We start from the raw sequence: 56,364 nt of genomic DNA, 5'->3' as shown, positions 1-56,364 counted from the left end.
CTTGTCGTGGCCGATGGTAAGGGCGATGAGAAAAAAAATGGCGTGCAGATCCACGATGTGGGGGCGTCCAGGGGGCGCTTGGACCGTATATGTAACGCACCGGGGCGTGTGCTTGAGAAAGCGTTTGCAATTGATGCCGATGTTTACCACCTGCACGACCCCGAGCTGATCCCCATTGGCCTCAAGCTGAAAAAGCGCGGCAAGACGGTGATTTTCGACGCCCACGAGGATGTCCCGAAGCAGTTGCTGGGAAAACCATACTTGAACAAGCCTGCGAGGTGGATGCTTTCAAAGACTTTTGGCCTGTATGAGCGCTGGGCCTGTCGTAAGTTGGACGTTGTGATTGCCGCCACGCCCTATATTCGCGACAAGTTTACCGCGATGGGCGTGCGCTCGGTGGATATCAATAACTACCCGCTGCTGGGTGAGCTGACCAGCGGCAAAGTGGACTGGTCTCAAAAGAAAAATCAGGTTTGTTATGTCGGTGGATTGGGGCGCATTCGCGGTATTCAAGAAATGGTCAAGGCGATGAACCTGATCAAGAGTAACAGCGTTTTAGGCCTTGGCGGCGCATTCAGTGAAGCCAGTTTTAAGCAGGTAGTAAAAGATGAAGCGGGTTGGCAGCGGATCGACGAGCAGGGCTGGCTGGATCGTGACGGTGTTAGGAAACTCTTGAACGAATCGGTGGCCGGTCTGGTTACCTTGCATCCGGTCATCAACTATATTGATGCCTTACCCGTTAAAATGTTTGAGTATATGGCCGCCGGTGTGCCGGTAATTGCGTCCGATTTTCCGCTTTGGAAGCAAATTATCGACGGTAGCGAATGCGGCCTGTGCGTCAACCCGCTTGACCCGCAGGCAATCGCCAATGCGATTGACTACCTTGTCTCTCATCCAAATGAGGCCGAGCAGATGGGCCGCAACGGCCAGCGGGCCGTACAGGAGCGCTACAACTGGACTATCGAAGAGCAGAAGCTGCTCGATCTCTATCATTCGCTTAACGGGTAATGAATCGCTTATGCCCCGCATCCTCACCATCATCGGCGCGCGCCCGCAGTTCATCAAAGCCAGCGTCGTCTCCCGCGCCATCGCCCAGACCGACGGCATCGAAGAGATCGTGCTGCATACCGGGCAGCACTTCGATGCCAATATGTCGGATATCTTCTTCAACCAGCTGGGCATGCCTCGGCCAGATGTGCAGCTGAATATTCACGGCAACCCGCCGTCGTCGAGGTAGCGCGTCAGCGCCGCCCAACGCTTCAAGCTGTAATCCAGCGCTTTCGCTGTTGCTGTGCCGTTCGGCACTTTCTCTCTGTGAGCCAACATCCAGCGGTGCAGCGCGTCTGTAATGACCCCTAGTTTCTGCACACCCAGCATTAGTTGCGTAGGGTGTGCAGAAACTAGGGGGTCATTACAGCACAGCGTGTTATTTTTTTAAGCGTCATTTATTTCCTGAAAGCATGGTGATATCAGGCGGTCAAAGATGGTGATGGTAACGGTGGTAACGCCAACCTATAACTCGGCGGATCGTATCGCGATGACCATTGAGTCGGTGAGAGCCCAGACTTTCGCGGATTGGGAAATGATCGTGGTGGACGACTGTTCCGATGATGGAACAGTAGATATCGTGGATAAATATGCAAAGCTTGACCCGCGTGTCCGCTGGATAAAGCTAGAACAAAACGGCGGATCTGCGGTGGCAAGGAATGCCGCGATTCGTGCCGCGCAAGGGCGCTATATCAGCTTCCTCGACAGCGATGATCGCTGGTTACCCCATAAGCTAGAGGCGCAGTTAGCCTTTGCTAAGGAACATGATGCGGCTTTCGTCTTTTCAGCCTATAGCCGAGTAGATGAAACAGGAAAAAACCTCGGTATAGTGGGCGTGCCTACCCAGGTGCGTTATCGAGAGCTTTTAAAGTCTTGTTATATAGGCTGCCTAACTGCTATGTACGATACTCAAGCGTTAGGCAAGGTAGAAATGCCGCTGATTCGCAAGCGTCAAGACTTTGGGCTCTGGCTGAAGCTGTTGAAAAAAACCTCTGTGGCTTATGGTCAACGGGATGTGTTGGCGACTTACACGGTCAGAGATGGCTCTATCTCCGCTGACAAACGCTCTGCTTCGATCTTCCAATGGAAAATATACCGTGAAGTCGAAAAGCTCAGTTTGCCAGCTTCCTGCTACTATTTTGCACATTACGCTGTTCGCGGTGTGCTGAGAAGCCGTTTACCTGCCATGGCTCGCAAGCTTGGTGTAATGCATAAGGCCTAAGAGTTGAGAAAAGATGCGTTCCGGGAAGAAATGGGCTCTTCGTCGTTGGGTATGGAATTCGCCCCCTGAGCTGGGCCAGGATATGACCTCCACGACGACAGGAGGTATGACATGGACGGCACCCAGATTCTGACCCTCGGCCTGTAATGACCCCCTAGTTTCTGCACACCCTACGCAACTAATGCTGGGTGTGCCCGGGGTGCCACATAATCGAGAGACTGATGTGGCCGCTCTTCGTTGTAGTATCGGATCCAGCGATCGATCACTACCCTGGCTTGGCCCAGCGACTCGAAGCGATGGAGCCAGATGCACTCTTCCTTCAAAGAACGGAAGAAGCGCTCGACGAGCCCGTTCTGCTCTGGTGTATACGGCGTCGTGAACTCCTGCGTCAGCCCATACGCCTTCACCGTGCCCGTGTAGTGCCGGCTACTGAAGACCAGACCATTATCTGAGCGTAGTGCCAGCGATTGCTGAACACGTCCCAGCGCCAGGGAAAATGCATGAAAAACCGCTCTACGACGGACTTCGTAGCGCTTTACCAGTAGGAGCTTATGTGATCATCTAGCAGTTTTTGCTCATGGATGATCCAATGCTGACACCGTCGCTTATGCACCATTTATCAATTGTTCCCGACTTTCGCCAGGCGTGGAAAGTGCAACATCAGCTATCCGACATCCTCTTTTTGACCGTCTGTGCGGTGATCTGTGGTGCAGAAGGGTGGGACGAAATCGAAGATTTTGGCCACGCGAAGTTGGATTTTCTGCGACAGTACGGCGATTTTGAAGCTGGCGTGCCCAGTCACGACACCCTGGCCAGGGTGATGGCCCTGGTCAATGCCGAGCAGCTGCAAAGCGCGTTCGCCGAGTGGATGAAGGCCTGCCATGACGTCACTGATGGTTCGGTGGTGGCCATCGATGGCAAGACGCTCCGAGGCTCGTACTGCCGCGGCAAGGGCAAAGGGGCGATACACATGGTCAGTGCCTTCAGCGCGGCGAATGGGGTGGTGCTGGGGCAGGTCAAGACGGCGGAGAAGTCCAACGAGATAACGGCGATTCCTGAGCTACTCAAGCTGCTGAATCTGCAAGGTTGTCTGATAACAATCGATGCCATGGGCTGCCAGAAGAAGATCGCCACTCAGGTCCTGCAGAAGGGCGCCGACTACCTACTCTCAGTGAAGGAAAATCAGCCAGCCTTGGCAGATGCCTTTGAGGCGGCGTTCCCCATGGCCAAGGTGGTCAACTTCGATGGGGATGCTTATGTCACGGATGAAAAAAATCGGGGGCGGCAAGAGACTCGCTACCACATCGTGAGTGAAGTTACTGAAGATTTTCAGGAGCTTAGCTACGAGTGGCCAGGGTTAAAAACGGTGGGTGTGGTCATGAGCTTCCGCCAAAAAGGCGATGAAGCCCCGGAGGCGCCGATGATCCGTTACTACATCAGCTCAGCCGAGCTTAGCGCCAAAAAGCTTGCCGAAGCGGCCCGCCAGCATTGGTTTGTCGAGAATAAGCTCCACTGGTCCCTGGATGTCGCTCTCCGTGAGGATGCCTGCAAAATTCACCGCGGACAGGCGGCGGAAAACCTCGCCAGGGTCCGTCATATAGCGCTAAATTACCTGAAAGGGGAGAAGTCTTTCAGGGGCGGAATCCGGCGGAAACAGAAGAAAGCGGCGCTGGATGAAACCTATCTGGCGGACATTCTCGCGGTGTAGGTTTTTTCATGCGTTTTCCCTGGCTTGCAAGCCTCGAGGCGACCGGCGTTCATATCTACAACCTGGGCACCGGGCAGGGCGTCTCGGTGCGGGAGATGGTTACCACCTTCGAGCGGGTGACCGGTCAGCGGGTGCCGTATCACATCGCGCCGCGCCGTGAGGGCGATCTGGCAGCGTTCTGGGCCGACGCCGCCAAGGCCGAGAGGGAGCTAGGTTGGCGAGCCGAGCGCGGGCTCGAAGCGATGTTGCGCGATACCTGGCACTGGCAAGAGCGAAATCCGCAAGGATATGGGGCCGTCTGAGCTGGCCCGATGCCTTGATGCTATCGACGGCGCCCGGTCTTTGGACCGGGCGCCGTGCGTTTGGAACAGCTTATCCGGGACCCTGCAAATAGGGAGTGACCTGAGGCCGGGGCCCATATGGCGACAGGTGTTCGAGCCCAGTGAATTGGGCTACAATCCGCAACTCTGGAACAGTGCCATCCGAATGCTTAGCCCAACAAACTTCGAAGCATATGAGTGCTTGGGTCGGTTTCACTAATGCTTGGTAGGGTTACTCACCGACGTTGCCCAGTAGGTATCCACTCGAGGGCTGTCGGAAGTGACCTAAATTACTGGCTACGGGGGAAATAGCCCAAGCCGAGACACATGGGAAAGTGACTGGAATGACAGAACACACGCGCTACGAGCGCCGTCACTCGCGCTGGTATGAGGCGTTGCTGCTGGGGTGGCCATTCCAACTGATCGTGGGTGCTATGGTAGTCGTGGGCCTACCTGCCCTGGAACGTTGGGGCTGGGAGGTGTGGAGCTATTTCCCTCAGGTACGCAGCAATACCGTGCTCGCCTGTGTGCTGGCCTTCATCGGCATTCTGTGGACGCTTCGGCGAATGCACCGTTTCCCGGGTGCTCGTGTCTCGGCATTGATTGCTCCTACGGTCTCGGTGGCCTATTTGCTCGTGGTGGCTGTGCTGTTCTTCACCCGGGAGGAGTACACACGGCAGGTACTTTTCGGTAGCTACCTGATGAGCGTAGGCTGGTTCTACCTGGCCTTCTTCCTGGGGCGGCGGTATCGGCGCATGAAGCTGGCGGTCGTGCCGGTGGGCCGTGCGGTTGAACTCGAGCCTACGCCTGATATCGAGCTGCGCAGCCTCGACAAGCCTGACCTCGCCGGTGTTCGTTATGATGGCGTGGTCGCCGACTTGCATGCCGATGGGCTTACGCCTGAGTGGGAGCGATTTCTGGCGCGCTGCACGCTTCACCATATTCCCGTCTATCATGTCAGGCAGATTCAGGAGTCGATGACGGGCCGGGTGCGCATCGAGCACTTGACCGAGAACGAGTATGGAAGCCTGTTGCCATCGTTGAGCTATCAAGGAGTCAAGCGATTCATCGATCTGATGGCTGCCTTACTATTGCTGCCGATCCTGACGCCTCTCATGCTGGCGACGGCCTTTGCTATTCGCCTGGACAGCCCCGGCCCCGTTCTATTCATCCAGCAGCGAATGGGCTTCCGTGGCGTACCATTCAGGGTCTACAAGTTTCGCAGCATGTATATCGACCAGAGGGGCAGTGGCTTTACACAAGGAAATGACGATCCACGCATCACCCGGGTAGGGCGCTTTATTCGAAAGACCCGCCTGGATGAGCTACCGCAGTTGTTTAATGTCATCAAGGGGGAGATGAGCTTCATTGGTCCACGACCCGAGTCCATGGAGCTCTCCGAGTGGTACGAACGGGATGTCGCCTTCTTCAGCTACCGCCATGTGGTGCGCCCTGGGATCTCCGGCTGGGCCCAGGTGGAACAAGGCTATGCCGCTGAAATCGATGGCATGACAACCAAGCTGCAGTATGACTTTTACTACATCAAGCATTTCTCGCTGTGGCTGGATATTCTGATTGCCTTCAAGACGTTGAAAACTATCGCCACGGGGGATGGAGCTAGATAGAACTCGATAACACCATCTGATGCCAGCCTTCTGAAGCCGCCGTCTCGAGCCACCGAGGTGACGGCTTCTGCGTTCTTGTGCCGTGACACCAGCAGGGCTTCTGGTATCATGCGCGCTTCTTTTTAGCCGGTCCGTGGGTCTCCCTTTGAAACCGAACAGCCTCGATTCGCCATTCGCCCTGTGGGCCGCCCACTATACCGGGGTGTCCACATTCCTGTTGGGGGCACTGTCGCTTGTGGTGCCCAGTGGCTATTCGATCGGTTCCGTAATGCTGCTGCTTGGCAGCATGGTGCTGCTTTGGCATAGGCCACGGTTAGGTCTCGAGCGTGACGACTTCTTGATCATGGCGACCCTGGCCACGTTTGCTGCGTTGGGGATGATCTGGGCCGGCTGGCTGGGTGAGGGCTGGCGTGATCTCGACAAGCCGGTTCGCTTCCTGCTGGCGGTGCCGGCGCTGCTGTTGGTCATGGCGTACCCACCGCGCTTGAGTTGGCTATGGAGCGGTTTGGCACTGGGGGCAATCGGCGCCGGTAGCTGGGCGATCTGGCAGCGCTTCGTGGAAGGTGCCTTGCGCGCGAGTGGTGCTACCAACCCCATTCAGTACGGTAACCTCAGCATGCTGTTGGGGGTGTTGTGTCTGGCGGGGCTTGGCTGGGCAGTGGCCCAGCGTGGGCGTCAGGCCTGGAGCCTATTGCTGGTATTGGGGGCGGCGCTGGGGGTTCTTGGCTCACTGCTTTCCGGTAGCCGCGGTGGCTGGATCGGGATTCCCTTTATCCTTCTGGTGCTCTATCGCGGCTATGGGCGAGATCTCTCCCTGAAGATGGTTCTCGGCCTGGCGATAGCCGTAGTTCCTGCACTGATTGCAGTCTATCAGGTGCAGGAGACCGGGGTCGCAAGTCGTGTTCACCAAGCTTTCGATGATGTCGGTCAATACCTGGATGATAGCAACCGCAACACCTCGATTGGCTGGCGTTTCGAGATGTGGCGAGGAGCTGCGCATCTGATCGCCGAGAAGCCGCTTAGCGGATGGGGCGATGCCGGCTATCAACCGGCCATGCAGGCGCTGGCCGACAGGGGAGTGATCGTGCAGCGGGCGGCCAGGTTTGGTCATGCCCATAACGAGTATCTGGATATTTTTGCCAAGTGGGGCGTGCTGGGTCTCTTGAGCCTGCTTGCGCTTTATCTGATACCGCTGATCTTGTTTACGCGTCGCATGAACAGCCTGGATCTCACACGTCGATCCATCGCGGTCGCCGGCGCCTTGCTGAGCGTGTCCTACATTGATTTTAGCCTGACCCAGGCTTTCCTCCTGGCCCATAACAGCGGCACCATGATGTTCGCCTTCCTGCTGGCGGTGCTGTGGGGCCTGCTGCGTGGGCATGGTGGTCGTGCGGACGCCGCAGTCCGGCAGCCTCAATAGGGCGCCTGTTATAGGGGTTTGTGCAAAGCGTTGTCGCGTTGCCTGGAAGCCGCCGTCTCGAGAGATCGAGACGGCGGCTTCCGCGTTCTGGGGCCTCTCTATCGATCTATATCAGGAAAAACTGCCCATACACTGCCATCAGCGGTTCGCCGCCGAGCAGGGCGGTCCAGCCGGCGAGTGCCAGGTAGGGGCCGAAGGGCATCGGGGCGCCGCGCAGCCTGGGGATGGCGAGCTGGATCAGGATACCCAGCAGCGCGCCGACCCCGGCGGAGAGAATCAGCAGCAGCGGCAGGTACTGCCAGCCCATCCAGGCGCCCAGGGCGGCGAGCAGCTTGAAATCGCCATAGCCCATGCCCTCCTTGCCGGTGATCAGCTTGAACGCCCAGTAGAAGCTCCACAGCACCAGGTAGCCGGCCATGGCGCCGATTACCGCACTGGGCAGCAGTAGTGGCTCAAACAGCAGTTGATAGAGCAGGCCCGCCCACAGCAGCGGCAGGGTGAGCAGATCGGGCAGCAGCTGGGTGCGCAGGTCGATCACCGCCATGGCGAGCAGCGCAAGGCAGGCGCCGAGCACAAACAGCCCCTGCCAGGTGGCGCCGAATAGTGCGACTACCGCTACGGCGAGGGCGCCGCCAGCGAGCTCAACCAATGGATACTGGGAGCTGATGCGGGTGGCGCAGTTGGCGCAGCTCCCGCGGCGCTTCAACCAGCCGAGCAGCGGGATATTGTCGTGCCAGGCGATGGACGTCTCGCAGCGCGGGCACATCGAGCGCGGCGTCAGCAGGTTGAAGGTCTCCTGTTGCTCCTCGGGAAGCTCCAAGGCCTCGCGGGCCTCGGCTCGCCAGCCGAGCATCAGCATCACCGGCAGCCGGGCGATCACCACATTGAGGAAGCTGCCCAGGCAGAGGCCTATCATGGCCGCCAGGAGATAAAGCAGGATAGGGGGGAGGTCGAGCACGGAATGAGACCTTGTTGCTTGATTTGATGGAAAGTTTGTAGGAGGGAGCGGTTCGGTATCCCGACTCCGACACGCGACTGGCGCCCCGATGATGCTCCATTTCTCTGCAATTGCCATTGGGAGGCCTACGGCCTCCGTTTGCCCGGCGGAGCCAGCCTCCTACAGTTTGGCGGCCGCTTAGCGCTTTCCTAGATCACCGAGCCGAGTTCGAAGATCGGCAGGTACATGGAGACGACCAGGCCGCCGACCAGTACGCCGAGCACCACGATGATAAAGGGTTCGAGCAGCGAGGTGAGGGTATCGACCATATTGTCGACCTCCTCCTCGTAGTAGTCGGCCACGCGGTTGAGCATGGCGTCCAGCGAGCCGGCCTCCTCGCCGATGCCGACCATCTGCACCGCCAACGGCGGAAACTTCTCGGTCATGCGCATGGCGAAGTGAAGCTGTTGGCCGGAGGAAACGTCCTCACGTACCTCTTCCACGGCGCGCTCGTAGACCTTATTGCCGGTGGCGCCGCCGGCGGTACTCAGCGCCTCCACCAGGGGCACGCCGGCCCCGAAGGAGGTGGCCAGGGTGCGCGAATAGCGCGCCACGGCGGACTTGTCCAGGATCTGGCCGATCACCGGAATCTTCAACGACCAGGCGTGCATGCGGTAGGCGAAGGCTTCCGATCGCTTCATGCCATTGCTGATGAAGAACACCAGCGCGACGATGCCGAGTACGCCCCACCACCAGTATTGTTGCGCGAGTTCGGAGAGCTGCATGGTCATGCGGGTCATCGCCGGCAGCTCGGCGCCGAAGCCCTGGAACAGGCTCTCGAACTGTGGCACCACCTTGATCAGCAGCAGGGCAGTGACCCCCACGCCCACGCTGATCACCGCGGCGGGGTACCATAGCGCCTTCTTGACACGGCCCTTGAGCGCCTCGACCTTCTCTTTATAAGTCGCCACGCGATCGAGCATGCGGTCCAGCGAGCCTGACTGCTCGCCGGCCGCCACCAGGTTGCAGAACAGCCTGTCGAAGTGCTGGGGATGGCGGCGCATGGCCTCGGAGAAGCTGGAGCCGGCACTTACATCGTTCATCAGCTCCTGTACCAGAGCGCTCATGGCGGGTTTCTTCATGCTCTCCGCCACCACCTGAAAGGCCTGCAGGATAGGCACGCCGGCGCGGATCATGGTCGACATCTGGCGGGCGAAGAGCATGATGTCGCGGGGCTTTATCTTGCCCAGGCTGCCGCCGATGCCGCTCTTGCGGCGAACGGTCTTGACGATGATGTTCTGGCCGCCCAAGACTTGCTCGACCTCCTGGCGCTTGGTGGCGACCAGCTCGCCCTTCACCTTGCGTCCGCCGGGGCCCTTGCCGGTCCAGTTCCAGCGATAGAGCTTGGTCTTCTGGCTTGCTTTGGTCTTCTTTGCTGTTTTCGCCGTTGCCATCTAGATCCCTGTTCCCTGATGCTGCGTCTTGACGTTGTTTTACTGGCCATCCAGCGTTATCGACATTTTCCGGGAGGCCTTCGGCCTCCTGTCGCTCGGGGGACCCGGCCTCCTACCATGCTTTCCTCGCCCTTCGTTCCTCGCCCCTTGGCCCTTGGTCAGTCCTTCGTCACCCTGAACACTTCTGCCAGGCTGGTAACCCCCTGCATCGCCTTGTGCAGGGCGCTGCGGCGCAGGTCCGGGTGGCCTTCCTGGCGCGCCTGGCGGTCGAAGTCCATGGAGTCGCCGTTCTTCATGATCAAATGGCTCATGGCGTTGCTGATTGGCACCACCTCGTAGATGCCCACGCGTCCCTTGAAGCCCTTGGTGCAGTGCTTGCAGCCGACCGGCTCATAGATGGTCGCCGCGGCGACCTCCTCGGCACTGAAGCCCTGCTCCTCGAGCACCTCGTGGGGGATATCGGCCGCCTGCTTGCAGCGATCACACAGCCGCCGCGCCAGGCGCTGGGCGATGATCAGGCTCACCGAGCTAGCGATATTGAACGCGGCCAGGCCCATGTTGGCAAGGCGCGACAGCGTTTCCGAGGCGGAGTTGGTGTGCACGGTGGAGAGCACCAGGTGGCCGGTCTGGGAGGCCTTGACGGCGATCTCGGCGGTCTCCAGATCACGGATCTCGCCGACCATCACCACGTCGGGGTCCTGGCGCAGGAAGGCGCGCAGGGCACTGGCGAAGTCCAGGCCGATCCTGGGCAGCACGTTGACCTGGTTGACGCCGGCCACCTTGATCTCCACCGGGTCCTCGGCGGTACAGATATTGCGCTCCACCTCGTTGAGGATATTGATGCCGGTATAGAGCGTTACCGTCTTGCCGCTGCCGGTGGGGCCGGTGACCAGAATCATGCCCTGGGGCTGGCTGAGCGCCGTCTCGTACATCGCCTTCTGATCGGGGGTGAAACCGAGCTGCTCGATGCCGATCTGGGCCGAGCTGGGGTCCAGGATCCGCAATACCAGCTTCTCGCCATAGACCGTGGGCAGTGAGTTGACGCGAAAGTCGATGGAGCGCGTCTGGGAGAGCTTGAGCTTGATGGCGCCATCCTGGGGCAGGCGGCGCTCGGAGATATCCAGCCGCGCCATCACCTTGAGGCGCGCGGCGATGCGGGTGCGCATGGCGAAGGGCGGGTGGGCGATATCATGGAGCATGCCATCGATGCGGAAGCGCACCCGATAGTTGGTCTCGTAGGGCTCGAAGTGGATATCCGAGGCGCCGCGGTTGATGGCATCGAGCAGGATCTTGTTGACGAACTTGATGATCGGGGCATCTTCGCGGGCCGACTGGGCATCGCTGTTGATGTCCACCTCGCGGCCGCCACCCTCCTCGGCGTAGTCCAGCTCGCCGATGGCGTCATCCACCCCCTTCAGCGAATCGAGCATGTTCGATTCGCTGCTGGCCAGGTAGCTCTCCAGCACCGGCACCAGCTGGTCCAGCGGTGCCAGTACCCCCTCCGGCGAGAGGCCGGTGGCGAACTGCAACTCGTCGAGCTGGGTCAGGGTGGAGGGGGAGGGCACCGCCACCGTCAGCCGATGGCCATGCTGGATCAGCGGCAGCACCTTGAGCTTGCGCAGGATCTTCTCGGGGAAGCGCTCCGCCCTGGGCAGCGTTTCCAGGCGAATGGCATCCAGATCCACGATGGGCAGGCCATACTCCCGGGCCGCGGTCAGCGTGGCCTCGCGAGCCGGCACCAGGCCTGTATCGATCACATGGTGCAGCAGCGAGACATCGCCTTCGCGTGCCTCCTTCTCGGCGCGGGTGGCTGCCGCGGCGCTGAGCCGTTCATCGGCCACCAAGCGACGCGCCAGGCCGCGTAAACCGGCCAGCGAATCGCCGGTGACGGGCGGCTGGGAGGAGGTCGGCGGTGAGCGGTAATCGTTCATGGCGTCTCGCGGCTGTGGGGTGTGTGGCTTACCTCTATAGCCACACTGGGATGGCGCAACTCATACCATTCTAGCCGTTCGCACCCCTCGCGCCCACCCATCGACCGGGTGCGTGGGGCCGCCAGGGGCCTTGTCAGTGCAGCCTGAGTTCTGCACTCTGGTGAGCATTAGAGTTATGATACTTAGACGATTCTGACCTACAATAATCCTTGCAAGGTTGCAAAGCGTAAATTAATGTAACCATCATCCAAGGATGAGACATCTGATCCTGGTGGAAACGGTGGGGGAACAATCCCCTCCAAGCCATCGAAACCAACGCCGCACGGGCAGCACGGCAGGCTCATGCCACAGGCGCCACGGCGGAACGGCAAGCAAGGGGTAAGGAATGAAGCAAATGTTGATGAAGAAGGCACGGCTCAACAAGGCTCAGGGGGGCTTTACCCTGATCGAGCTGCTGATTGTGGTGGCGATTATTGGGATCTTGGCAGCGATTGCGATTCCACAATATAATAATTACACAACTCGTGCAGCTAACAATGCTTGTTTGGCAGAAGCCTCTGCATACGCTAAACTTTATGCAGTTGATCTGCAAGATCCGAGCGAAGATCCCACAAGTATTGCTGTTCCAGATTCTGCTTGCGCCAATTTTACATTGGACAATAGTGATATAAATGCCGCTACTTGGACTGCCGATGATGGTACTACTGGGGATGCGACCATTTCCTGTGATCTTGAAAATGGTAATTGTAGTATACCTGAGTGATAATCAGGTAGTGTGATTTGTTTTCTAAAAAAATTAAAATAATCAGTGGCCGGCATAGTTGCCGGCCACTGGCGTCTTACACTATTTGTCGGGTCCCGTGTGATTGACAACCCGCTTGGTGAATAACTCCGGGGCCGCTTTACCTGCCATTCCTTCATCGCTGCAATCGGTGATTGATGATGCAACGCCTACGGAGGGATGTGGTGATTGTACAGCTAAGCGCAGCGCTTGAGCGTCTACTCCAGGTCCTCGCCTGAGGTATAGCGCCGGGTCGCCAGCACGTCGCTGATGCGGCCGTTGAACCGCTCCACCATACCGTCGTATGCGGCCTTCCCGGCTTGATCAGGCGATGGTCGATGCCATGGGCCTTGCAGCTTACGTCCATAAACTCGTTCCCTGATGAACTGCTGAAGAAGCTCCCTCGCGGCTAGCATAGGATAGCTTCTATAGGCGATTTGATCATCCGGGAGTCGACACGTAGCGGAAATCTCACATTGACGATGGATCGATTTCTGGGGAGTAGCTTGGCTCTGTGCCTTTCCATACCTTCGTGATGTTGCGCTGCACAAAAAAGCTTGCTATTGTTGCAGTGCATCAGAGCGGAACCTTCAAGCGAGAGGCTCCGTTCATAGCCACTGAACCAGGAGGTTCCAAGATGACCAACGCGTTTTCTTTCGATACCAAGCAGTTCGATACCGCCCAGATCGACTCCCTGTTCTTCGCCTCGGCCCGTGCCTTCGCAGCCCTTTCCGTCGATTACACCGAAAAGCTGGTCAACGCCCAGCTTGAGGCGACCAGGGCCTACACCGACCTCAATCTGGCGCAGCTGCGTCGCCTGACCGAGGTCAAGGACGCCGAAGGCTTGAAGAGCTACGTCGAAGGCCAGCAGGACGTCGCCAAGCAGCTGACCGAGCGCCTGAAGGGCGACGCCGAGAAGGTCGTGGCCCTGCAGCAGGAGTTCGTGCAGGAGAGTCAGAAGCTGACCGAGGGCGGCGTCACGAAGGCCCAGGAGAGCCTTCAGCAGGTTCAGGAAAGCGCCGAGAAGGCCACCGCTTCCGCCACCAGCAAGTCTGGCAAGGAAGCGTCTGCCAAGAGCGGCAAGTAAGCTCGATGCAGGACTCGTTGCCAGGGCGCCATAGCCGCCTCTGATAACGAGCCCCCGGCAAGACCCAGCAGGCCGCCGATCCCAGGATCGGCGGCCTGCTGTCGTCTTAGCTTTGGGCGTTTTCTTTGCCGCTTTTTTCGATCTTGTCGGTCTTTTCGCTATTGCGGGCGTGCCCAAGGCGGCGACAGAGCCTGGGGTAGCAGCCATCCAGCAGCCGCAGGGCGAACACGAACAGGCCGGTAATCGCCAGGGGCAGCACGACCTGCATGCTGGGTTCGTTGATCAGCACGTCCCAGGGGCGCGGCGCCAGGCTGTCACGGCTGCGGTCGCCATAGCGGAGGATGGAGAGAGCCTGGCCATTGGCATGGCAGGAGAGGTCGATACCGCCGACCTCCGTGTCGCCCCCCGCGACGGAGAACAGGCAGGTCATCAGCGTCGACTCATCCTCCGGCTTCGTCGAGTCGAGAACACTCAGCGTATCGCCGAGATGCAGCGGCGCCTCCATCAGCGTATAGGCACGCTCCGAGAACAGCCGGCGTCCCATCGCGATCACCTCGCCGCCGCGCAGCAGCGGCGGCGACTGGGCCATGCTGCTGAAGTAGGGGTCGTCACCGATCCTGCCACGCCCTCGCAGGGTGCCATTGAGGGGCTGGTCGCCGATAGCGGCTTCCAGGGTGATCCGTTGCAGCGCCTGCATGCCCTGAGCGTGGGAGTGAGCACACTGGATGTCAGAACTGCCATCCGGCAGTTGTATCAGCGGGCGCAGCACTACGGCGGGCGTCGCCTGGCGTTGCTCGATCGGGAGCCCCTCGATGCTGACCATCAGCGCGCCGCTGCCCTGGCGGCGCAGGGTTACCTCGGCATGGGGGCCGATCTCCAGGCAGCCGTGAAAGGGCTGTGGTGCCGTGGCCTGCGAGTCGTGAAGGATAATGGGAGCCGTGGGATCGGGCAGCGTCTCGGCCCGCTCTCGTATGACGGCGCTCTCGAGAAACCAGCTGGCCGCGGCATTCTCCTGGGTGGTCAGCCGCAGGGCTTCGCTGTTGGCGTTGATATAGAAGGCGTAGGGGCGCTCGAGCGACTCAGTTAACAGCTGCAGGATCAGCGGCATGGCAGCCAGGGTGGCGGCCAGGGCCAGCAGGATCTGACCGATGGGGCGGTCGGCCAGCTGGTTGCCCAGCAAGGCATTCGACAGGCCGTGCCCACCGCCCCGAGGCGAGGGCGTACCGCTCATAGCTGGATATCCAGTGGTACCGCCGCCGCCACACTGCCGCCGCGGCGCAGGATGATGGAGGGCAGCCTGCTGGGATCGTCGAGAAGCAGCCGACCATATTTGCCCAGGCTACTCAGGCGTAACTCACAGGCGGTGTCGTAGGCGATGCGCGACGCGGCCTCGATGGGGGCGCAGCGGAGGCCCTGCTGCTGCTGGTTGCCGAGGTTGTTCTCCAGCCATACCGCCAGCAGCGCCTCCAGCCGGCCGGCATTGACCAGCACACTTAGCGTCTCGGGCGGTGCCGCATAGGGCTGCCATCCGGCCACTACCACGGCATCGCGTGGTGTGGCGGGGTTGCAGTCGGCCTTGAGCTCGGCGAGCACCGCCAGGCGGTGGGGCGGGGGTGTATCGGCGTAGCGGGTGTAGTACTCGGGCTTGGTCGTGGTGAAGTCGGCACGCAACACGGTATCGGCCTCGAGAGGCGAACTCAGAGCCGGGCCGCTCTCCAGCAGCACCTCCAGCTGGCTGACGTATTGGCCATCCCGGGAGTTGAGCGAGAGGCAGAGGCGCTTGTCGCGTGTCTCCAGCTGACGGGGCAGCCAGAGATAGAGGTGCTGGTGTTCGGCCTGGCCGTCGGGGTGGCCGCTGGGCTCCACCATCACCCCCTTGAGCGTGGTACCGGAGACATCGACAGCGGGTTCATACCCTTCGTTAAGAATGGTGGCCGTCAGCGCCAGGCTCTCTTGCGAGGCGCTCGGCTGGGCGTGCACGGGGGAAGAGTGGAAAAGGCCGCCGAGCGTCGCCCCGTCTAGCGTCGCCCCAGCCAGCATCACTCCGCCACAGATCAGGATGCGTCCAATGGCCGAGCGGTTCATGAGAGTCTAATCCTGAAGGGCAGGGCAGCGCGGTTGCCGCCGGCATAGTCGTCACCGGCGGTGCGTGAGGTAATGGCGCAGTTCAGCGACCCCATCAGATCGACGCCGCCAAGTTCGGTCAGCGTCAGATGGCAATTGTAGTGGCCGCTTTTCAGCTGCAGGCGCCAGCCACCGCGCGTCAGCTGGCCGGTGAAGCGGCCCCCGCTGTTGGCGCTGTTGAACTTGCCGCTTACCTGATCCGTGCCGGTGTCGATGCTCAGGTCCGTCAGCATCAGTTCGCGCCAGATGTTGTAGGTGTAGGCCTGGGGCTGGCTGGGATCCATGGGCTCGATCAGCTCCACGGCCAGGAAGTCGCGCTCCTTGAGCAGCTGGCGAAGGCCGGCGGTATGCAGCCGTTCGTCGTCACCGCTGAAGGCGGCCTCCAGCGCCATGCTGCGCAGCACAGGGTCGTCATCCTTCATCACCTCCTCGAAGACGGCGAGCCGCACCGAGGCGCTCTCGTCGGCCAGCAGGTTGCGCACCTGGTCGAGCAGGGCGGCGCGCTCCTGGGCGGCCTCGAAGCGATTCTGGTCGAAGGCCAGGGCGGGGGCGACGCCGCCCGTCAGGGCCAAGACCAGGGGCAAGGCCAGTGCCAAGGCCTGGGGAGCGAGAGAGCTCAGGCGCGGCAACCGCGTGGCAAGGGGCTTGGTGGGCATATGGAGTCTCCTTATGGGGATGATCGATACACGGTACGGTATGGCACGGGTCGGCCAGGTTTGGGCATGGCTGGCTGGGTCATGGCTAGATTGATCATGGCTAGAGCGCGGCTAGGGGGGCGCGGTATGGGCGACCCGCACATAGCCCTCGGCGGTCTGCCACCAGGGGCGCCCCTTCACCTTGCCCAGCAGTTCGATGCTCTGGCCGATCTCCAGGCGCCGGATCGCCCTGGCAAACGGGGTGGGCGACTCACGGACCGTGGTCCGGGTCGTTACCACCACTCGTCCGCTGCGAGGCTCCAGGGGAAGGTCGCCGGCGGGGATCGGCCCCATATTCACGGGGAAGGCCCCCTCGAGGCGGCGATTCAAGGCGTCCTGGCGATAGACACGAATGGTGTCCTGAATGGTTTCCAGCACCATGCCCACCGGGCGACCCTCGAGCAGCAGGCGGGAGCCGCTGATGCCCTGGAAGGCCTCGCTGTTGTGTGTGATCAGGACGACCTCCACATGGCGCGGCTCGAGGGCGGTGAAGCGCACCGCATGGGACTCGACACCGCCGGTGGGGCGCACGCGCAGCAGCGTGCCCTGGCGGCCCAGGCGCACCGCTTCCTCGAGGAGCTCGTCAAGCGGCTCGCTCCTCGGCCAGGTGGCGCCGCAGGTCATGCGCCCCCTGGCGTCGACGCGAAGCAGGGCAATATCGTCACCGTAGTCGCCGAGATGCTGCGCCGGCGCCCGGACACGCTCGGCGTTGATGACGGTCAGCCCCACCCCTCCCAACCCCACCACATGCTGCGGCGTGATGGCGAAGCACTCCCCGCTGCGCGAGCGCAGCGTGCCCTGGCCCTGGGTCGCGCCGTTGACCAGCACCGCCTCCGCAGCCTGCACGCTGCCGGCGACCAGCAGCAGGCCGGCAAGTGCTGTCGTTAGAACTCCATACCGGTTAGGGCGCATCGCGTCTCTCCGCGTTGACACTTCTTTACAAGGCATATTTACACAGCGTAGACAGCTTGCGCCGGACCTGCCGCCTGGGGTGACCAGCCGGAATGAAGCGGCACGCCTACACTGTCGTTAACGTGACCGGCAGGGAGGCCCACCCATGAGCGAATTTCTCGATACCTTTCCCTCCATTTCTCACCATGGCGGCGCCAGTGGCGTGACCGGCAGCTGTCATCGCCTGCAGATCAGTAAGGATCGCGCGTTGCTGGTCGATTGCGGCCTGTTCCAGGGCCAGGATGCCGATCGTGTCGATGGCTTCGAGCAGCTCAGGGTCACGTTTCCCGTCGAGGATCTGCTGGCGCTGGTGGTGACCCATGTGCATATCGACCATATCGGCCGGCTGCCCTATCTGCTGGCGGCGGGGTACTCGGGGCCGATCCTCTGTTCCGTGCCCACCGCACGGCTGCTGCCGCTGGTGATCGAGGATGCCTTGAAGATCGGTTTCACCCGCGATCGCGCATTGATCGAGCGCTTCCTGGGCGAGGTGGAGGGGCGGCTGGTGCCGTTGGCCTATCACGAGTGGCACACCCTGGTGGACGACGCCCGCCATCGGGTGCGGGTCAAGCTGCAGCGAGCGGGGCATATCCTCGGCTCCAGCTATGTGGAGGTGGATGTGCTCGACCGTGAAAGCGGGGCGGTTGAGCGCATCATCTTCTCCGGCGATCTGGGGGCACCCTATGCACCGCTGCTGCCGGCGCCGCGGTCGCCCTGGGGCTGCGATGCCCTGGTGCTGGAGAGCACCTACGGCGACCGACGCCACGAGGATCGCCGTCAACGCCGCGACAGGCTCAAGGCGGCCATCGATCGGGCACTGACCAACGGCGGCACGGTGGTGATCCCGGCCTTCAGCATCGGCCGAACCCAGGAGCTGCTCTACGAGATGGAGACCCTGATCCACCGGGCCGGTAGTCGGCGCTGGCGTGAGCTGGAGATCATCGTCGATTCGCCCCTGGCCGCGCGCTTTACCGAGGTCTATCGCGAGCTCAGGCCCTGGTGGGACGCCGAGGCCCACGCCCGGCTGCGCGCCGGGCGCCATCCGCTCAGCTTTGAGAACCTTTATACCGTTAGCTCGCATGAGGAGCACGAGCGTACGGTGGCCTATCTGGCCGAGAGTCACCGGCCGGCGGTGGTGATCGCGGCGAGCGGCATGGTCAGTGGCGGGCGGGTGGTCAACTACCTCAAGCGCATGCTGGGTGACCCGCGCCACTGCGTGCTGTTTACCGGTTACCAGGGCGCAGGCACGCCGGGCCGCGATATCCAGCGCTATGGGCCCCGGGGTGGCTGGGTGACGCTAGATGGCGAGCGCATCGATATTCGCGCCCGGGTGGAGACGGTCACGGGCTACTCGGCCCATGCCGATGCCCGGGATCTACTGAACTTCGTGCGTCGCATGCGTCGACCGCCGCGCCATATTCGGCTGGTGCATGGCGAGCGCCATGCCCAGCAGGCGCTGCGCGACTCGCTGCTGGCCTGGGCGGCGCAGGTGGGCCATGAGCTGGAGGTGACATTGGGTGCGGATTTCCAAAAGCCCTGAGGGAGCTGCGATACTCGAGGCCCTCGTTGATTCGTCGAACCGTGTAGCAGGGAGCATGCCATGGCCACCATCGAACACAGTGCGATTCTCGCGGCGGCGCCGGAGCGGGTCTTCGCGCTGCTGGAGCGCGTCGAGGACTTCGCCGACTACTCCGACCTGATCCACAGCATCGAACCGCTGGGCGATGACCGCTTCCGCTGGCATGTACATGCGGTGGGGCGCGACTGGCACTTCGATGTGGCGATCACCGAGCGGCGCGCGCCGGAGGCGTTGGCCTGGGAGTCGCTGGATGGGGTGGAGAACCGGGGGCGCTATCGCCTGCGCCCGGTCGAGGGGGGCACCGAGGTCAGCCTGACCCTGACCTATACGTTGCGCAGCAAGCTGCTGGAGAGGGCGGTGAACAAGGCCGCCACGCCTCTGGTCAACCGGGTCAGCCGGCAGATACTCGAGCGGGTGGAGCAGCGGCTGTGAGCCTCTAGCGCGCTTGGAGGTTGGGCCTTATCGATAACGATAGACCCGCAGGCTGGGCAGGAAGGGCTCGTCCTCGAGCTTCTCGTCGCGTCGGCGAGCGCGGGTGCGGGTCTCGGGGGGTTGCAGGGGCGGCAGGTTATGGTCGGGTAGTCGGCCATCCGGCGAGGGCACGAACAGCGGCAGGGCGACGTTCATGGCGCGCCGGGTGCGGCCATCCTCCAGCGGCTCGCGATAGAAGAGGTTAGCGCGCATTAGCGGGGCCTGGCGCTGCACCTGGGCGAGGGGCTCTCCGCTGGGAATCCCGGCAAGCTTGCGCAGCTGGATGCGAATATGCGGCGCCTCGCTGTCGAAGGTGAGCAGCTTCTGCTCGGCTTCCCGCACCGTCAGCTTCTTGATCGAGCGCCCGCTCGAGTACCAGGCCAGACGCACCCGGGTCAGCGGCGCCTCGCTTGCCGGAATGGCCCGCCAGCACTGCTTGAGGTGGACCCGGGCCAGCCCCTCACCGCGCAGGTGGTCGTGCAGGGCCGGGTGGCGGAAGGGCAGCACCGCCTTGGCCTCGGGAATCAATGACGGCGCCTGGTCGCGTATTTTGGCGGTCAGGGCGGCGAACGCCGCCTTGGCGGCATTGGCCGCCGCCACGGCCTCCATGACCTCGTCACCGGCGGCCACCAGGCCGATATAGGCGCGGGTGGCGCGACCGTCCTGGCCATCCTGATACCAGACATCCTGCAGCGCCTCGCGCAGCCAGGCCGCGGCCCTTTCGCCGTCGACCGGCTCGGGCTCGCCGAAGATCCAGCAGGCCCCCGGGGAGCGAGCATGGGCCTCGGCCACCGCGGCGCTGGTCTCGACCAGGGCGTCGAAGGCCGCCTCCAGCTCGGCCAGCAGCCGATACTCGGGGCGCTGGGAAAATGAGCTGGTCATGGCTCGTCCTGGAAATCGCGTTCGGCGCGCAGGATCATCTCGTCGATCTCGGTCTCGTCCATGGCCGGTTCACCGGCGATGCGGTGGCTGCCATCGGCCCAGGCGCCGAGATCGATCAGCCGGCAGCGTTCGCTGCAGAAGGGGCGGTAGGGGTTCTCCTCGCGCCATTCGACCTTCTTGTAGCACTGGGGGCAGGCGACTTCCAGGGGGCGTTGTGATTGGCTCATGGGGGCTCCGTGGCTCTGGATCTATCGAGGGGGGAGGGGGCAGTCCCCGTGCGGGGGTGGGACTGTCCCGACTGTCAGGACGCCAGTTCGCGGTAGTGCCGATCGAGCTCGTTGACTCGATGGCGCATCGCCTCTTCGCTGCCGCCATTATCCAGCACGTCGTCGGCGCGGGCCAGGCGTTCGTGGCGCGGCATCTGGGCGGCGACGATGGCGCGGGCCTGGTCGGCATCGACATCGTCCCGGGCGGCAGTGCGCTCGATCTGCAGCGCTTCGGGCACGTCGACCACCAGGGTGCGGTCGACCATCTCGCTCTGGCCGGATTCGAACAGCAGCGGCGAGACCAGCAGGCCATAGGGGGTGCCGGAGGCGTGAAAGTGCGCCAGATGCTCGATCAACCGCTCCCGGATGCGCGGGTGGGTGACCGACTCCAGCCAGCGTCGTTCACGCTCGTCGGCGAAGACGATCTCGCGCAGGGCGCGACGATCGAGGGTGCCGTCGCCGTTGAGCACCCTGGCGCCAAAGCGCTCGGCGATCTCGGCCAGCGCCGGCTCGCCGGGCTCGACCACTTCCCGGGCGACATCGTCGGCGTCGACCCAGGGCGCGCCGAGCGCCGCGAAGGCGCGGGCCACGGTGGACTTGCCCGAGGCGATGCCGCCGGTCAGGCCGATGATCAGGGCCATGCTGAGACTCCTTGTCATGGTGGGCCGGGCAGTCACAACACTGCCCAAGTAGAATTGCCCAACCCGATGGTCTGGGAGTCTACCATTCTTGTCTTGCTCCGGGAGCTGGCGGTCCGCGACCTCCTGCATCATGGTAGAGGGGAGTCGCCATGGGTGATGCCGATGACGGTGTAGCAGGAGAGCATGATGGTCGATCCGCTTGGCGCAGCACAGGTGTTTCAGGCGTGTCCCGAAAAGGGCTTTGGCTTCGAGATCTCCAGCGAGCTCGCGCCGCTGGACCTGCTGGCGCGTAACACGGTGCCCATCGTGGTGCTGCCGTGACCCTGAAGGGCCTCGCTATGGCACAATATCCGATCCGTGAATCGACAAGGATCGCCAATGGCGTATGTGCTGGTGATGGGCGGTCTCGCCCTCTCGGTTAGCTTTACTCTGGGCTGGGCATTGTGGCGCCTGGTCCGTGGGGCCCTGGGCTGGCTGGGGGGCTCTCCGTCGCGGGGCGCGAAGGTCAAGCCGAAGGCCCGCAAGCCCGCGGCCAGAAAGCCGGCGAGCAAGGCGTCCGCCAGCACGTCGTCTGCCACCAAGTCATCTAGCGGCAAGGCCGCAACGCCTCGCAAGGCGGCCGCCAAGCAATCTACCACTCCCCCCCGCGAACCCTGGGGCCTGACCCGCGGGTTGGCGGCGAACCGTTCCTTGTTGCCCCTCGCCAGCCTGGCCCTGATGCTCTATGCCTTCGGCCGACTCGTGGTGTTCGGCCTGCAGCATCGTCCCGTGGAAGCGCCGGCCTCGTTTGCCCAGGTGGTGATGGTGATTGGCTGGGCGGCGGCGGTGCTGCTTGGCCTGGCGCTGCTCTCCCTGCTGGCACGCTGGCGCTGTCGGGGGTAACCGGGGGTGCGAACCCGCGCAACGTTGGCGAGTCTTACCGAGGAAGCCACCGAAGGAGAAGCTTGTGCTAGCCAATATCCAGCAGTTCTTTCAGCAGATGCTCGCGGAGGAGGGCGACGGCGCCGGGCGTGAGGCACCGAGCCTGGAGCTTGCCGCCGCGGCGCTGCTCTGCGAGGTGATACGCGCCGACTACGAGGTCACCTCGGATGAACTCGAGACGTTACGGGATCAGCTGCGTCGACATCTGAGCGTCAGCGACGAGGCGATCGACGAGCTGATGAACCTGGCCCAGCAGGAGGTCGAGGGTGCCGTCGATCACTATCAGTTCGTCTCGTTGATCAGACAGCATTACGACTACGCCCGGCGCTGCGAGCTGGTGCGCATGATGTGGGCGCTGGCGCTGGCCGACGGTGAGCAGCACCATCTGGAGGAGCATCGTATTCGCCAGCTGGCCGAGCTGCTGCATGTCAGCCACGCTGACTTCATCCGCACCAAACTGCAGGTGCAGCAGGACGGGGCCAGCGCAGATGGCTGAAGACCTGGATGGCTGAAGAGCCAAGTGGCTGAAGACCTAAATGGTTGAAGAGGTGTGGCCTGAATCTTTTTCTTCCTCTGGGGTATCCATCTGAATGTCGGCAGAAAAACGGTAAGAAATCATGTTTTCGGGAAGGTATTTGGAAGCCTTGCCTGCCGGTGAAACGTTATGATGCCCTGAGTCTTTCGCCGTCGGGTTGCAGCTGGCCCGGTGGCATGGAAACGTCATTCGTTGAGTGGGCCTCTCCCTGTGGTGAGGCCTGCGTTCTTTCCAGTGAGGTGTTGGTGATGTCTCGTGAAATCGTGGTTCTGGGGGCCGGCATGGTCGGCGTTTCGGTGGCCTGGCATCTGGTGCGCCAGGGCCATTCGGTGACGCTGGTGGACCGCCGCGAGCCGGGCCGCGAGACCTCCTTCGGCAATGCCGGCATCATCCAGCGCGAATCGGTGCGGCCCTACGCCTTTCCCCGCGATCTCGGCACGCTGATGCGCGTGCTGCCCAATCGCGAGGTGGATATTCGTTATCGTACGGCGGGCATGTTGAGCGCCGCCAGCCCGCTGCTTCAGTACTGGCTCAACTCCGGCAAGACCCGCTACGCCAAGATCGTGCCGGAGTATGCGTCACTGATCATGCGCTGCCTGGAGACCCATGCCCCGATGATCGAGGCCGCCGGTGCCGACCATCTGGTGCGTCGCGACGGTTGGCTCGAGCTCTACCACACGCAGAAGGCCTTCGATGAGCGTATCGTCGAGGCTCGGGAGAACCGTGACCTCTACGGTGTCGAGTTCGAAGTGCTCGATGCCGCCGGCCTATATGCCAAGGAACCCCATCTCAAGAAGGGGCTGGTGGGTGCCATTCACTGGACCCAGCCGTGGACCGTCGCTGATCCCGGCGCGCTGGTGCAGGCCTATGCCGAGAACTTCCAGCAGCAGGGCGGCCGCTTCCTTAAGGCCGAGGTGCAGGGTGTCGAGAAGGGCGGCAAGGGCTGGAAGGTGACCACCGATCGCGAATCGCTGGAGGCGGAACAGCTGGTGGTGGCGCTCGGTCCGTGGAGCGACAAGTTGCTCAAGCGTCAGGGTATCTCGGTGCCGCTGTTCGCCAAGCGCGGCTACCATATGCACTACGCCAGCGCCGATGACAATGCGCATCTCAACCACTGGATCATGGATGCCGAGACCGGCTTCCTGCTCGAGCCGATGCGGGCGGGGATCCGCCTGACCACCGGGGCCGAGCTGGCCGACCTGGATGCCCCCCCCAAGTTCAAGCAGCTCAAGGCGGCGGAGCGGGCCGCAAGGAAGATCTACCCGCTGGGTGAGCGGCGCGACCCCGAGCCCTGGAAGGGCGCGCGCCCCTGCCTGCCGGACATGAAACCGATCATCGGCCCGGCACCCAAGCAGGACGGAATGTGGCTGGCCTTCGGCCACGGCCATCAGGGCTTTACCCTGGGACCGGTGACCGGGCTGCTGTTGAGCCAGATGATGGCAGGCGAGACGCCCGAGGTGGATATGGCACCCTTCAGCGCCACACGCTTCTGAGTCTGGCGTCACCCTGGAGGGCATGGGGCAAGTCGAGGTGACTACCTCAGCAGCGCCGCAGGGCCTATCAGGCCTTGCGGCGCCGTTTTATCTGGTGGGTGGCCAGCTTGACCATCAGGGTGACGACGAACACCAGCCAGCCGGCGGTGGCCATCACATTGAACAGCAGCAGCTTCTGTACGCCGCTCAGGGGCGCGAAGATCAACTCGAAGGTGATGCCGAACAAAAAGGCGAGAAACAGTGGCAGCGCCAGGATATGCATCCACATCTCGGTGCGACGCTTCCTGACGTGATAGCGGCGCAGGAGAACACGGGTGGGCCGGTGCACGAAGGTGACCAGCACGGTGGTGCCGAGCAACAGCAGGGCCGCCACGGTGGGCTGAAGATTGCCCAGGTGGGCCGACAGGCTGATCGACCAGTACACGACCAGCCACATCAAACCGGCCATGCTGGCAGCCAGATCGGCATAGTGGCGAACCTTGGGCATCTTTTCTCTCCCTGAAATCTGGCCGCATGATACGGGATATCCTGGCTGCCTGGCGAGTGGCTAGGTGCTTCCGGAGGCGCTAGGTGGCGAGGCGCAGCACCAGCTTGCGGACCCAGTACCAGCGATTGATCAGCAGGGCGGTGAAGATCAGCGAACAGCCGGCGAGCTGCAGCAGGGTCATGGTCTCGCCGTACCAGGCGGCGGCCAGCAGTGCGGTCCAGACCGCCTCGAGCATCAGGATGACCGCAGCGTGGCTCGGGGTGGTGAGGCCCTGGGCGTGAATCTGCAGGAAGAAGCGCAGGGTGCTCGAGAGCAGGATGCTGGCCGCCAGCCAGCCCAGGATATCGCCGCCTAACCGCGCCGGCCATGGCTCCACCAGCGCCGAGGCCAGGCTTAGCAGAACGCCGACGACGGTAAGCTGGATGGCGGTAAGCGGCAGGGCGGGCAGGTGGCGTACCACCCGCGTATTGGTGTTGATCAGCAGCGAGAAGAGCAGCGCCGAAGTGGCGATCAGCCACTGGCTGGGCTCCAGGCGCAGCCCGGCATTCAGCGACAGCAGGCCGAAGCCGATCAGCGCGATGGGCAGGGCGATCCAGGTGGTGCGCGGCGGTCGGTCGCCGAACAGCAGGCGGGCCACCACCGGCACCAGCAGGATGCCCAGGCTATTGATAAAGGCGCTCTCGCCCAGGTGGCGGGAGTGGAAGAGCCCCATGACCCAGAAGCCTAGCGCGGCGCTGAAGAGCAGGCCCACGCCGGCGCTGGTGGCCAGGTCGCGTCGGCTCAGCCGGCGCAGGGCGGGAAGGGCGAACAGCACCAGGATCAGCCCCGCGAGCAGGAAGCGTGTGCCGATAAACAGCAACGGTGGCATGCCCGCGAGGGCCTCCTTGGAGAAGATCCAGCCGGCGGCGGCGAGCAGGGTGACGGTCAGCAGCAGCAGGTCGGCGCGCAGCGGACTGCGCTCCAGGGAGTCGGTCATAGGGCGTCCGGTGAAGAGGCAAAACCAGCATGCTACCAGACTATATGCAGGGCTATCGCAGTTGAGGTTGTGGCCTGGGGCTGATCCGTCGACAGATCTGCGAAGGGGCGCTGTGAACCCCTCCATGGGCGCTACCGACGCCATCCCTGGCGTAGGACCCCTTCTACGATCTGTCCCCGGCGCCCCTTGCAGAGCTAGCTGCGATAGCCCTGAGACTATATGGTTCGCGGTTCTGCCCTGCACGGCGGCATTCGGTATACTGGCGCGACATCGATTGACCCCGTCGCTACATTCGAACTCGCCACTACATTTGAACTCACTACTACAGGATCCCCCGTGACTACCCTGACCCTGACTCGCCCCGACGACTGGCATCTTCATCTACGCGACGACCAGGCGCTGGCCGCCGTGGTCGAGGCCTCCGCTCGCCAGATGGGCCGTGCCATCATCATGCCCAACCTGACGCCGCCGGTGACCACCACCGAACAGGCGCTGGCCTATCGCGAGCGGATCCTGGCGGCGTTGCCCGAGGGTAGCCGCTTCGAGCCGCTGATGACCCTCTATCTCACCGACAACACGCCCGCCGAGGAGATCGAGCGTGCCCATGCCAGCGGCCTGGTGCAGGCGGTCAAGCTCTATCCCGCCGGCGCCACCACCAACTCCGCCTCCGGGGTGACCGACCTGGCGCAGTGCGATGCCGCCATCGCCGCCATGGCGAGGCTGGGGATCCCGCTGCTGATGCATGGTGAGGTGACCGACGCCGAGATCGATATCTTCGATCGCGAGGCGGTGTTTATCGAGAAGGTGCTCAAGCCCCTGCTGGAGCGCCACCCGAGCCTCAGCGTGGTGTTCGAGCATATCACCACGGCCGAGGCGGCCGAATTCGTGGCCGCGGCACCGGCCAGTGTGGGCGCGACCATCACCGCCCATCATCTGCTGTTCAACCGCAACCATATGCTGGTGGGTGGCATTCGGCCCCACTACTATTGCCTGCCGATCCTCAAGCGCGAGCGCCATCGCGAGGCACTGCTGGCGGCGGCCACCTCGGGCAGCCCCAAGTTCTTCCTGGGTACCGACAGCGCCCCCCATGCCCAGGGTGACAAGGAGAGCGCCTGTGGCTGTGCCGGGGCCTATACCGCGCCGGCGGCGATCGAGTACTACGCCGCCGCCTTCGAGCAGGCCGGCGCCCTGGATCGCCTGGAAGGCTTCGCCAGCCACCACGGCCCGGATTTCTACGGCCTGCCGCGCAACGCCGATACCATCACCCTGGTGCGCGAGCCCTGGCAGCTTCCCGAGTCGCTGCCCTATGCCGACGGGGCGCGCATCGTGCCGCTGATGGCCGGCGAGATGCTGGAGTGGAAGCTAGTCGACGAATAGTCGGCCTGATGCCTTCGCTACCGCCCGATAACACGAGTGCCCGTGACTGCCGCTGTTGGCGGCAGTCACGGGGCTATGTAGCGTTAACGCTCGACAGGTCGGGCGCCTGCAACACCGGCGATGGTGGTGTGTGCGTCAGGCGCTCTGTGCCACGGTTTCACGCTGCCGATCGCCCAGGCGGGCCACCATCGCCTCGATCATCTTCGAGGAGTGCAGGGCGGCCTTCTCCAGGAACTCCTCGAAGGAGAGGTGGTTGTCGCCGCCGCCGGGGATATCCGAGAGGGCGCGGATCACCACGAAGGGGCAGCCGTAGAGGTGGCAGGTTTGGGCGATGGCCGCGGCCTCCATCTCGGCGGCGAGCATGGTGGGGAAGCGCCGACGGGTCTGGGCTACCAGGTCGGGGCAGGCCATGAACACATCGCCGGTGGCGATCAGCCCCTCGACCACCCGGACCTCGCCCAGCGCCTCGACACACTCCCGGGCCAGGTGAACCAGCCGTTCGTCGGGCAGGTAGGCCGCCGGCATGTCGGGGACCTGGCCATGCTCGTAGCCGAATACCACGGCATCCACGTCGTGGTGGCGGACCTCGTTCGAGACCACGATATCGCCGATCTCGAGCCCCTCGCCGAAGCCACCGGCGGAGCCGGTATTGATGATCGCCTCGGGCTGGTACATGTCGAGCAGCAGGGTGGTGCCGACGGCGGCATTCACCTTGCCGATGCCCGACTGCAGGATCACCACCTCCACGCCGTGCAGCTTGCCGCTGTAGAAGGTGCTGCCGACGTGGGTATGGGTCTCGCACCCCTCGAGCAGGGAGGCGAGTCGTTCCACCTCCTGGCTCATGGCGCCGATGATGCCGATGCGCCTCATGCGAAGATTTCCGTCCACTCGTTGCGCTTGGCCAGGAAGCCGCGGGCGATCTGCTTGGCCCCCTCGAGGCTGTGGCTGGCCGCCCAGCCGCACTGCATCTCGTTGCAGGCCGGCACCTCGTCGGCCTCGAGCACATCCTTGAGGGTGTTCTCGAGCAGGGTCAGCACGCCCTCGTAGTCATCGTGGTTGATCATCGCGATGTAGAAGCCGGTCTGGCAGCCCATGGGGCTGATGTCGACCACCTTGTCGGAGTGGTTGCGCGACAGCTCCGCCATCAGGTGCTCCAGGGAGTGCAGGCCGGGCATCTCCATATGGTCCTGGTTGGGCTGGCAGATGCGCATGTCGTACTTGTGGATGGTATCGCCGAGCTCACCGGTCTTGATGTCGGCCAGGCGCACGTAGGGAGCCTTCACCTTGGTGTGATCCAGGTTGAAGCTCTCGACGTTCATCTTGTCGCTCATCTATATCTCCTCATTCTGTTTGGGGTCTGTTTCGGGGTCAGGCCCCAACCCCCGGGGTCTGCCCCCAGGGGAACCCCAGGGAAAGGTTAACTGGCGTCGTGCATATCGGCGGCCTGCAGGGTGTTCTCCAGCAGGCTGGCCACGGTCATGGGGCCGACACCTCCGGGAACCGGGGTGATCCAGGCGGCACGCTCGGCGGCGGCCTCGAAGTCGACGTCACCGATCAGGCGGCCGTCCTCCTGGCGGTTGATGCCCACGTCGATGACGATGGCACCCTCCTTGACCCACTCTCCCTTGACCAGCCCCGGCTTGCCCACCGCCACGATCAGCACCTCTGCACGGCGCACATGCTCCTCCAGGTTGCGAGTGAAACGGTGGCAGACGGTAGTGGTGCAGCCGGCGATCATCAACTCCAGGGCCATGGGGCGGCCGACGATATTGGAGGCGCCGACCACGGTGGCATCGAGGCCACGCACCGCCAGGCCGCTCTCCTCGAGCAGCGTCATCACGCCCTTGGGGGTGCAGGGCCTCAGCAGCGGCAGGCGCTGTGCCAGACGGCCCAGGTTATAGGGGTGGAAGCCGTCCACGTCCTTGTCGGGGCGTATGCGCTCGAGGATGGGGCGGGCGTCGAGCTGCTCGGGGAGGGGCAGCTGGACCAGGATGCCATCCACGCTGGGGTCGTCATTGAGCTGGTCGACCAGCGTCTCGAGCTGTTGCTGGGTGGTGTCCGCGGGCAGCTGATGTCGAAATGACTCGATGCCGGCCTCGACGCAGGCGTTGTGTTTGTGGCGCACATAGACCGCCGAGGCGGGGTCTTCACCGACCAGGACGACGGCAAGCCCTGGCGTACGGCCCCCGGCTTCGCGGCGTGCCTGCACCTGGCGGGCTACCTGCTGGCGAACACGGGCGGCTATCGCTTTGCCATCGATCTGTTGCGCGGTCATCGAGGATCCTCTGGGTGGCCGGTAGTAAAGGTAAGGGCGTGATTTTCGCATGCCGAGCGGTCGAAACAAAGCCGGTGATATCAGCAAATTGTGTTCTGCCACTTGACGGGCGGGGAAAGTCACGTAGAATACGCAGCGCTCGACGAGGCCTGTGCGGCGGCGTCCAGCCCGCTTGATCGCCGTCGGAGTGTAGCGCAGTCTGGTAGCGCGCCTGCTTTGGGAGCAGGATGTCGGGGGTTCGAATCCCTCCACTCCGACCACAACTTCTTGAATGTCTTGCGGTTTTTTGACACTCAGGGTTGCGGCGAGGCGACCTGGAGCGTAGAATGCGCCCATGGCTCAATCGGATAGAGCAACGGCCTTCTAAGCCGTAGGTTGCAGGTTCGAGTCCTGCTGGGCGCGCCATACGGTGCGGTGGCAGGCAGTCAGTGCGAGCAGTTGTCGAAGTGGTGGATGTAGCTCAGTGGTAGAGCCCCGGATTGTGGCTCCGGTGGTCGTGGGTTCGATCCCCATCATCCACCCCACCTCGACATGCCTGGCAAGATCAAGGCAGTGTTGCAAGTCCAAGATCGTTGCAAGTTCAAGATCGTTGCAAGTTCAAGATCGTTGCAAGTTCAAGATCGTTGCAAGTTCAAGATCGTTGCAAGTTCAAGGCTATGGTGGATGTAGCTCAGTGGTAGAGCCCCGGATTGTGGCTCCGGTGGTCGTGGGTTCGATCCCCATCATCCACCCCATGTCTTGTGTTGCCGCTCTTGTGTCGGCAATGGGTCTTGTGGCATCAGGCTTGTGGCATCAGGTTAGTCCCTCTCTTTTATTTTTACCCCCATGCGTTTCATTCCGTCCGTCGCAGGGCAGGTTTCTCTTTTTTTCTCGCTATTTCGATAAATCACGTGCGGTATGTGTCACGCGGTCGCTCAGGCGTCGGCGTTTTTTGGCGTGGGTGCGCCGCTGGCCCTTGTAATCTCACGCAGTGCCCCCACTTCTTTCGCCTCGGTGCTTGCCAGTGCCGGACGGGATTCATAAAATCATCCTTTTGATTTTTCATTCACGCAATCAACACAATGCCCCCAGTCGGTAGAGGACATTTCATGCAAGTTTCCGTCGATACGACCTCCCAGATCGAACGCCGCATCACGGTCCAAGTGCCGGCCGCCGAAATCGATGAGGCCGTCAACACCCGTCTCAAGGATGCCGCCAAGAACGTTCGTATGGACGGTTTTCGTCGGGGCAGGGTGCCGATGACGGTGATCCGCCAGCGCTACGGCAGCGAAGTGCGCAACGAGGTGGTGGGCGAGGTGATGCGTGAGCGCTACGTTCGCGCCATTTCCGAGAACGAGCTCAACCCGGCTGGTCTCCCGCAGATCGAGGCCACCGTCAACGAGGCGGGCAAGGACCTGGAGTTCGTCGCGACGCTGGAGATCTACCCCGAGATCGAACTGGCCTCCATCGAGGGCGCCGAGGTCGAGCGTCCGGTGGTCGAGGTGAGCGAGGCCGATGTCGACGAGATGATCGACACCCTGCGCAAGCAGAACGCCGAGTGGGAAGAGGTCGAGCGTGCCGCCGAGGATGGCGATCAGGTGACCATCGACTTCCAGGGCTTCCTGGGCGATGAGCCCTTCGAGGGTGGCAGTGCCGAGGGTCATGACCTGGTGATCGGCTCCGGCAGCTTTATCCCCGGTTTCGAGGAGCAGCTGATCGGTGCCACCGCTGGCGACGACAAGGAGCTCAAGGTCACCTTCCCGGAGGACTACCAGGCCGAGAACCTGGCCGGCCAGGAAGCGACCTTCAAGGTCAAGGTCCATGCGGTGAAGGGCCAGGCCCTGCCCGAGGTGGATGCCGAGTTCGTCAAGAAGTTCGGCGTCGACGACGGTGATCTCGACAAGTTCCGCGCCGAGGTCAAGAAGAACATGAGCCGTGAGGCCGAGCAGGCGGTGGACAACCGGGTCAAGCAGCAGGTGCTCTCCGCGCTGCAGAAGGCCAACGAGGTCACCGTGCCCCAGGCGCTGGTCCAGCAGGAGACCGATGGACTCAAGCGTCAGGCCGCCCAGCAGTTCGGCCTGGGAGAGGATTTCGATGTCTCCCAGCTGCCCAACGAGCTGTTTGAGGAGCAGGCCAGGAGTCGTGTCGAGGTAGGCCTGCTGCTGGCCGAGGTGATCAAGGTCAACGAGCTCGAGGCCGGCGACGACGAGATCCGTGCCAAGGTGCAGGAGCTCGCCGAGCAGTACCAGGAGCCCGAGCAGGTGGTCGAGCATTACATGGGCAACGACCAGCTCAAGACCCAGGTCAAGTCCGCTATCCTTGAAGAGAAGGCCGTGGGCGTGCTGCTCGAGCAGGCCAGCGTCAAGGATGTCGAGATGTCCTACCAGGATGTGCTGGCAGCGGCCCAGCAGCAGGAAGAGGACGACGCGGAGGAAGGCAGCGATGAGGCCGGCGAGGAAGAGCGCCAGGCCTGATCGATGCCCCCGCGCCCCGGCCAGTGCCGGGGCGCCGTTTCTCTTCGCTTCCATTCATCGGATGCAAGGACAACACGCAGATGAGCAACGAGTTCGAGACCCAGAACGCCGGGGGCCTGGTGCCCATGGTGGTCGAGCAGAGCGCCCGCGGCGAACGCTCCTACGACATCTATTCCCGCCTGCTCAAGGAGCGTGTGATCTTCCTGGTGGGTCCGGTGGAAGACTACATGGCCAACCTGGTGGTGGCGCAGCTGCTGTTCCTGGAGTCCGAGAACCCGGACAAGGACATCCATCTGTACATCAACTCGCCGGGTGGCTCGGTGACCGCTGGCATGTCGATCTACGACACCATGCAGTTCATCAAGCCTGACGTCTCCACCGTGTGTATCGGCCAGGCGGCCAGCATGGGGGCGTTGTTGTTGGCCGGTGGTGCGCCGGAGAAGCGCTTTTGCCTGCCCAACTCGCGCATGATGATTCACCAGCCTCTGGGCGGGTACCAGGGGCAGGCCTCGGACATCGAGATTCATACGCGCGAGATTCTCGGCATCCGCGACAGGCTCAACCGTATCCTGGCGGAGCATACCGGCCAGGATATCGATACGATCGCCCGGGATACCGACCGTGACAACTTCATGGACGGCAACCAGGCCGTGGAGTATGGCCTGATCGACGCCATGCTGGATAAGCGGCCAACATCCTGATAGCGTGATTTGCATTACACGCTGATTGTTCCCGGCGGCGCAGGCCGCCGTAGCGAGCTCGGTGGTGCCGGCCTTGGCGGGTACCACCAATATGAAAAGAGGTAAGCGAATGGCTGACGGCAAAGGCAAGGACGACGGTGGCAAGCTGCTCTACTGCTCGTTCTGCGGCAAGAATCAGAACGAGGTGCGCAAGCTTATTGCCGGCCCGTCCGTCTATATCTGTGATGAGTGTGTCGACCTCTGCAATGACATCATTCGCGAGGAGGTGCTCGATGCCGATGCCGAGAGCGACGACGAGCGCCTGCCGACGCCGCGCGAGATTCGTCACACCCTCGATGACTATGTGATCGGCCAGGATCGCGCCAAGATGGTGCTGTCCGTTGCCGTCTACAACCACTACAAGCGCCTGAGTTCCGAGGTCAAGAAGGACGACGTCGAGCTTGGCAAGTCGAATATCCTGCTGATCGGCCCCACCGGCAGCGGCAAGACGCTGCTCGCCGAGACCATGGCGCGGCTGCTCAATGTGCCGTTCACCATCGCCGATGCCACCACGCTGACCGAGGCCGGCTACGTGGGCGAGGATGTCGAGAACATCATCCAGAAGCTGCTGCAGAAGTGCGACTACGATGTGGAGAAGGCCGAGCGTGGCATCGTCTACATCGATGAAATCGACAAGGTGTCGCGCAAGTCCGACAACCCCTCGATTACCCGCGATGTGTCGGGTGAGGGCGTTCAGCAGGCACTGCTCAAGCTGATCGAGGGCACCACGGCCTCGATACCGCCCCAGGGCGGGCGCAAGCACCCTCAGCAGGAGTTCCTGCAGGTCGATACCGGCAACATCCTGTTTATCGTCGGTGGTGCCTTCGCCGGCCTGGAGAAGGTGATTCGCGACCGCGTCGAGAAGGGGGGCATCGGCTTCAATGCCGAGGTCAAGAGCAAGGACGACAGCAAGCCGGTGGGCGATGTACTGGCCACCGTGGAGCCCGAGGATCTGGTCAAGTTCGGCCTGATTCCCGAGTTTGTCGGTCGTCTTCCGGTGATCGCCACCTTGACCGATCTTACCGAAGAGGCGTTGATCGAGATTCTCACCGAGCCCAAGAACTCGTTGATCAAGCAGTATGCCAAGCTGTTCGAAATGGAGAACGTGGAGCTCGAGTTCCGCCAGGATGCCCTGCAGGCGGTGGCCGTCAAGGCCATGACCCGCAAGACCGGCGCCCGTGGCCTGCGCTCCATCCTCGAGTCGGTGCTACTCGACACCATGTACGAGATCCCCTCGCTGGATGGTGTCAGCAAGGTGGTGATCGATGCCTCGGTGATCAATGGCGAAAGCGAGCCGCTGTTGATCTATTCCCAGCAGCAGGAAGCCGCCAGCGACGGTACCGACGGCTGAACGATCGGGGGTACCCCCCACGGGAGCACCTTACCTCCATCGCCGGCCCGGCCGGCTGGGGTCATGGTTGCTCCCGTTTTTTTGTCGTGTCACCTCCTGCCTTGCAATCTTATCCGGTCGCCCCCATTCCACGGGGCATCCCTTCGCTTTTCTTGAGGTACGTCTGCGATGCAGCAGAACGCTGATCAGACCCTGAGTCTGCCCCTTTTGCCGCTGCGGGACGTGGTCGTCTATCCGCAGATGGTCATTCCCCTGTTCGTGGGTCGCGAGAAGTCGATTCAGGCGCTCGATGCGGCCATGAGCGCCGACAAGCGCGTACTGCTGGTTGCCCAGCGTGAGGCCAGCAAGGACGACCCCGACCGCGAAGACCTGTTTGCCATCGGTACCGTCGCCGAGATCATGCAGCTGCTCAAGCTCCCCGACGGCACCGTCAAGGTGTTGATCGAGGGGGTCTCGCGGGCCGATGTTGGCGAGCTGAATGACGGTGAGGACTATACCAGCGCCGAGGCGCTGCTGCGTGAGAGCACGCCCCTCACCGAGCGTGAGCAGGATGCCCTGGTGCGCGTGCTGCTCAACCAGTTCGAGCAGTACGTCAAGATGTCGAAGAAGGTGCCCAACGAGGTACTCAACTCGCTCTCCGGCATCGAGGACCCCAGCCGCCTGGTGGATACCATCTGTGCGCACCTGTCGCTGAAGATCGATGACAAGCAGCAGCTGCTGGAGATGGACAAGGTGCGCGATCGCATCGAGCACCTGATGGCGCTGATCGAGTCCGAGATCGATCTGCTGCAGGTCGAGAAGCGCATCCGCTCCCGGGTCAAGGAGCAGATGGAGAAGTCCCAGCGCGAGTACTATCTCAACGAGCAGATGAAGGCCATCCAGAAGGAGATGGGCGAGCTCGAGAACGTGCCCAACGAGGCCGAGAAGTACGAGCAGGCCATCGAAGAGTCGGGCATGCCCAAGGAGGCGCGCGACAAGGCCGTTCAGGAGCTGGGCAAGCTCAAGATGATGTCGCCCAACTCCGCCGAGGCCACGGTGGTGCGCTCCTACCTCGACTGGCTGGTGTCGGTGCCGTGGAAGAAGCGCACCCGGGTCAAGCATGATCTGCTCCACGCCCAGAAGGTGCTCGACGAGGATCACTATGGCCTTGACGAGGTCAAGGCGCGGATCCTCGAGTACCTGGCGGTGCACAAGCGGGTCAAGAAGCTCAAGGGGCCGGTGCTGTGTCTGGTGGGTCCCCCCGGGGTCGGCAAGACCTCGCTGGGCAAGTCCATCGCCCGCGCGACGAACCGCAAGTATGTGCGCCTGGCGCTGGGCGGGGTGCGTGACGAGTCCGAGATTCGTGGCCACCGCCGTACCTATATCGGCTCGCTTCCCGGCAAGATCGTCCAGCGCATGTCCCGCGCCGGGGTCAGGAATCCGCTGTTCCTGCTCGACGAGGTCGACAAGATCGGCATGGACCATCGTGGCGATCCCGCCTCGGCGCTGCTCGAGGTGCTCGACCCGGAGCAGAACGACACCTTCAGCGACCACTATCTTGAGCTGGATTACGACCTCTCCGAGACGCTGTTCATCTGTACCGCCAACTCCATGAACATTCCCGGGCCGCTGCTCGACCGCATGGAGGTGATTCGTCTGCCCGGTTATACCGAGGACGAGAAGCTGGCGATCGCCAAGCGCTATCTGGTGCCCAAGCAGCTCAAGGCCAACGGCTTCAAGGAGGATGAGCTGGCCTTCTCCGATGAGTCGCTGCTCGAGCTGATCCGCTACTACAGCCGTGAGGCCGGGGTGCGTGAGCTGGAGCGTCAGATCGCCAAGGTCTGTCGCAAGGTGCTGCGAGTGCGCATCGAGAAGGAGGGCAAGGAGGGCGCCCAGGCCCCGATGCTGCTGGCCGCCACGGATATCGAGGAGTATGCTGGGGTGCGCCGCTACAGCTATGGGCTGGCCGACCAGGAGGATCAGGTGGGGCGCGTGACCGGCCTGGCCTGGACCTCGGTCGGGGGTGAGCTGCTCAATATCGAGTCGGTGGTGACGCCTGGCAAGGGGCGTATCAACAAGACCGGCTCGCTGGGCGACGTGATGAAGGAGTCGGTGAGTGCCGCCCACACCGTGGTGCGCGCGCGAGCCCTCTCCATGGGCATCGACCCCGAGCGCTTCGAAAAGGAAGATCTGCATATCCATGTGCCCGAGGGAGCGACGCCCAAGGATGGCCCCAGTGCGGGTATCGGCATGGTCACCGCCATGGTCTCGGCCTATACCGGGCGTCCGGTGCGCTGCGACGTGGCGATGACCGGCGAGGTCAACCTGCGGGGCGAGGTGATGCCGATCGGTGGCTTGAAGGAGAAATTGCTGGCCGCCAGGCGCGGTGGTATAAAGACCGTGCTGGTGCCCGAGGAGAACCGTCGGGATCTCAAGGAGGTGCCGGAGAATATCAAGGAGGCCCTCGATATCAGACCGGTGCGCTGGATCGATGAGGTACTCGAGGCGGCATTAGCAAAAAAGGATGAAGAGCCCAAAGAGGAATCTCATTCAGAAGAAGCCTCGTCGTCGCAGTCAATGATTAGTACGCATTAAGGTCAATTTCCCCACCATTATTCTGGCGAAAGCCTTGTATGGTGGGGCTCTGCCCTGAATGTAGCTTGACAGCGGTTTCTTCACATTGCTATAAATTACCCCATGCTGTGATCGTGCTTGTTAACTGAAATGCCGGTTCGATTGGGGCCAATTTCCGAAAAAGTCAAGGGGTGAAGTGTGAACAAGTCTGAGCTGATCGAAGCCATCGCCGCGTCTGCCGATATTCCCAAGGCTTCCGCCGCGCGTGCCCTGGATGCCATGGTGGATTCCGTGACGGAAAGCCTGAAGAAGGGTGACAGCGTCTCCCTGGTCGGCTTCGGTACCTTCCATGTGAAGGAGCGTGCAGCGCGTACCGGTCGCAACCCCCAGACCGGTCAGCCGATCGAGATCAAGGCGGCCAAGGTTCCCGGCTTCAAGGCCGGCAAGGCGCTGAAGGATTCCGTCAACTAATTGTCGCCGAGCTGGAGTCGCGCGTTACGCGCCGCTGATGGTTCGCCGTTGATGGTTGATTGATACAGGCGCATCGCCCTCGGCGGTGCGCCTGTCTTCGTTATTGATTCCACCCTTTCCCAGTATCCCTTTTGAGGCAACACTTCCGAGGCCTGCATGCTGCAAAGTATTCGAGACCGCTCCCGAAGCTGGGGAGCCAAGATCATCATCGGGGCAGTGGTCGTGACCATGGCGATGTTCGGTGTGGATTCACTGGTGGGCCTGTTCGGCAACAGTGGCGACGAGGTCGCCGAGGTCAACGGCGAGCCCATCATGCGCCAGGAGCTCGAGCTCTCGGTACAGCGGGCCATCCGCAGCGGCCAGGTGCCGCCGGAGCAGGAGCGGGCCCTGCGCAGTCAGGTGCTCGACGAGCTGATCACGACTCGGGTGTTGAGTCAGTATGTCGAAGAGGGCGGGATGCACCTCTCCGAGGAGCAGCTCGACCAGATCATCGTGTCACTCCCCGAGTTCCAGGATCAGGAGGGCCGGTTCGACCAGGAGCTGTTTCGCAATCGCCTGGCCAGTGCCGGTTACACGCCGCTGGGCTTTCGCCAGCAGCTGCGCAGCGACATGAAGCAGCAGCAGCTGCAGCAGGGGTTGGCATTTAGCGACTTCAGCCTGCCCAGTGAACAGGAGCGCCTGGCCGAGCTGCAGCGGCAGACGCGTACCTTCCGCCATGCCGCCCTGGAGGCTGACGATCTCGACGAGGCGATCTCTCCCTCCGATGAGGCCATCGAGGCGTATTACGTCCGGCATCAGGAACGCTTCCGTCGCCCCGAGCAGGTACGCCTGAACTATGTGGTGATCGACCGCCAGGCCATGGCCGATGAGGTGAAGGTCGATGAGGCGGCGCTGCGCGATGCCTGGCGCGAACAGACGGCCAATGCCGATCGCCGGCTCTCACATATCATGCTGACCTTCGGTGATGAGCGTAGCCGCGAGGAGGCGATGGCCAAACTCGAAGAGATTCAGGCACGTCTTGCCGATGGCGAGGACTTCGCCGACCTGGCCGCCCAGCTCTCCGATGACACCGTCTCCGCCGAACAGGGGGGCGATCTGGGGGTGGTCAGCCGCGGCTTCTTCGGCGACGCCTTCGATGAGGCCGCCTTCTCGTTGGATGAGGGGGAGGTCTCGGAGGTCGTCGAAACCGACAATGGTCTGCATCTGCTGACCGTGACCAGCCTCGAGCGCGAGTCATTCGAGTCGATGCGGGATGAGCTGCGCCGCCAGCTGGCGATGGAGCGCGTGTCCGGAGAGTTCAACGAGAAGGTTCAGCAGCTGATCGACGAGAGCTTCGCCGCCGATGACCTGCAGAGCGTCGCCGATGACCTGGGCCTCGAACTTCAGTCCAGCGACTGGGTCTCCCGTGATACCCGCGAGGGCGTGCTCTCGGAGCCGGGGGTGATGGCCCAGGCGTTCAGTGAGGATGTGCTCGAGGAGGGCTACAACAGCGAGGTGATCGAGCTGGATAGCGATCGTCGCCTGGTGCTGCGCCTCGCCGAGCATCGCGAGGCGACCACGCTGCCGCTGGTTGATGTGCGCGATGAGGTCGCCGCCGAGGTCGCGGCGCAACAGCGCCGTGAGGCGTTGCGTGCCAGGGCGGATCAGCTTGTCGAGTCGCTTGGCGAAGGCGGCACCGTCGAGCTCGATTGGCAGCAGGCCGAGGAGGTCAGTCGCCAGGAGACTCGCGGCCTCTCCCGTGCGCTGGTGGAGGCGGCCTTCCGGCTTCCGGCCCCCGAGGGGGATTCGCCGGTGTATGGCAGGGTGATCGACGGCGATCGCGCCGTGATCATCGCCCTGGAGTCGGTGGGCGAAGGCGAGGTCGACGATCAGGCCGAGCGCTTCGTCGCCTCGATGGCCGAGCGCCTGCGCGCCCAGGCGGCGATCCAGGGCCTGATCGAGCATCTGCGCAGCGAAGCGGAGATCAAGCGCTAGGCGTCAGCGCTGAACCGCCAATTGACAGCCCCCTGCGAGCCATGATCTCGCAGGGGGCTCTCTTTTTATGGTATTCCCCCTTGCGATGGGGGCATTGCCAGCGTCAAGTCAAAGAAGCAAGATTTAATATATTAATTCCAAGAGCCTTCGATATATGCAGTTCAAGACAGCTTCGATCGCCCTCGACACCTGGCTGATGGTGGTTTCCACCACCTTCATGCTGATGGGGGGCGTGGCACTTGTAACGAACTCACTGCATCTGTCGGGGCCCATACTGCTTGCGACGGATACCGCCCTCGCATCGCTGTTCACCGGCATCGGTCTGCTGGGTGTCTGGCTTCGCCAGCCCGGCCTGCGTGTCATTGCCGGCATCGCCATGGCCGGCCTGGGGATTGACACCCTGGTGGAGGGCGGCCTGGGTGAGACCCCTGGGACCACTACCGGCTGGTTGCAGGCGGGTGTCACCCTGGGGGCGCTGGAAGCCTCCCTGATGCTGGCCGTTGCGCCCTGTCTGTTGCTGGGCATGAGGCGACCATGGCTCAGGAAACTGTGGCGAATCGCCGGCATGCTGCTGCTGGGAATCAGCGCCCTGACGCTATGGACGCTATTCGGCGGTAGCCTGAAGGGGTGGCCGGCGGGGGCAGCCTACTCCGAAGTGTTGGCGTTGTTCACCCTGCTGCTCGGAGCCGCCATGCTGGTCGCCGGCTACCGGCCGGTGCACGGCAGGCTCTACATCGGGCCCAGGACCCTCTGCGCCTGCCTGCTGGGCGTCGCCATCAGCAGTGCCTCCTGGTATCTGCTGAACTGGCAGCAGCTGGTGCGTGAGACCGGTCGTGCCGAGCTGATATTCGAGACGGCTCGCCTGGACACCGAGAGGGCGGTGAGCTCGCGTCTGCAGTCCCTCAGGCGCATGGCCGAGCGTCTGAATGCCTCGAGTCATGGATCGGGTGGCAGGGTCGCGCGGTACGACCAGGTGAGCTATCTGCGTGACCTTTCGAGCCTCAGCGCCTTCGGTGTGATCACTCGTGAGGGTCGCTGGCAGTGGCTTCGAGGGGGGGATGCCGAGGCGAGGCGGTGGCTCAGTCAGCAGGCCGGCCGGCCACTCGTGGAGGAGTGGGATGCCTCCGGTTTCAGCCAGCCAATCATGCTGTTGCCCGATGTCGATCACCCCAGGCAGGCACTGGTCGTGGTCGGCATACCCCGGCATGACTATCGCCTTGTCGCGTCGATCCATCTGGGCCGGCTGCTCGAGAGTGAGCTGCATGTATCGCTTTCCACGTTTCAGGTGGCGTTGCTCCATGGCGGCGAGACGCTGTTGCGGGTGGCGGCCCCGGGTGTGACCCCCAGGGGCCTGACGGAAACGCCTCGCATGCTGTCGCGCAGTATCGGGCTGCCGGGTGGCGTCAGGCTTCGCCTCGATATTCATTCGGCCATGCCATCGCTGTGGCCGATGGCACTGGGAGTGCCGGCGTTTGTTGGGCTGGGTGGGCTGGTGCTCAGCTTCCTTCTGACACTGAGCCTGGGGCTGGCAAGACTCAATGCCGACCGCTCCCGGGAACTCGACCATTCGCGTCAGCACCTGGTTCGCCAGCAGGCCATCCAGGCCATGATCGCCGAAGAGGCCCCGCTCGACGCCCCGCTCGAGGCGGTCTGCGAGATGCTGGAAGAGCAGCTCCCGCAACGGCTCTGCTCCATCATGCTGGCTAACCAGGCGGGCACCCATCTCGAGCTGGCGGCAGGCCGCCGCCTGCCGGCGGCGTATCGGGCCGCGATACGGTCCGTTCCCATTGCGGAGGGAGTGGGTGCCTGTGGCAGCGCCGCCCATACCGGCAGGCTGGTGGTGTGCGATGACCTTCCCGGTGACCCCGCCTGGCGAGGCTACCAGGCGCTGGCAAGGGAGCACTCGCTGCTTGCCTGCTGGTCCTATCCCGTTCTCTCGAGAGACAACAGAGTGCTCGGTACCTTCGCGGTCTATTCACGCGAGCATGCACGGCCCACCGAACATGAGCTTGGCCTGGTTCGTCAGGCGGTGGATATCGTCGCCCTGGCCATCGAGCGTGACCATGACCGCCGCTCTCTGCGGGAGAGTGAACAGCGCTACCGCTCGCTATTCTCCTACAATCCCGATGCGGTGTTTTCCCTGGATATGCAGGGCTACTTCATCAGTGCCAACGCCAGCTGCGAGGAGGTGACGGGCTACCGTCTCGATGAAATACGGGGGGCTCACTACTCACGCTTCGTGCAACCCCGGGAGATGTCCAGGATCCAGTACCATTTCGACCAGGTGTTGAAGGGCGAGGCGCAACGCTATCAGCTGGAGGTGGTGGGCCGGAGTGGGGAAGCGCGACAGCTGGATCTGACCAATCTGCCCATCATCGTGGATGGGAGTATTCGCGGTGTCTTCGGTATCGCCAAGGATATCACCCAGCGTCGAAGGAGTGAGATGCGCCTGCGCATCCTCGAGCAGGGCGTCGAGGTCAGCGTCAATGGTCTGGTGATCGTGGATGCCCTGCAGCCCGATATGCCGATGACCTATGTTAACCGAGCATTCGAGGCGATGAGCGGTTATTGCCGGGAGGAGGTGTTGGGGCGCAACTGCCGCTTTCTGCAGGGCCCGGATACCGACCCCGGGGCGTTACAGGAGCTGCGGGATAGGCTGGCCAGTCAGCAGGAAGCCCATGTAACACTGTGCAACTACCGCAAGGACGGCGGAACCTTCTGGAACGAGCTATATGTCTCGCCGATCCGTGACCAGGACGGGCAGGTTACCCACTATGTAGGGATTCAGCATGATGTCTCCGAGCGCATGGCCTATGAGGGCCAGCTGGCCTATCACGCCCGTCACGATGTGCTGACCGGCCTGGCGAACCGTGTCGTTCTGGAGGATCGTCTTCCCCGTGATCTGGCGCTGGCGAACCGCGAGGGCAAGTGGCTGTGTGTGCTGTTTATCGACCTCGATGGCTTCAAGCCGATCAACGATAGCCTCGGCCATGCCATCGGTGACCAGCTTCTGCAGAAGCTCGCCAGGCGACTGACGGAGATGGTACGTCGCGAGGATACCCTGGTGCGCTTCGGTGGCGATGAATTCGTGTTGCTGCTCAATGACCCGGGTGATGAGCAGCGAGCGATGGGAGTGGCCGAGCGCTTGCTGGATCTTGTTGCGCGACCCTATCGCATCGAAGGGCACGAGCTGCACTTGACGGCAAGCATCGGGATCGCCGTCAACGTCGATCGCCATACTCGACCGATGGAGTTGATTCAGCAGGCCGATATGGCCATGTATCGCGCCAAGCAGCAGGGGCGCAATACCTACCAGTGGTTCACTCCCGAGATCACCAAGCGGGTGAGTGAGCGCGTCGCCCTGCGTAGCGAGCTCCAGGAGGCGATCGATACGGACTCCTTCGAGCTTCACTATCAGCCGCTGTTCGATCGCGATGGCGAGGTGGTCGGGCTGGAGGCGTTGCTGCGCTGGTCGCATCCCGAGCGGGGCGATATCTCGCCGGCGACGTTTATTCCCATCGCCGAGCAGACGGGGCAGATCATCCCCATCAGTCGCTGGGTGTTGACGCGGGCATGTCGGGACATGGAGGCGCTGCGCCGGCAGGGCATGAGCTCACTCGGCGTGTCGGTGAATATTTCACCGCTGCAGTTCCAGCGTGACAACTTTCTCGCCATTCTGGCGGACACGCTGTCGCTCACGGGGCTGCCTGCCCAGTGGCTGACCCTCGAGTTGACCGAGGGCATCCTGATGAGTGAAACCGAAAGCGCCATCGAGGCCCTGGACGCCTTGCGAAGCATGGGGGTTCAGGTGGCGATCGATGACTTCGGCACCGGCTTCTCCAGTCTGAGCTATCTGAAAAACCTGCCGGTCGATACCGTCAAGATCGATCGCAGTTTCATTCGCGAGATCGATCGCAATGCCGATGACGCCTCTCTTGCCCAGGGCATCACCTCCATGGCGCATCACCTGGGACTCAGGGTCGTGGCGGAGGGGGTAGAGACCGACAGCCAGTACCAGCTGGTGCGGTCTCATGGCTGTGATCTGTTCCAGGGATTTCTGCTGGCAAGGCCGATGTCGTTCGAGAGGCTTCAGCAGTTCCTCGAGACGAGGCGGGGGAGTGCCGGTGTCAGCCTTGGGACAGGGGCACCTTTCACAGGGTCACCTCTCTGAGCGCCGGCCCGGTCTCTTCCTCGATGACGACCTCCCAGCCCAGGGTTGGCTGCCAGTCACCCAGCACGATACGCCGGGCCGGCCGTCCATCGACCTCGAGCTCATGCACCGCCGGGCGGTGGGTGTGGCCGTGGACCAGGGTGGTGACACCCTGTTCGGCCATGACCCGGATGACCTCATCCTGGGTGACGTCCATGATGTCCTCGGCCTTGTTGGAGTTGGCCTCACCGGACTGATCACGAAGCTGCCTGGCCAGGGTGATACGATCCTGGATCGGCATCGACAGCACCTGCTTCTGCCATCGCGGATCTCGGGCCTGGGCGCGGAAGGCCTGGTAGGCCTCGTCGCGCGTGCACAGGCTGTCGCCATGCATCAGCAGCACCGGGCTGCCCCCGAGGGTGACAACGGTAGGGTCCGCCAGCAGGGTGGCGCCGGCTTCGCTCGCGAAGCGTTCGCCGAGCAGGAAGTCACGGTTGCCATGCATCAGGTAGATCTCGGTGCCGTCGTCGGCCAGGCGGCGCAGTGCCGTGGCGATACGGGCCGCGAGATCGGCATTGCCGGTGGGGTCGACGCCAACCAGATCGAGCAGATCATCGCCGATCCAGGCTTCGAAGAAGTCACCCAGGATATACAGGGCGTGGGAACCATGGGCGCGCTCCTCCAGCCAGCGCAGAAAACCCTCGGTGATCTCGGGGGCGCCAGGGTGCAGGTGCAGGTCGGAAATCAGCAGGGTGGCCATATGGAGGGTTCCCGGTTTGGCAGCAGAGAGCAAGGCGCCCGCACGGGGCGGGCGCCAGCTGGGGGCAGGACGGAAGGCTTATTCCTCGATGTAGGCCTTCTTGATCACCACGTCCTCGGCGGGCACATCGGCGTGCATGCCGCGGCGGGTGGTGTCGACGTTCTTGATCTTCTCGACGACGTCCATGCCGTCGACCACACGGCCGAAGACGCAGTAGCCCCAGCCCTGGATGGACTTGCCGCTATGGTTGAGGAAGGTGTTGTCGGCGACGTTGATGAAGAACTGGGCGGTAGCGGAGTGCGGATCCTGGGTGCGGGCCATGGCCAGGGTGCCGATCTCGTTGGCCAGGCCGTTGTCGGCCTCGTTCTCGATGGGGGCGTGGGTCGGCTTCTGGTCGAAGTTCTCGTCGAAGCCGCCACCCTGGACCATGAAGCCTTCGATCACACGGTGGAAGAGGGTGCCGTCGTAGAAGCCCTCGCGCACATACTGTTCGAAGTTGGCGGCCGTCTTGGGGGCCTTCTCGTGGTTGAGCTCGACACGAATGTCACCGAAGGTGGTCTGCAGTACGATCATGCGTAAGTTCCTGTGCAATAAAGGGGCGCTGCCTTGGCGTTGCCCATGGACGTGGCGCTATAATACCGGTTTTGCCTCGCTGCGCGAAGCTAGCCTGATGATGGCCTGGATCGCCGCGGCGAGGGGCGCCGGGGATGAGCCGAAGAGGAGGTCCTATGCCAGGGATGGCATCGGTAGCGCCCAGGGAGGGGTTCACAGCGCCTCCTCGCAGGCTCGTCGCCGGAAAAGCCCCGAGCAGTGAAGGCCACAGCCAACGGCCCCCGGACCGCACCCCAACCAGAGGTTGTTTTCCCAACCATGACCACCGACACCACCAGCGCGCCGAACTTTATTCGCAACCAGATTCGTGACGAGATCGAGGCCGGCCGCGACGGCAAGATCGTGACCCGCTTCCCGCCGGAGCCCAACGGCTTCCTGCATATCGGGCACGCCAAGTCGATCTGTCTCAACTTCGGCCTGGCCGAGCAATTCGGTGGTGACTGTCATCTGCGCTTCGATGACACCAACCCGGCCAAGGAGGAGCAGGCCTATATCGACGCGATCAAGGAGGATGTCAGCTGGCTGGGCTTCCAGTGGGTGGGCGACGTGCGCTTCGCCTCCGACTACTTCGATCAGCTCTATGCCTGGGCGCAGCATCTGGTGCGTGAAGGCAAGGCCTATGTCGACGACCTCTCGCCGGACGAGATCCGCGAGTATCGCGGTACCCTCACCGAGCCGGGCCGCCCGAGCCCCTATCGCGAGCGCTCACCCGACGAGAACCTCGACCTGCTCGAGCGCATGCGCGAGGGCGAGTTCGCCGAGGGAGAGAAGGTGCTGCGAGCCAAGATCGACATGGCCTCGCCCAATATCAATCTGCGCGACCCGATCCTCTATCGCATTCGCCATGCCAGCCATCACCAGACCGGCGACAAGTGGAAGATCTACCCCTCCTACGACTTCACCCATGGCCAGTCCGACGCCATCGAGGGGATCACCCACTCCGTCTGCACCCTCGAGTTCGAGGATCATCGGCCGCTCTACGAGTGGTTCCTCGACAACCTGCCGGTGCCGGCGAAGCCGCGCCAGATCGAGTTTGCCCGGCTCAACCTGAACTACACCCTGACCTCCAAGCGCAAGCTCAGGCTGCTGGTGGATGAGGGGATCGTCGATGGCTGGGATGACCCGCGCCTGCCGACCATCTCCGGGCTGCGTCGTCGCGGCTATACCCCGGCCTCGATCCGCAAGTTCTGCGAAATGATCGGTGTGACCCGGGCCGATGGCGGCCTGGTCGAGATAGGCATGCTCTATCACGCCATCCGCTCGGACCTCGAGGACAACGCGCCACGCGCCATGGCCGTGCTCAAGCCGCTCAAGGTGGTACTGACCAATGTGCCCGAGGGGCATGAGGAGATCTACGAGGTGCCCGGCCACCCGGCGCGGGACGATATGCCCGTGCGCAAGGTGCCCTTTACCCGCGAGCTCTATATCGACCGGGACGACTTCATGGAGGAGCCGCCGAAGAAGTTCTTCCGCCTGGCGCCGGGCAAGGAGGTGCGGCTGCGCAACTCCTACGTGATCCGCTGCGACGAGGTGGTCAAGGATGAGGCCGGCGAGATCACCGAGCTGCGCTGCTCGGTGGACTTCGACACCCTGGGCAAGAACCCCGAAGGCCGCAAGGTCAAGGGTGTGATCCACTGGGTCAGCGCCGAGCATGGGGTGCCCATGGAGGTGCGTCTCTACGACAATCTGTTCCTCGAGGAGCAGCCGGACAAGGACAAGGATGCCGACTTCCTCGAGCATCTGAATCCCGAGTCCTTGGTGGTGTGTCAGGCCATCGGCGAGCCCAGCCTGGCCGGGGTCGAGCCCGAGAGTCGCTTCCAGTTCGAGCGCGTGGGCTACTTCTGCGCCGACCGCCATGCCTGTGGCGAAGGCAAGCTGGTGTTCAACCGCACCGTGAGTCTCAAGGACAGCTGGGCCAAGACACTTAAGAAAGAGACACTTAAGAAAGAGACGCAGAAGAAAGAGTCCCGGAAGCAAGACGTGCAGAACAAGGGCTGAGCATGACCGATATGCAGATCTACAACACGCTGACACGCCGCAAGGAGCCCTTCACGCCGATCGAGCCGGGCAGGGTGCGGATGTATGTCTGCGGCATGACCGTCTATGACTACTGCCACCTGGGCCATGCCCGGGTGATGGTGGCCTTCGACGTCATTACCCGCTACCTGCGTCATAGGGGATATGACGTGACCTATGTGCGCAACGTCACCGATATCGATGACAAGATCCTGCGCCGGGCCGACGAGAATGGCGAGACCATCGCATCGTTGACCGAGCGCATGATCGAGGCGATGCATGAGGACGAGGCGCGTCTCGGGGTGCTGGCGCCGGATCAGGAGCCTCGGGCGACTCGACATATCGACGACATCATCGCCATGATCGAGACCCTGATGGCCAAGGGCTACGCCTATGCCGCGGACAATGGCGACGTCTACTATCGGGTACGACGCTTCGAGGGCTACGGCAAGCTCAATAACCGTGATCTCGACGAGATGCGCTCCGGTGCCCGCATCGAGGTCGATGAGCACAAGGAGGATCCTCTCGACTTCGTGCTCTGGAAGGCCGCCAAGCCGGGCGAGGCGAGCTGGCCTTCGCCCTGGGGCGAGGGGCGTCCCGGCTGGCATATCGAATGCTCGGCCATGTCGAAGTGCTGCCTGGGCGAGACCTTCGATATCCATGGGGGCGGGCCGGACCTGACCTTCCCGCACCACGAGAACGAGATCGCCCAGTCGGAGGCGGCCAACGGCAAGCCCTTCGTCAATACCTGGATGCACGCCGGCGCGGTGCGGGTGAACCACGAGAAGATGTCCAAGTCGCTGGGCAACTTCTTCACCATCCGCGAGGTGCTCGAGCACCATGATCCCGAGGTGGTGCGCTACCTGCTGGTGGCCAGTCACTATCGCAGTGCGATCAACTACGCGCCGGAATCCCTGGCCGATGCCCGCAAGTCGCTGGAGCGCTTCTACAACTCCCTCGCCGGGCTGTCTCTCGAAGGGCTCTCTCTCGACGGACTGTCGCAAGAAGGGCGCCCCTACCACGGGCAGTCCCGCGAAGAGGCGGCGGCACTCGGCGGTGCCGGGGCGGTGGTCGAGGGCGTGGACAGCGACTTCGACAGGCGCTTTACCGCGGCCATGGACGATGACTTCAATACCGCCGGGGCGCTCTCGGTGCTCTTCGACCTGGCCCGCGAGCTGAACCGCACAAAGAAGGAGGCCCCCGACCAGGCGCCGGCCCTGGCCGCCGAGCTCAGGCGGCTGGGCGGCATACTGGGGCTGCTGCAGCAGGACCCGGCCCTCTTCCTCAAGGCGGGGGCCGGTGAGCTGCCGCTCTCGGAAGCGGAGATTCAGGCGAAGATCGACGAACGCGCCGCGGCCAAGAAGGCCAAGGACTTCGCCACCGCCGACGGGATTCGCGACGAGCTCGCCGCCCTGGGCATCATCCTCAAGGACTCCCGCGAGGGTACCGGCTGGGTGTTCGAGCGGCCCGAAGCCTAGCCTGGCTCGGGAACCTCAGGTGCCATCGAGTCAGGTCATCCTGTAGACGCTCGGCCCGCCGAAAGGGGCCGGGCGTCTATGTTTTTATACATCTTATTGCTGCGGGTCTGTCATGGTCATGAAGCCGAAGAGGTCGGTGCGAGACTCGCCCAGTCTCGAGGCGCTTGGCAAGCCGCCGATGCCCGAGGGGCGAGTCGTCAGGGGGCTGGTGCTGAGCGTGGTGCTTGGGCTGTTGCTGGGTGGCTGTACCCTGCCCTCGCTGGAGGGGCGGAGCATGACCCGGGCGCTGCCCCTCGAGCAGGCGCGTGATACCACCCTGGGCGAGCTGGTCCGCGACCGGGTGGATCGACACCCTGAGCGTAGCGGCATCTACCCGCTGAGTGATGCTTACGAGGCGTTCGCCGCCAGAATGCTGCTGGCAGAGGCCGCCGAGCAGACCCTCGATCTGCAATACTACATCTGGCACAACGATACCGCGGGCAGCCTGCTGTTCGATGCCGTGCGACGTGCCGCCGATCGTGGTGTCAGGGTCAGATTGCTGCTGGACGATAACAATACGGTGGGGCTGGACGAGACCCTGGCCGCCCTGGATGCGCACCCGGGGATCGAAGTACGCCTCTTCAATCCCTTTGTGGTGCGCTCGCCTCGGGCCATCGGCTATGTGACCGATTTTTCCCGCGCCAATCGCCGCATGCACAACAAGTCATTCACCATCGATAACCAGGTCACCATCATCGGTGGGCGAAACGTCGGTGACGAGTACTTCGGTGCCACCAGCGGGGTGCTCTTCTCCGATCTGGATGTCATGGCGATCGGACCGGTCGTGCAAGACGTTTCCGACGACTTTGACCGCTACTGGCATAGCCAGTCGTCCTACCCGGCGAGCCGGTTGTTGGAGAGTGTCGGCAGAGAGGGGCTGGCGCAGATGGCCGCCGAGGCGGAGCAGGCGCGTGGGTTGCCGAGCTCACAGGGCTATCTGGCGGCACTGGAGGCAAACGATCTGGTCAGCGGCATGGTCCGTGGTGATCTGGCCTTCGAGTGGGCCAATACCTGGATGGTAAGCGATGACCCATCCAAGGGGCTGGGAAAGGCCCGGGAGCAGGAGCTTCTGACCACTCGCCTCGGCGATCTGCTCGGCGCGCCGAGGCGCCAGTTGGATCTGGTGTCCCCCTATTTCGTGCCCATGGAGGAGGGCACGGAGTGGCTGGCGGGCCTGGCGGAGCAGGGGGTCCAGGTCAGGGTGCTGACCAACTCCCTGGAGGCCACGGACGTTGCCGCGGTGCATGCCGGGTATTCAAAGCGTCGCCGGGATCTGCTCGACGCCGGGGTAGAGCTCTTCGAACTGAAGCGCAGCGGCGCCATGGATGTGATAACGCATAGCAGCCCCTTCGGGCGTTTTGGCAGCTCCGGTTCGAGCCTGCACGCCAAGACATTCGCCGTCGATGAGGAGTGGGTATTTATCGGCTCGTTCAACTTCGACCCCCGCTCGGCGCGCCTCAATACCGAGATTGGCTTCTTGATCGAGAGTCCAGCGCTGGCCAAGGCAATGGATGACGCCTTTGATCACCGGGTGTCCGAGCAGAGCTACCGGGTCAAGCTGGCCGATGATGGCCATCTGGTGTGGCATGAGCAAACCCAGGAGGGTAACGTCGTTCACGATAGTGAACCCAATACCGGGCCGCTGCGCCGAGCCGCTGTGAAGGTCATGTCGTGGCTGCCCATCGAGTGGCTGCTGTAGAGGGCAGGCCGGGGATGAGAAGCCGCTGATCGAGATCCTGTTTGGCGATCTGAGCAGCGCCGACCGCTAAGCGACCGGCGCTGCTGCTCCGCTATCTCCCTGTGCTCCCTGAGTCAGTGGCGGTGATCTCAATGGCCAGAGGGCTAAGCGTCATGGCGCCGGGAGTCGCGGCGCAGGATCGTGCCGCGATCGCCCACGGCATAGACGCCGCCATCCCGCGTGGCACAGATGGCGCGCAGGCCGACATCACTGCCGCTGGGCTCGGTCAGCCACTGGCCCTCCTCCAGGCGCAGGATGCGCCCTCGGGTGCCCACCGCAAAGGCGCCGGCGGCCGGGGAGCCGGCCACTCCCAGCAGGTCATCGCGCAGGCGGGTCGGCTGAAGCTGCCAGCGCTGGCCGTTGAAATGGGCCAGGGTGCCGGAGAGACCCACGGTATAGATATCATCCAGCGTCGGTCCCCAGACCCCGTACAGGAAGTTCTCGGTGCCGACGTTGAACTCGCCCCACTCCTTGCCGTTGTAGCGCAACACCAGGCCGAAGTCGCCGACCGCCAGCAGGTGCCGGTCGTCCCAGCCGTGGAGGCTGTAGAGCGCCGACTGGGTGCCGCTGGGCATGCGCTTCCAGCCCAGGCCGTCGAAGTGCAGGATCAAGCCCTCGTCGCCGACCGCGTAGATCGAGTCGGGGCCGGTGCCCCACAGGGAGAGGATGGTGAGGTCGAGATGCAGATCGAAATGCAGCTGCCAGCGACTGCCATCGAAGCGGTAGATGCGCCCGAGCTGTCCGGCGGCAAACAGCCCCTTGCCACTGTCCCACAGGCAGTGCACCGCAAGCTCGCTGGGGGCGGGCAGGGCGCGCCAGCCATCCGCGTCGAGCCGCAGCACGGTGCCCGCCTCGCCGCAGGCGTAGCAGGTTCCGTCACCGGCCTCGTGGATGCCCCACAGCTGATTGGCGGTGGGGGAGGCCATGGCGGTCCAGGGGCTCGGCTGCGCTGCCGCCGGCGGTGGCGCCAGGGCGGCGGTGAAGTCGGGGGCGGCGGTCATGATGGTGCCGAAGTCACCCACCGCCAGTGCCTCGCCGGTGGGTAGCGTGATGATATCCATCAGGTCGTGGTGACTGTTGCTCTCCAGGCGGTCGAGACGCAGCTCCTTGAAGTAGTAGAGGTGGCCCTGGTCGCCGACGATCAGCACGCCCTCCTTGTAGGCCTTCAGCGCCCGAAGGCGCGGCATCGGCGTCTCGAAGGTCAGTGCCTGGAACTCGCCATGGCGGTAGCGCACCAGCTCCCCGCGAAAGCCTCCCTGATCGACGAAGTAGCGCCCGCCGCCCAGCAGCAGTTCATCGTCTGCCAGCAGCACCATCGCCTGAAACCCCGAACTCAGGGGGCAGTCGAGGGCCAGCCAGCGGCCCTCCAGGTTGCGCTGAAGCACTGTCCCCTCGCCACCGGCGGCGTAGACGGTGCCGTTGGGGGCACAGGCCACGGCACGCAGGTTGATGCGTGTCGGACTCGCCTCCCGGTACCACTCGCCGCCGTCGTAGTGCAGGATCATGCCGTCATCGCCCACCGCCCAGGCCTCGCCTGCGGCGTTGCCGTCGATGGCGAAGAGCGGGGTGTTTTCGCTGCAGGGGGCGAAGCGCCCCTCGTCATCGACGAGGCCTCCGCGCTGCTGGTGCCACTCGGCACCGTCGTAATGCAGGATGGTTCCCATCCAGCCGACCGCAATCAGACGATCGGGGCTGGGCCCCCAGAGGCCGTGCAGCGGCAGGTTGGTGGGCACGCTCATGCGCTCCCACTGCTGCCCGACGGCGTCGGGGGCGCCGGTGTAGCGCAGCACCATCCCCTCGTCGCCGACCACGAATACCTCGCCGGCGCCGGCCCAGCCGGACCAGAGCACATCACCGTCACCCGCGCCGACCTCGGGTACCCGGCGCCAGGGGGCACGCCGGGGCGTGCGGGAGCGGGCGCCGTCGAGCAGCTGGCTGAAGAAGCGGCGGCGATCGGGTTGGGCGTTATCGCCATGGCGGGCCTGGGGCATGGTGTAGCGTCCTCGCAGAGTCAGTGGTGTGGTGTAGCGTCCGGGGCTAGCGGGAGGCGTCGCCGTTGTCCGAGGGTGTCGTCCCACCGGCGCCGAGCAGAGCATCCAGCTCCGCACGCAGGGCGTCGCGCTGGTCGTCGGGCACGCTTGCCAGTGCCGCTTCCAGACCCCCCGACAGCTCATCAGACATCGACGGGTGCTGGCTCAGCGCCTGCAGGGAGTCGGCGGCGGCGGCGGCGAAGGTCTCGCTGGCATGTGCGATACACGCCTCCACCGCGGGCATGAAGGCGCGCGCCTCGGCGCCCTGAGGGTCATCGAGCACGATGGGACGCCCGGCATCGGAGCCGCTGGCCAGGGCCGGTGACAGGGGAATCTGCGCCAGGGAGTCCACGCCGACCTCGGCCAGTGCCGCGGCCAGGTGAGCACGCGGGAAGAGGTGGAACTCACCCCCACAGTGGGGACAGGTGACCCCCGCCATGTTCTCCACGACGCCGAGCAGCGGCATGCCGCGCTCCTGGCAGAAGCGTACCGCCTTGAGGCTGTCCATCAGCGCCACTTCCTGAGGCGTGGTGGCCAGCAGCGCCGCCACGTCATGCCCTTCGAGCAGGTCGGCCAGGGTGATCAGCTCGTTGCCGGTGCCCGGTGGCATGTCGATCACCAGAAAGTCCAGCGGACCCCAGTCGAACGAGCCGATCAGATGGTGCATGAAGTCGTGCTTGTAGGCATCTCGCCACACGATGGGGGTGTCGTCGCTCTCCATCATGAAGGCCAGGGAGCCGACCTGGATGGGGTGGTCGATGCCCTCGGTCCGAAAGGCGCGGGGACCAAGGCCACGCTTGTCGATTCGCACACGCTCGCCGACGAAGCCGAAGAAACGGCTCTGGTTGGGGCCGTGGATATCGGCATCGGCGATGCCGACGCGGTAGCCGCGAGCGGCAAGGCCGGCGGCGACGTTGGCCGAGACGGTGCTCTTCCCCACGCCCCCCTTGTTGGCCATCACCATGATGATCTGGCCGATCCGCGCCAGGCGCGACTCGAGCAGCTGCTTCTCGTGATGTCCCTTCTCCAGCCGGCAGGTCGCCTCATCCGGGCAGAACTGGCAGGCATGACCGCGGCCGCACTCTTCGGGCGTCAGCGCCAGCGGGTCGTGGGAGGGAAAGTGGGAAACTGACATCGTCGCTAACTCCTCAGCTGTCGGAAGCGCCTTCCAGGCCGGTATCCAGCAGGATCCAGGTATGCGTGACGCGCTTGTTGCCGTCGCGCTCGTTGTCGCTGCCCTGCCAGACGGCGAAGGCGATCGGAACCTGCTCGCGTGCGAGGTCCACGTCATACTCGCCGTCGGCCGTAAGGGGCCGCGACATCACCACCCGCCATAGGCTGTCCTGCTCGATGGCATCGGGGTAGTAGGCGCCTGCCCCCGTGACGTGCTGCTCGTCGAGGGTCGTGGTGCTGCGGTAACCACCGGCGGCGAGGTTCTCGACCCGGTCGGTGTCGTCGGCACGCCAGTACCAGATGTTGACGGGGTTTTCCGAGCCGGATCCCATCATGTAGGAGGTGTCGGTATCGCCGATGGCGTACTGGATGGCCACCCCATCGCGGAAGCTGTCCACGGTGGTGTCGGTATCCTGGCTGTCATCCTTCCACTGCAGCCGAACATAGAAGCGTTCGTTGGAGCGGGCGACCTGGAAATAGAGATGCTTGCTGCGGTTGGCGCCTTCGTCGAAGCGCAGCTTGACCGACTGGTGGACCGGCGGCGCCGGGAACAGCTCGGTGCGATACATCGGCAGTCGATCCCAGATGATGTCATCCGGGTCATCCTGGGTGCGTAGATAGATATTGTCGGGCAGGCGTGCCGCCTGGACGCTATCCCCCGGCTTGATTTCAGTGATATTGGGATTGATCTCTGTATGGTCGGCCCAGGCAGCGGCCGTGCCGAGCGCCAGGGCACATGCCATGGAGCCGTGAAGAATGAAACGCGTTGTCATGGCAAATCTCCTCGCAAGGGGAACAGGCCCTTGTGCGTGCTACCTGGTCAGCCCCACATCGGGCCGGAATCGAGTTCAGAACGTTCTTCGGCACCGCGGGGTGGCGGGCAGGGGCCGACGCGGGATGCCAGCGCCGCCTGCTGGTTGCTCGCCCAGCGGGGCAGCACCTCGATCAGGTGCGCCAGTGTCGGGTCGAGCCCGCTGACCCGCTCGGCATGGAAGCGCGCCTGGATGGTTGTCAGCAGCGGTTCCAGATAGCGGGCGATAAAGTCCCGTTGGGCGCGTTGATAGGGCGCGGTATCACGCCCGGCCAGCAGCGCCTGGTGCTCTAGATGGCAGAGCAGGGCGCCGAATTCGAGCATGGCCACCAGGTGATCGGGCTCATCGGCATGACCCTCGTCGCCCTGGGCGGCCTGCAGATCGAAGTGGCGATAGAAGGCCTGCACGTTGAGCAGAAAGCTGCCCGGCGTCTGTCCGTTCAGCAGGTCATGGTAGGCGCTGGCCACCAGCGGAACACGCGGCTTGCCGCGCCGCCCCTGCACGAAGGTGCTCATGTAGCCGAGCTCCAGTGCGGTCAGGTCGGGGCTTGCCGGCAGTTCCGGCCAGGGTTCACCGGTCAGAGTCTGCCAGGCGGGTGTCAGCGCCTCGCGCAGGCGCCCGCTCTCGAGCGCCTGCTGGGTCTCGGCCAGCGGGTAGCCAAACAGCGCGGCGGCCAGACGGTAGAGCGTCTCCGCGGCGACGAGGCGATCGGCCTCGCCGGCGTGTGTGGTAGGGGATGGTGCGCTCACGGGGTCTCCTCGTCTCAGCTCAGCTTGAACATCTCGGCATGCTTGTAGCCGATCAAGGTATCCATCAGCTCGCTCTCGCGTCCCTCGGCCTTCGCCTGGCGCTCCGCCTGCAGGGTATCGAGCACCTCACCCACACGCGGGCCGAACAGGCTCTCCAGGTAGCTGAGAGGAATGCGCGACTCATCCAGCTCCTGACCATCGGTACCGTAGCGGGACGGGGAGAGGGGTGGCACGTAGAAGACGTTTGGCTGAGTGCCCCATTCGGCGTGCAGCGGCAGCGCGACCTTGTACTTCTCGACCAGCTGATGGACGGGCCCCTCCTCGTCGTCGCGATACCCGATCCAGCGGATCCGGCCGACGCACTGCTGGGCACAGGCGGTCGGCAGCCCCTTCTCGATACGCGGATAGCAGAAGATGCACTTCTCGGACTTGGAGATCTGCTCGTTGAAGTAGATCTTCTTGTAGGGACAGGCGTTGACACAGTAGCGGTAGCCGCGGCAGCGCTCCTGGTCCACCAGCACGATGCCATCCTCCTGACGCTTGTAGATGGCGTTGCGCGAGCAGGCCGCCAGGCAGGCCGGGTTGGCGCAGTGGTTGCACAGGCGCGGCAGGTAGAAGTAGTAGCTGTTGGGATAGTCGCCCTCGCCCCGGTCCTCGTCCCAGTTGGCCCCCCAGGTCGGCTTGACGTGGGGGCGCAGCCAGGGATCGGTACCGGTCATCAGCGCTTCCTGGTAGTTGTACTCCCAGGGAATGCCGTAATCCTCCTGGCTCGGCTGACGGCCCAGGCGCAGGGCACCATCGGCATCGAAGCCTCCGCCCATGTTCTGATAGTCCCGCGGGTAGCCGAGCCCCGGCTGAGTCTCCACGTTGTTCCAGTACATGAACTCGCGACCGTTGCGGTTGGTCCACATCAGCTTGCAGGCCGCGGAGCAGGTGTGGCAGCCGATGCACTTGTTCAGGTCCAGCACCATGCTGAGTTGGCGTTTGACAGCCATGACAATCTCCTCTTAAACGGCCCGCGGGTCAGCGATGTCTTCGGCCTTGGCCAGCTCGATGTCGTAGCTGGACTCATGGATATGCTGGTTGGCATTCCACATGGCATAGATGAACTTCAGGTGTCCCCAGCCACCCGCCAGCTCCAGCGGCTGCAGAAACACGGCGTGGGAAACGTTCATGTTGCGGCGATGAATATACTGATGCGGCTCCCAGCCATGCTCCATCATGATCGAGTCTGGCGGAAGGCTCGGGTAGAACTTGGCCTGGGCAAAGAAGTCCCCGTTGCCGTTGAACAGCCGCACCGTGTCACCGTCCTTGATCCCTTTCTGCTCGGCCAGCCTGGGGTTGATATAGATATTGGGCTCGCCGCGCTGCAGGCGAAGTAGATACTTGTTGCTGCGCCAGTTGGAGTGAATCGCCCAGCGGGAGTGTGGCGAGTAGAACTTCAACGGGTAGTTGGAGGCCTCGGGGCCCGCGAACAGGCGCGCCGTGGGTACGGTCGACTCCAGCTTCTTGAACCAGGGATGGTCGCAGTAGAAGGTGATGCGACCGGTCAGGGTGTCGTAGGGTTTCTTGCCTTCGGTCTGGGCGGTGAAGGGGTCGTAGGCCCTGTCCGCCTCGAGAGGCTGATTCAGCCCCGCATGTTCGTTCATCACGATAAAGCCCCGCTCGGCGGCCTCTTCCAGGCTCACGCCACCGAATTCGGGGGAGTCCTCGATGATGTGCTTGAGCACATCGTAATCCGTGTTCAGCGTGCCCTGGCGGGTAAAGTCATCATGAATGGTGTGCAGGTCGCGGGTCACGTCACCATCCTGGATCGGACCGATGCCCCGCGCGATGGCGCGCTCCTGAATCTTCTTGGTCAGCAGCGCCATGATGTCCCAGTCCGGCTTTGACTCGCCGACCGGCGGAACCGAGCGGGTAAAGACGTTGGCGAAGCGGTGGTACCCCTGGGTGCGGATATCCCATGCCTCATAGTGGCTGGCCGCCGGCAGCACATAGTCGGCCCACTCGGCGGTGGAGTCCATGCGCACGTTGATGTTCACGTACAGCTCTTCCGCCTG

At 63.3% G+C, this 56,364-nt stretch carries 49 protein-coding genes, 4 tRNA genes and 3 pseudogenes (1 of these 56 only partly in view); 30 read left to right on the top strand and 26 right to left on the bottom strand.

Going from position 1 to position 56,364, the window contains the following annotated elements:
* Together IOC61_RS04255 and IOC61_RS17875 are read left to right on the top strand one after the other, a co-directional pair.
* A protein-coding gene (locus tag IOC61_RS04255; RefSeq protein WP_195687628.1) for a glycosyltransferase family 4 protein crosses the window boundary here: on the top strand, window positions 1-1,008 show its 3' portion. Its footprint begins 99 nt before the window's first position; only the last 1,008 of its 1,107 coding nucleotides appear in the window; the start codon falls outside the window, past its left edge; it ends in the stop codon at window positions 1,006-1,008.
* Window positions 899-1,237 (top strand): UDP-N-acetylglucosamine 2-epimerase, encoded by a 339-nt coding sequence (locus tag IOC61_RS17875; RefSeq protein ID WP_324254681.1) that lies wholly within the window; start codon window positions 899-901, stop codon window positions 1,235-1,237. The genes IOC61_RS04255 and IOC61_RS17875 overlap by 110 nt, the downstream gene beginning before the upstream one ends.
* On the opposite strand, the pseudogene IOC61_RS04245 reads toward IOC61_RS17875, so the two are convergent.
* Window positions 1,213-1,353, bottom strand: a pseudogene (locus tag IOC61_RS04245) (IS66 family transposase); the annotation flags it as partial. The gene IOC61_RS17875 and the pseudogene IOC61_RS04245 sit on opposite strands and share 25 nt — an antisense overlap.
* Before the next feature lie 130 nt (window positions 1,354-1,483).
* Here IOC61_RS04245 and IOC61_RS04240 point away from each other — a divergent pair.
* Entirely contained in the window at window positions 1,484-2,269 is a 786-nt protein-coding gene (locus IOC61_RS04240) for a glycosyltransferase family 2 protein (RefSeq protein WP_195687627.1), read from the top strand.
* Between the two features lie 170 nt (window positions 2,270-2,439).
* On the opposite strand, the gene IOC61_RS17930 is transcribed toward IOC61_RS04240, so the two are convergent.
* The gene (locus tag IOC61_RS17930; RefSeq protein ID WP_195687626.1) at window positions 2,440-2,676 is read right to left on the bottom strand and encodes an integrase core domain-containing protein; all 237 of its coding nucleotides are present in this window, start codon (window positions 2,674-2,676) and stop codon (window positions 2,440-2,442) included.
* A gap of 182 nt (window positions 2,677-2,858) precedes the next feature.
* Here IOC61_RS17930 and IOC61_RS04230 point away from each other — a divergent pair, with 182 nt between their 5' ends.
* The 4 genes from IOC61_RS04230 (at window position 2,859) to IOC61_RS04215 (ending at window position 7,342) form a co-directional block, all read left to right on the top strand.
* On the top strand, window positions 2,859-3,977 hold the full coding sequence (locus IOC61_RS04230; RefSeq protein WP_195687795.1) for an ISAs1 family transposase: 1,119 nt from the start codon (window positions 2,859-2,861) through the stop codon (window positions 3,975-3,977).
* An 8-nt stretch (window positions 3,978-3,985) separates the two neighbouring features.
* Entirely contained in the window at window positions 3,986-4,279 is a 294-nt protein-coding gene (locus IOC61_RS04225; protein ID WP_195687625.1) for a GDP-mannose 4,6-dehydratase, read from the top strand.
* Between the two features lie 362 nt (window positions 4,280-4,641).
* Window positions 4,642-5,922, top strand: a complete 1,281-nt coding sequence (locus IOC61_RS04220; protein ID WP_195687624.1) for an exopolysaccharide biosynthesis polyprenyl glycosylphosphotransferase — start codon at window positions 4,642-4,644, stop codon at window positions 5,920-5,922.
* 145 nt (window positions 5,923-6,067) lie between these two features.
* On the top strand, window positions 6,068-7,342 hold the full coding sequence (locus tag IOC61_RS04215) for an O-antigen ligase family protein (RefSeq protein ID WP_229332914.1): 1,275 nt from the start codon (window positions 6,068-6,070) through the stop codon (window positions 7,340-7,342).
* A gap of 106 nt (window positions 7,343-7,448) precedes the next feature.
* Here IOC61_RS04215 and IOC61_RS04210 read toward each other — a convergent pair whose 3' ends face one another.
* From IOC61_RS04210 to pilB, 3 genes are all read right to left on the bottom strand, one after another.
* Entirely contained in the window at window positions 7,449-8,258 is an 810-nt protein-coding gene (locus tag IOC61_RS04210; RefSeq protein ID WP_195687793.1) for a prepilin peptidase, read from the bottom strand.
* Window positions 8,259-8,488: 230 nt separating this feature from the next.
* Complete coding sequence (locus IOC61_RS04205) at window positions 8,489-9,733, bottom strand: type II secretion system F family protein (RefSeq protein WP_195687623.1); 1,245 nt, start codon at window positions 9,731-9,733, stop codon at window positions 8,489-8,491.
* 158 nt (window positions 9,734-9,891) lie between these two features.
* Window positions 9,892-11,664: a type IV-A pilus assembly ATPase PilB gene (gene pilB / locus IOC61_RS04200; RefSeq protein ID WP_195687622.1), complete on the bottom strand. Its 1,773-nt coding sequence runs from the start codon at window positions 11,662-11,664 to the stop codon at window positions 9,892-9,894.
* A gap of 394 nt (window positions 11,665-12,058) precedes the next feature.
* Between pilB and IOC61_RS17870 the strand changes: the two genes are divergently transcribed.
* Window positions 12,059-12,427: a prepilin-type N-terminal cleavage/methylation domain-containing protein gene (locus tag IOC61_RS17870; protein WP_420706328.1), complete on the top strand. Its 369-nt coding sequence runs from the start codon at window positions 12,059-12,061 to the stop codon at window positions 12,425-12,427.
* Window positions 12,428-12,508: 81 nt separating this feature from the next.
* Here the strand turns inward: IOC61_RS17870 and IOC61_RS17605 are convergent.
* A pseudogene (locus IOC61_RS17605) lies at window positions 12,509-12,827 on the bottom strand (integrase core domain-containing protein); the annotation flags it as partial.
* Between the two features lie 255 nt (window positions 12,828-13,082).
* Between IOC61_RS17605 and IOC61_RS04190 the strand changes: the two are divergent.
* Complete coding sequence (locus IOC61_RS04190; RefSeq protein ID WP_195687621.1) at window positions 13,083-13,532, top strand: phasin family protein; 450 nt, start codon at window positions 13,083-13,085, stop codon at window positions 13,530-13,532.
* A 106-nt stretch (window positions 13,533-13,638) separates the two neighbouring features.
* Here the strand turns inward: IOC61_RS04190 and IOC61_RS04185 are convergent, their stop codons facing one another.
* The 4 genes from IOC61_RS04185 to IOC61_RS04170 all read right to left on the bottom strand — a co-directional run bounded on the left by IOC61_RS04185 (window position 13,639) and on the right by IOC61_RS04170 (window position 17,263).
* Entirely contained in the window at window positions 13,639-14,763 is a 1,125-nt protein-coding gene (locus IOC61_RS04185) for a hypothetical protein (protein WP_195687620.1), read from the bottom strand.
* Window positions 14,760-15,617, bottom strand: coding sequence for a hypothetical protein (locus IOC61_RS04180; RefSeq protein ID WP_195687619.1), 858 nt, complete (start codon window positions 15,615-15,617; stop codon window positions 14,760-14,762). The genes IOC61_RS04185 and IOC61_RS04180 overlap by 4 nt, the downstream gene beginning before the upstream one ends.
* Entirely contained in the window at window positions 15,614-16,312 is a 699-nt protein-coding gene (locus tag IOC61_RS04175) for a hypothetical protein (protein ID WP_195687618.1), read from the bottom strand. Before IOC61_RS04175 ends, IOC61_RS04180 begins: the two co-directional genes overlap by 4 nt.
* A 111-nt stretch (window positions 16,313-16,423) precedes the next feature.
* Window positions 16,424-17,263, bottom strand: coding sequence for a hypothetical protein (locus tag IOC61_RS04170; protein ID WP_195687617.1), 840 nt, complete (start codon window positions 17,261-17,263; stop codon window positions 16,424-16,426).
* A 145-nt stretch (window positions 17,264-17,408) separates the two neighbouring features.
* Here IOC61_RS04170 and IOC61_RS04165 point away from each other — a divergent pair, with 145 nt between their 5' ends.
* A complete protein-coding gene (locus tag IOC61_RS04165) occupies window positions 17,409-18,842 on the top strand; it encodes an MBL fold metallo-hydrolase RNA specificity domain-containing protein (RefSeq protein ID WP_195687616.1) in 1,434 nt (477 codons plus the stop codon).
* A 60-nt stretch (window positions 18,843-18,902) separates the two neighbouring features.
* Entirely contained in the window at window positions 18,903-19,313 is a 411-nt protein-coding gene (locus IOC61_RS04160) for an SRPBCC family protein (RefSeq protein ID WP_195687615.1), read from the top strand.
* Between the two features lie 27 nt (window positions 19,314-19,340).
* Here the strand turns inward: IOC61_RS04160 and IOC61_RS04155 are convergent, their stop codons facing one another.
* The 3 genes from IOC61_RS04155 to coaE all read right to left on the bottom strand — a co-directional run bounded on the left by IOC61_RS04155 (window position 19,341) and on the right by coaE (window position 21,135).
* Entirely contained in the window at window positions 19,341-20,234 is an 894-nt protein-coding gene (locus tag IOC61_RS04155; protein ID WP_195687614.1) for a DNA replication terminus site-binding protein, read from the bottom strand.
* Window positions 20,231-20,461 (bottom strand): DNA gyrase inhibitor YacG, encoded by a 231-nt coding sequence (gene yacG, locus IOC61_RS04150; protein ID WP_195687613.1) that lies wholly within the window; start codon window positions 20,459-20,461, stop codon window positions 20,231-20,233. The genes IOC61_RS04155 and yacG overlap by 4 nt, the downstream gene beginning before the upstream one ends.
* Before the next feature lie 74 nt (window positions 20,462-20,535).
* Entirely contained in the window at window positions 20,536-21,135 is a 600-nt protein-coding gene (gene coaE, locus IOC61_RS04145) for a dephospho-CoA kinase (RefSeq protein ID WP_195687791.1), read from the bottom strand.
* 189 nt (window positions 21,136-21,324) lie between these two features.
* Here coaE and IOC61_RS04140 point away from each other — a divergent pair, with 189 nt between their 5' ends.
* From IOC61_RS04140 to IOC61_RS04125, 4 genes are all read left to right on the top strand, one after another.
* A complete protein-coding gene (locus IOC61_RS04140; RefSeq protein ID WP_195687612.1) occupies window positions 21,325-21,462 on the top strand; it encodes a hypothetical protein in 138 nt (45 codons plus the stop codon).
* Window positions 21,463-21,519: 57 nt separating this feature from the next.
* On the top strand, window positions 21,520-22,023 hold the full coding sequence (locus IOC61_RS04135) for a hypothetical protein (RefSeq protein ID WP_195687611.1): 504 nt from the start codon (window positions 21,520-21,522) through the stop codon (window positions 22,021-22,023).
* A 64-nt stretch (window positions 22,024-22,087) separates the two neighbouring features.
* On the top strand, window positions 22,088-22,558 hold the full coding sequence (locus IOC61_RS04130; RefSeq protein WP_195687610.1) for a TerB family tellurite resistance protein: 471 nt from the start codon (window positions 22,088-22,090) through the stop codon (window positions 22,556-22,558).
* 287 nt (window positions 22,559-22,845) lie between these two features.
* The gene (locus tag IOC61_RS04125) at window positions 22,846-24,090 is read left to right on the top strand and encodes an NAD(P)/FAD-dependent oxidoreductase (protein ID WP_195687609.1); all 1,245 of its coding nucleotides are present in this window, start codon (window positions 22,846-22,848) and stop codon (window positions 24,088-24,090) included.
* Between the two features lie 67 nt (window positions 24,091-24,157).
* Here IOC61_RS04125 and IOC61_RS04120 read toward each other — a convergent pair whose 3' ends face one another.
* Both IOC61_RS04120 and IOC61_RS04115 read right to left on the bottom strand, forming a co-directional pair.
* A complete protein-coding gene (locus IOC61_RS04120; RefSeq protein WP_195687608.1) occupies window positions 24,158-24,577 on the bottom strand; it encodes a hypothetical protein in 420 nt (139 codons plus the stop codon).
* 79 nt (window positions 24,578-24,656) lie between these two features.
* Window positions 24,657-25,553, bottom strand: a complete 897-nt coding sequence (locus IOC61_RS04115) for a DMT family transporter (RefSeq protein ID WP_195687607.1) — start codon at window positions 25,551-25,553, stop codon at window positions 24,657-24,659.
* A 336-nt stretch (window positions 25,554-25,889) separates the two neighbouring features.
* On the opposite strand from IOC61_RS04115, the gene pyrC reads away from it, so the two are divergent.
* Window positions 25,890-26,930 (top strand): dihydroorotase, encoded by a 1,041-nt coding sequence (pyrC, locus tag IOC61_RS04110; RefSeq protein ID WP_195687606.1) that lies wholly within the window; start codon window positions 25,890-25,892, stop codon window positions 26,928-26,930.
* Window positions 26,931-27,065: 135 nt separating this feature from the next.
* On the opposite strand, the gene mtnN is transcribed toward pyrC, so the two are convergent.
* The 3 genes from mtnN to folD all read right to left on the bottom strand — a co-directional run bounded on the left by mtnN (window position 27,066) and on the right by folD (window position 29,205).
* On the bottom strand, window positions 27,066-27,800 hold the full coding sequence (mtnN, locus tag IOC61_RS04105) for a 5'-methylthioadenosine/S-adenosylhomocysteine nucleosidase (RefSeq protein WP_195687605.1): 735 nt from the start codon (window positions 27,798-27,800) through the stop codon (window positions 27,066-27,068).
* On the bottom strand, window positions 27,797-28,261 hold the full coding sequence (locus tag IOC61_RS04100) for an S-ribosylhomocysteine lyase (RefSeq protein ID WP_195687604.1): 465 nt from the start codon (window positions 28,259-28,261) through the stop codon (window positions 27,797-27,799). Before IOC61_RS04100 ends, mtnN begins: the two co-directional genes overlap by 4 nt.
* 86 nt (window positions 28,262-28,347) lie before the next feature.
* Window positions 28,348-29,205, bottom strand: coding sequence for a bifunctional methylenetetrahydrofolate dehydrogenase/methenyltetrahydrofolate cyclohydrolase FolD (folD, locus tag IOC61_RS04095; RefSeq protein WP_195687603.1), 858 nt, complete (start codon window positions 29,203-29,205; stop codon window positions 28,348-28,350).
* A 183-nt stretch (window positions 29,206-29,388) separates the two neighbouring features.
* Here folD and IOC61_RS04090 point away from each other — a divergent pair.
* The 11 genes from IOC61_RS04090 to IOC61_RS04040 all read left to right on the top strand — a co-directional run bounded on the left by IOC61_RS04090 (window position 29,389) and on the right by IOC61_RS04040 (window position 42,918).
* Window positions 29,389-29,465: transfer RNA gene (locus IOC61_RS04090), tRNA-Pro, on the top strand.
* 68 nt (window positions 29,466-29,533) lie between these two features.
* Window positions 29,534-29,610: transfer RNA gene (locus IOC61_RS04085), tRNA-Arg, on the top strand.
* Between the two features lie 44 nt (window positions 29,611-29,654).
* Window positions 29,655-29,729: transfer RNA gene (locus tag IOC61_RS04080), tRNA-His, on the top strand.
* A 135-nt stretch (window positions 29,730-29,864) separates the two neighbouring features.
* Window positions 29,865-29,939: transfer RNA gene (locus IOC61_RS04075), tRNA-His, on the top strand.
* A 354-nt stretch (window positions 29,940-30,293) separates the two neighbouring features.
* Window positions 30,294-31,658 (top strand): trigger factor, encoded by a 1,365-nt coding sequence (gene tig / locus IOC61_RS04070; RefSeq protein WP_195687602.1) that lies wholly within the window; start codon window positions 30,294-30,296, stop codon window positions 31,656-31,658.
* Between the two features lie 80 nt (window positions 31,659-31,738).
* Complete coding sequence (clpP, locus tag IOC61_RS04065) at window positions 31,739-32,359, top strand: ATP-dependent Clp endopeptidase proteolytic subunit ClpP (protein ID WP_195687601.1); 621 nt, start codon at window positions 31,739-31,741, stop codon at window positions 32,357-32,359.
* Between the two features lie 109 nt (window positions 32,360-32,468).
* Complete coding sequence (gene clpX, locus IOC61_RS04060; protein ID WP_195687600.1) at window positions 32,469-33,749, top strand: ATP-dependent Clp protease ATP-binding subunit ClpX; 1,281 nt, start codon at window positions 32,469-32,471, stop codon at window positions 33,747-33,749.
* A 168-nt stretch (window positions 33,750-33,917) separates the two neighbouring features.
* Entirely contained in the window at window positions 33,918-36,323 is a 2,406-nt protein-coding gene (gene lon, locus IOC61_RS04055) for an endopeptidase La (protein WP_195687599.1), read from the top strand.
* A 177-nt stretch (window positions 36,324-36,500) separates the two neighbouring features.
* Window positions 36,501-36,773, top strand: a complete 273-nt coding sequence (locus tag IOC61_RS04050; RefSeq protein WP_132040937.1) for an HU family DNA-binding protein — start codon at window positions 36,501-36,503, stop codon at window positions 36,771-36,773.
* 156 nt (window positions 36,774-36,929) lie between these two features.
* A complete protein-coding gene (locus tag IOC61_RS04045; protein ID WP_195687598.1) occupies window positions 36,930-38,747 on the top strand; it encodes a SurA N-terminal domain-containing protein in 1,818 nt (605 codons plus the stop codon).
* Window positions 38,748-38,901: 154 nt separating this feature from the next.
* The gene (locus tag IOC61_RS04040; RefSeq protein ID WP_229332913.1) at window positions 38,902-42,918 is read left to right on the top strand and encodes an EAL domain-containing protein; all 4,017 of its coding nucleotides are present in this window, start codon (window positions 38,902-38,904) and stop codon (window positions 42,916-42,918) included.
* On the opposite strand, the gene IOC61_RS04035 is transcribed toward IOC61_RS04040, so the two are convergent.
* Window positions 42,899-43,657 carry a UDP-2,3-diacylglucosamine diphosphatase gene (locus IOC61_RS04035; RefSeq protein WP_195687597.1) on the bottom strand — a complete coding sequence of 253 codons (759 nt, stop codon included), beginning with the start codon at window positions 43,655-43,657 and terminating at the stop codon, window positions 42,899-42,901. The two genes, IOC61_RS04040 and IOC61_RS04035, sit on opposite strands and share 20 nt — an antisense overlap.
* 78 nt (window positions 43,658-43,735) lie before the next feature.
* Window positions 43,736-44,230: a peptidylprolyl isomerase gene (locus tag IOC61_RS04030; protein ID WP_195687596.1), complete on the bottom strand. Its 495-nt coding sequence runs from the start codon at window positions 44,228-44,230 to the stop codon at window positions 43,736-43,738.
* A 297-nt stretch (window positions 44,231-44,527) separates the two neighbouring features.
* Between IOC61_RS04030 and IOC61_RS04025 the strand changes: the two genes are divergently transcribed.
* The 3 genes from IOC61_RS04025 (at window position 44,528) to IOC61_RS04015 (ending at window position 49,501) form a co-directional block, all read left to right on the top strand.
* A complete protein-coding gene (locus IOC61_RS04025; protein ID WP_195687595.1) occupies window positions 44,528-46,267 on the top strand; it encodes a glutamine--tRNA ligase/YqeY domain fusion protein in 1,740 nt (579 codons plus the stop codon).
* 11 nt (window positions 46,268-46,278) lie between these two features.
* A complete protein-coding gene (cysS, locus tag IOC61_RS04020; RefSeq protein ID WP_195687789.1) occupies window positions 46,279-47,763 on the top strand; it encodes a cysteine--tRNA ligase in 1,485 nt (494 codons plus the stop codon).
* Between the two features lie 118 nt (window positions 47,764-47,881).
* Complete coding sequence (locus IOC61_RS04015; protein WP_229332912.1) at window positions 47,882-49,501, top strand: phospholipase D family protein; 1,620 nt, start codon at window positions 47,882-47,884, stop codon at window positions 49,499-49,501.
* Window positions 49,502-49,644: 143 nt separating this feature from the next.
* Here the strand turns inward: IOC61_RS04015 and IOC61_RS04010 are convergent, their stop codons facing one another.
* From IOC61_RS04010 to clrA, 6 genes and pseudogenes are all read right to left on the bottom strand, one after another.
* On the bottom strand, window positions 49,645-51,531 hold the full coding sequence (locus IOC61_RS04010; protein ID WP_195687594.1) for a glycosyl hydrolase: 1,887 nt from the start codon (window positions 51,529-51,531) through the stop codon (window positions 49,645-49,647).
* A 46-nt stretch (window positions 51,532-51,577) separates the two neighbouring features.
* Window positions 51,578-52,705: a P-loop NTPase gene (locus tag IOC61_RS04005; protein WP_195687593.1), complete on the bottom strand. Its 1,128-nt coding sequence runs from the start codon at window positions 52,703-52,705 to the stop codon at window positions 51,578-51,580.
* Window positions 52,706-52,718: 13 nt separating this feature from the next.
* The gene (locus IOC61_RS04000; protein WP_195687592.1) at window positions 52,719-53,516 is read right to left on the bottom strand and encodes an ethylbenzene dehydrogenase-related protein; all 798 of its coding nucleotides are present in this window, start codon (window positions 53,514-53,516) and stop codon (window positions 52,719-52,721) included.
* Window positions 53,517-53,563: 47 nt separating this feature from the next.
* Complete coding sequence (locus tag IOC61_RS03995) at window positions 53,564-54,304, bottom strand: molecular chaperone TorD family protein (RefSeq protein WP_195687591.1); 741 nt, start codon at window positions 54,302-54,304, stop codon at window positions 53,564-53,566.
* Between the two features lie 14 nt (window positions 54,305-54,318).
* On the bottom strand, window positions 54,319-55,299 hold the full coding sequence (gene clrB / locus IOC61_RS03990; protein WP_195687590.1) for a chlorate reductase subunit beta: 981 nt from the start codon (window positions 55,297-55,299) through the stop codon (window positions 54,319-54,321).
* 12 nt (window positions 55,300-55,311) lie between these two features.
* A pseudogene (gene clrA, locus IOC61_RS03985) lies at window positions 55,312-56,364 on the bottom strand (chlorate reductase subunit alpha); the annotation flags it as partial.

Origin of the sequence: Halomonas sp. KAO (genome assembly GCF_015595025.1) — a bacterium.
In the GTDB taxonomy this organism is placed as follows: Bacteria; Pseudomonadota; Gammaproteobacteria; order Pseudomonadales; family Halomonadaceae; genus Halomonas.
The sequence above is the reverse complement of the archived record's forward strand: the minus strand, read 5'-3'. Positions and strand labels throughout refer to the sequence as shown.

Excerpts from the sequence above, each read along its gene's own strand:
- IOC61_RS17875 (WP_324254681.1), top strand. The coding sequence starts at position 899 with ATGAGGCCGAGCAGATGGGCCGCAACGGCCAGCGGGCCGTACAGGAGC.
- IOC61_RS04175 (WP_195687618.1), bottom strand. The coding sequence starts at position 16,312 with ATGCCCACCAAGCCCCTTGCCACGCGGTTGCCGCGCCTGAGCTCTCTC.
- IOC61_RS04220 (WP_195687624.1), top strand. The coding sequence starts at position 4,642 with ATGACAGAACACACGCGCTACGAGCGCCGTCACTCGCGCTGGTATGAG.
- IOC61_RS04125 (WP_195687609.1), top strand. The coding sequence starts at position 22,846 with ATGTCTCGTGAAATCGTGGTTCTGGGGGCCGGCATGGTCGGCGTTTCG.
- IOC61_RS04100 (WP_195687604.1), bottom strand. The coding sequence starts at position 28,261 with ATGAGCGACAAGATGAACGTCGAGAGCTTCAACCTGGATCACACCAAG.
- mtnN (WP_195687605.1), bottom strand. The coding sequence starts at position 27,800 with ATGAGGCGCATCGGCATCATCGGCGCCATGAGCCAGGAGGTGGAACGA.
- IOC61_RS04140 (WP_195687612.1), top strand. The coding sequence starts at position 21,325 with ATGATGGTCGATCCGCTTGGCGCAGCACAGGTGTTTCAGGCGTGTCCC.
- IOC61_RS17870 (WP_420706328.1), top strand. The coding sequence starts at position 12,059 with ATGTTGATGAAGAAGGCACGGCTCAACAAGGCTCAGGGGGGCTTTACC.
- IOC61_RS04030 (WP_195687596.1), bottom strand. The coding sequence starts at position 44,230 with ATGATCGTACTGCAGACCACCTTCGGTGACATTCGTGTCGAGCTCAAC.
- IOC61_RS04205 (WP_195687623.1), bottom strand. The coding sequence starts at position 9,733 with ATGGCAACGGCGAAAACAGCAAAGAAGACCAAAGCAAGCCAGAAGACC.
- IOC61_RS04190 (WP_195687621.1), top strand. The coding sequence starts at position 13,083 with ATGACCAACGCGTTTTCTTTCGATACCAAGCAGTTCGATACCGCCCAG.
- IOC61_RS04005 (WP_195687593.1), bottom strand. The coding sequence starts at position 52,705 with ATGTCAGTTTCCCACTTTCCCTCCCACGACCCGCTGGCGCTGACGCCC.
- clpP (WP_195687601.1), top strand. The coding sequence starts at position 31,739 with ATGAGCAACGAGTTCGAGACCCAGAACGCCGGGGGCCTGGTGCCCATG.
- IOC61_RS04155 (WP_195687614.1), bottom strand. The coding sequence starts at position 20,234 with ATGACCAGCTCATTTTCCCAGCGCCCCGAGTATCGGCTGCTGGCCGAG.
- IOC61_RS04115 (WP_195687607.1), bottom strand. The coding sequence starts at position 25,553 with ATGACCGACTCCCTGGAGCGCAGTCCGCTGCGCGCCGACCTGCTGCTG.
- IOC61_RS04045 (WP_195687598.1), top strand. The coding sequence starts at position 36,930 with ATGCTGCAAAGTATTCGAGACCGCTCCCGAAGCTGGGGAGCCAAGATC.
- lon (WP_195687599.1), top strand. The coding sequence starts at position 33,918 with ATGCAGCAGAACGCTGATCAGACCCTGAGTCTGCCCCTTTTGCCGCTG.
- IOC61_RS04035 (WP_195687597.1), bottom strand. The coding sequence starts at position 43,657 with ATGGCCACCCTGCTGATTTCCGACCTGCACCTGCACCCTGGCGCCCCC.
- IOC61_RS04000 (WP_195687592.1), bottom strand. The coding sequence starts at position 53,516 with ATGACAACGCGTTTCATTCTTCACGGCTCCATGGCATGTGCCCTGGCG.
- IOC61_RS04185 (WP_195687620.1), bottom strand. The coding sequence starts at position 14,763 with ATGAGCGGTACGCCCTCGCCTCGGGGCGGTGGGCACGGCCTGTCGAAT.
- IOC61_RS04010 (WP_195687594.1), bottom strand. The coding sequence starts at position 51,531 with ATGCCCCAGGCCCGCCATGGCGATAACGCCCAACCCGATCGCCGCCGC.
- clrB (WP_195687590.1), bottom strand. The coding sequence starts at position 55,299 with ATGGCTGTCAAACGCCAACTCAGCATGGTGCTGGACCTGAACAAGTGC.
- IOC61_RS04015 (WP_229332912.1), top strand. The coding sequence starts at position 47,882 with ATGAAGCCGAAGAGGTCGGTGCGAGACTCGCCCAGTCTCGAGGCGCTT.
- IOC61_RS04040 (WP_229332913.1), top strand. The coding sequence starts at position 38,902 with ATGCAGTTCAAGACAGCTTCGATCGCCCTCGACACCTGGCTGATGGTG.
- tig (WP_195687602.1), top strand. The coding sequence starts at position 30,294 with ATGCAAGTTTCCGTCGATACGACCTCCCAGATCGAACGCCGCATCACG.
- IOC61_RS04210 (WP_195687793.1), bottom strand. The coding sequence starts at position 8,258 with ATGATAGGCCTCTGCCTGGGCAGCTTCCTCAATGTGGTGATCGCCCGG.
- IOC61_RS04025 (WP_195687595.1), top strand. The coding sequence starts at position 44,528 with ATGACCACCGACACCACCAGCGCGCCGAACTTTATTCGCAACCAGATT.
- IOC61_RS04135 (WP_195687611.1), top strand. The coding sequence starts at position 21,520 with ATGGCGTATGTGCTGGTGATGGGCGGTCTCGCCCTCTCGGTTAGCTTT.
- IOC61_RS04230 (WP_195687795.1), top strand. The coding sequence starts at position 2,859 with ATGCTGACACCGTCGCTTATGCACCATTTATCAATTGTTCCCGACTTT.
- IOC61_RS04160 (WP_195687615.1), top strand. The coding sequence starts at position 18,903 with ATGGCCACCATCGAACACAGTGCGATTCTCGCGGCGGCGCCGGAGCGG.
- yacG (WP_195687613.1), bottom strand. The coding sequence starts at position 20,461 with ATGAGCCAATCACAACGCCCCCTGGAAGTCGCCTGCCCCCAGTGCTAC.
- IOC61_RS04225 (WP_195687625.1), top strand. The coding sequence starts at position 3,986 with ATGCGTTTTCCCTGGCTTGCAAGCCTCGAGGCGACCGGCGTTCATATC.
- folD (WP_195687603.1), bottom strand. The coding sequence starts at position 29,205 with ATGACCGCGCAACAGATCGATGGCAAAGCGATAGCCGCCCGTGTTCGC.
- pilB (WP_195687622.1), bottom strand. The coding sequence starts at position 11,664 with ATGAACGATTACCGCTCACCGCCGACCTCCTCCCAGCCGCCCGTCACC.
- IOC61_RS04170 (WP_195687617.1), bottom strand. The coding sequence starts at position 17,263 with ATGCGCCCTAACCGGTATGGAGTTCTAACGACAGCACTTGCCGGCCTG.
- IOC61_RS04240 (WP_195687627.1), top strand. The coding sequence starts at position 1,484 with ATGGTGATGGTAACGGTGGTAACGCCAACCTATAACTCGGCGGATCGT.
- cysS (WP_195687789.1), top strand. The coding sequence starts at position 46,279 with ATGCAGATCTACAACACGCTGACACGCCGCAAGGAGCCCTTCACGCCG.
- IOC61_RS04120 (WP_195687608.1), bottom strand. The coding sequence starts at position 24,577 with ATGCCCAAGGTTCGCCACTATGCCGATCTGGCTGCCAGCATGGCCGGT.
- IOC61_RS04165 (WP_195687616.1), top strand. The coding sequence starts at position 17,409 with ATGAGCGAATTTCTCGATACCTTTCCCTCCATTTCTCACCATGGCGGC.
- IOC61_RS04180 (WP_195687619.1), bottom strand. The coding sequence starts at position 15,617 with ATGAACCGCTCGGCCATTGGACGCATCCTGATCTGTGGCGGAGTGATG.
- clpX (WP_195687600.1), top strand. The coding sequence starts at position 32,469 with ATGGCTGACGGCAAAGGCAAGGACGACGGTGGCAAGCTGCTCTACTGC.